The following is a 55307-nucleotide window of genomic DNA, read 5'->3' on the forward strand; positions in this document are numbered from 1 at the left end:
CCCGGGGATCGAGTTGCACGTCCGAATCGGCAATTCGGTCTCGGCGGCCACGGCAGTTTCACGACTGGAAGCCGACCTCGCGGTGATCGAGGATCATGCCGGGGACGAAACGCTCGAAGAGACGCTTCTGACCAAGGACGCGATGCAGCTGGTCGTCGCGGCCGACAGCGACGGTGCCGCGCTTGCCGATCCGCTGGCGGCCGACTGGGTGCTGCGGGAGACAGGCTCCGGCACCCGCGCAGTGTTCGACGCCTGGCTTGCCGGGCGCGGGGTCGACGCCGATGCGCTGCGAAACCCGCTGATCCTGCCGTCGAACGAAGCCGTCCGCGCCGCTGTCGAAGCGGGCGCCGGGGCGTCGATCCTGTCGGAGATGGTGGTCGGCCGCTCGATAGACGCTGGCCTGATCCGCGCCCTGCCCGCCGAGCTGCCGCACCGACACTTCCGCCTGCTGCGTCACCGGGAACGCCCCTTCACCCGCGCGGAAGCGGCCTTCGCCGCCCTCGCGTCGGATGGCTGAGCAGCCTCAGACCGGGCGAGTCCGCAGAAACAGGTAGAGCGGGAAACCGCAGCTGACCCCGATGCAGAATGTCGCGGGGATCGCGAGCAGTGCCGACCAGTTGCGACGAACGAAGGTCTCCGCAAGGATCCAGACCACCAGCGTCGTGCCCGCGATCATCAGGTCCCATGCCATGCCCTCGACCGCCGGGTTGGCGACCCAGAGGTCCAGCATCCCGACAAAGCTCGCCCCCTCGCTGCGGAGGTAGGTGACGAAGAAGTACATCGGGTGCACCGTGCCCCAGATGGCGAGCGCGAGGTAGATGATCCTGAGCGGCGACACCTAGAGCGCCCCGATCCGGCCCGGTTCCGGACCCGTGCCGCCGGCAGGACGCTCCGGCTCGCCATCGGCGCCGCAGGCGGCCAGCAGGACCAGAGCGATCACCGCGAAAAATCTCACGACAACGCCTCCTGCCACAGCTTCACCTGCTCGCGAACCCGCGCGGGCGCGGTGCCGCCAAAACTCATGCGGGAGGCGACGGAGTTCTCGACGCCGAGCACGTCGAACACGCCCTCGGTGATGCCGGAATGCTCGGCCTGCATCTCCTCCAGCGAGAGGTCCGGCAGGTCGCAGCCCTTCCCCTCGGCCAGTGCGACGAGCGCGCCGGTGACATGGTGCGCCTCGCGGAACGGCAGGCCCAACTCACGCACCAGCCAGTCGGCGAGGTCGGTCGCGGTGGAGAAGCCGGAGGCAGCGGCCCTGCGCAGGGACTCCCGGTTGGCCTCCATGTCGGCAACCATTCCGCCCATGGCACGCAGGGCCAGCAGCAGGTTGTCGGCGGCGTCGAAGACCTGCTCCTTGTCCTCCTGCATGTCCTTGGAATAGGTCAGCGGCAGCCCCTTCATCACGATCGTCAGCGCGACCTGCGCGCCGAAGATGCGGCCGATCTTGGCGCGCAGAAGCTCCGCCGCGTCGGGGTTCTTCTTCTGCGGCATGATCGAGGAGCCCGTCGTCCAGCGATCCGACAGCGTGACGAAGCGGAACTGCGCGGAGGACCAGATCACCAGCTCTTCGGCGAGGCGCGACAGGTGCATCGCGCAGATCGACGCGAAGCTGAGGAATTCGAGTGCGAAGTCCCGGTCCGACACGGCGTCGAGCGAGTTGGCACAGGGCGCGTCGAAGCCGAGCGCCTCCGCCGTCATGTGGCGGTCGATCGGGAACGACGTCCCGGCCAGCGCGGCGGCCCCGAGCGGCGACTGGTTCATCCGCCGCCGACCGTCACGCAGCCGCGACAGATCGCGCGAGAACATTTCGACATAGGCGAGCATGTGGTGGCCCCATGTCACCGGCTGCGCGGTCTGCAGGTGCGTGAAGCCCGGCATCACCCAGTCGGCACCGGCATCGGCCTGCGCGACCAGAGCCTTCATGAGCGCTTCGAGCACACCCTCCGTCTCGTCGTACTGGTCCCGCACCCAGAGCCGGAAGTCTGTCGCGACCTGATCGTTGCGGGACCGTCCCGTGTGCAGCCGCTTGGCCGGCTCGCCGATCAACGCGGTCAGCCGGGATTCCACGTTCATGTGGATGTCCTCGAGCGCGGTGGAGAATTCGAAGGTCCCCGCCTCGATCTCTGACAAGACGGTGAGCAGCCCTTTCCGGATCGCCTCGGCATCGTTATCCGTCAGGATGCCTGTCGCTGCCAGCATGGCGGCATGGGCCCTCGAACCGGCGATGTCCTGCGCCGCCATCCGTTGGTCGAACCCGATCGAGGCGTTGATCGCTTCCATGATCTGGTCCAGACCTCCGGCGAAGCGGCCGCCCCACATGGCGTTCGAGGTATCGGTCATGATCAGGAGGACCCCGCGATGAAAATTGGTTCCGGGCCGATGTATACGCAGCCCCGCGCCGTTGCAATTCACGGAGTCCAGCCATGAAGTCCGCCCGTATCGCCGCCGCCGTCGGTCTTGTCGCCATCCTCTCGGGCGCCGCGATCTGGGCGATGACGACCCGCCTGGATCCGGAGCCCGTCGCGGTCGCACCTGCCGAAAGCAGCTCGCTGCGCGTGGCCGAAAGCAACGGAGAGACGCCCGCCGCGTCCGGTGACATGCGCAAGCTTGTGATGCACGACACGCCGCAGCCGGTGCCGCTCGACGTGACGTTCGAGACGGTAGATGGCAGCGAAGGCACGCTCGGCGACTACACCGGCAAGGTCACGCTGGTGAATTTCTGGGCCACATGGTGCGTCCCCTGCCGCGACGAGATGCCGGCGCTGTCGCAACTCCAGTCCGACCTCGGCGGCGACGACTTCGAGGTCGTGACCATCGCGAGCGGCCGCAACCCGCCCCCGGCGATGGAGAAATTCTTCGAGGAGATCGGAGTCGATAACCTCCCCCTTCACCGCGATCCGACACAGGCCCTCGCCCGGGAGATGGGCGTGCTGGGCCTCCCGATCACCGTGATCGTCGACCGGGAAGGCAACGAACTCGGCCGCCTTCAGGGCGGCGCGGACTGGGCGTCCGAGGACGCGAAAGCCGTGGTAGAAGGGGTTATCGGCGGATAGGGGCTCCGGCAGGGCCGCCCGGATCAGGCGTGGCCCGCATCCCCGGACAGCAGCAGCGGATCGACACCAAGCGACTTCAGCGCTGCCGTCCATTTGTGCTCGTTCGCGCGCCCGAAGATCAGGTCGTCGCGCGGCTCGCAGGTCAGCCAGCCGTTCTGGCCGATCTCGTCCTCGAGCTGCCCCGGCCCCCACCCCGCATAGCCGAGCGCGAGGAGAGAGCTTCGCGGACCGCGCCCCTGCGCGAGTTCCTCCAGCACGTCGAGCGTCGCGGTCAGGCCGACTTCTTCGTCGACGGCGAGCGTCGCCCCATCCGAATCGTAGTCTGCCGAGTGCAGCACGAACCCGCGCGACCCTTCGACCGGACCACCGTAGTAAATGCGGATGTCACGCGTGTCGGGGCCCGACGTGATCTCGAGCTGTTCGAGAAGGTCGCTGAACTTCACCTCGGGCGTGGGCTTGTTGACGATGAGCCCCATCGCGCCGTCATCGGAATGGGCGCAGATGTAGACGAGGGCCTGATCGAAGCGCGGGTCGCCCATATCGGGCATCGCGATCAGCATCTTGCCGGAGAGCGTGTCGGGTTGTTCTATCATGGTCCCAAAATGTGTCGCCCTGCCGCCACTGGCAAGGGTGGCTCTCGTCCGCTCTCTCCGCAACGTGACTTCCCATCCGGTCGGCGGACCATATTCTCCGCCGCATGCTACGTGCCCTGACGCTCGCCTGCGGCCTCCTCGCCGCCGCCCCGCTTCCCCTCGCCGCCGAGGTGCCCGACGGAGTCGTCTCCGTGCGGTTGCTGCCCGGCTGGCGCACCGACACCGGCACGCACATGGCCGGCCTCGAGATCCAGCTCGCGCCGGGCTGGAAGACCTATTGGCGTGCGCCCGGTGACGCGGGGATCCCGCCGAGTTTCCAGTGGTCGGACGTCGACAACGTCTCCGCGATGAACCTCCACTGGCCGGTGCCTGAAGTGCATCACATCAACGGGATGCGCTCGATCGGCTACACCGGGACCGTGGTCATCCCGATAGAATTCACCGTCGGCAGCACCGGCGTCGCCCATATCGGCGGCAACGTGGAGCTCGGCGTCTGCTCGGACATCTGCATGCCGGTCGAGGTCCCCATTTCCGCCGATCTCCCCGTCGGCGGCACTCGCGAGCCGGTCATCATCGCCGCGCTCACCGACCGGCCGCTGTCGGGGGCGGAAGCCGGGGTGCGGTCGGCGAACTGCAATCTCTCCACCAGGAGCGGTGACATGGTCCTGCGGGCAGAGATCCGGATGCCGCCCGCCGGCAATGGGGAGGAAGTCGTGATCGAGTCGGGATCGCCCTCGCTCTGGGTCGGGGATCCGATGGTGACCCGCTCCGGTGACAGCCTGATCGCCGAAGCGCCGATCGCGCCAATGAACGGCGACGGGATCGCGCTGAACCGCTCCGCGGTGCGTATCTCCGTCTTCTCCGGGACGCGCGCGGTCGAGATCGACGGCTGCTAGACTGGCCTGCGCCGCATCGCCCAGGCCAGCGCACCAACCAGATAGACCAGCAGCAACATCAACATCACCACGGCGAGGAACAGCGCCAGCATCATTGCCGTGCCTGTCACCTCGAACGGCAGGACGGCCTGTACCTGGGACAGCGGCGCGCCGGTGACGAGGACCGGTGCCAGCGTCACGCCGAAGACGGCGAGCGCGCCGACAGCCGCCACGGCCGTGGGCCAGCGCACTGCTCCCGTCCTGGACCGCAGCGCCCGCCGGGCCGAGGCGGTCTGCTTGGACACGTCCTGCTGAATCGCCAGCAGCGCGGGCACCACCATCAGCACCAGCACCATCCCGAAGCCCAGCCCGTAGACCAGCGTCACGACTGTCGGCATCAGGAACTGCGCCTGGCTCGACGTCTCGTACATCAGAGGCGCGAGGCCAAGAACGGTAGTCAGCGTCGTCAGCAGCACGGGCCGCAGCCGGTCGGCCGCGCCATCGATGATCGCCGGGATCAGGCCGCGTTCCTCGGCATATTCGTCGATGGTCGATACCAGCACGATCGAGTCGTTGATGATGATCCCGATCATCCCGATCAGCCCGACGATGGAGAACATGCTCATCGGCATGTCCCAGAGGTAGTGCCCCCAGACCGCGCCGATCAGCCCGAAGGGGATGATCGCCATGACGACCACGGGCCGCGTCCAGCTCGAGAAGATCCATGACAGGGTGAGGTAGATGCCGAGCAGCACCAGAACCGTGCCGTTGCCGGCGTCGGAGAGGAAGTCACGCTCCTGCTCGGCGAGGCCGGAGAGGTTCGTGTCGATCCCGTAGTCCGACTCGATCTGCGGCAGGATGTCGTCGTTGACCAACTGCATGATTTCCGCCGCACGGTCGGCATCGTCGTCCGTAAGATCACCGTTGACGGAGATCAGCATCACACCGTTCTCGCGCCGGAGGGTGGAAAAGCCCGTCCGGCTCTGCACCGTCACGATGTCGGACAGGGGCAGGTAGACGCCGTTGTCCGACCGCATCAGCGTCCGGTCGAGGAAATCCGCCGTCAGCTCTTCCTCCGGCAGCTCGACACGGATCGTGGCGGAGCGCACGCCGTCAGGATAGCTCGCCGCCTCGATGCCGCCGAGGCGGTTGCGCAGCACGTTCCCGATCCCGTCGATAGAGTATCCGAGCGCCTGTCCCCGCGGCGTGAGGCTGAGAACCAGCTCTTCCTTGTCATAGGCGAGGTTATCCTCGACGGCCGTCACTTCGGGGAATTTCAGCAGTTCGCCCTTCAGCGCCTCGGCGGCCTGCTTCAGCGTGTCGGCATCCGCGCCGGACAGCTGGATGTCGAGGTCGTCGCCACCCGGACCGGAGCCCCAGGACCGGAAGCTGACCGTTTCGGCCATCGGGTGCTGCACGACGGCATCCTGAAGGTCGGACACGAAGGCGAAGCTCGAATAGGGCCGCAGGTCGGCCTCGATGAGTTCGATGGAGATGGAGCCCAGCTGGTCGGGGTCCTTCGTGTCCGCCCCCGACAGTCCGCGACCGGCGTTGCCGCCGACTTCGGCAATGACGTAGTCGACCGGGTTGCGGCCGTATTCCTCTTCGTATTGCGCGCCGAGGTCGGCGACCGCGCGCTGCATCTCCTGCATCATCTCGAACGTGTCGTCGCGCGTGGCGCCCGGCAGCATCGCGAAGTTGCCGGACACGGACCCCTGCTCGGGCGAGGAGAAGAAGCGCCATTGAACGTCACCTCGGATCAGCAGGGCCGCCTGGCTGGCGAGCAGCAGCACGACGAGCGCGATGACCGGGTATCGGGCCCAGACGACGCCGGCCATGAAGGGCCGGAAGATCGTCCGGCGGAACCAGAGGAACCCCCGGTTCACCACGCGCGAGGGAATATCGTACCAGTGCCCCGCAGCGGCGGAGGCGACCGAGTGACTCATGTGATTGGGTAGGATCACGAAGCACTCGACTAGGCTGGCCATCAGCACGACGATCACCGTGAAGGGAATGTCGGCGATCATCTCGCCGAAACGCCCCCCGATAGCGGTCAGCCCGAAGAAAGCTATGACCGTCGTGATGGTCGAGGAGAAGACCGGCAGGAACATTCGCTTGGCCGCGTTCTCTGCCGCGTCGACCGGGTTCTCGCCGAGCCGCCGGTGCCGGAAATCGGTGTGCTCGCCCACCACGATGGCGTCGTCCACCACGATGCCGAGCGTGATGATCAGCGCGAAGAGCGAGATCATGTTCAGCGTAAGCCCCGCCATGTGCATCAGCGCGATGGCAGCCAGCATCGACACGGGGATGCCCGCTGCCACCCAGAACGCGGTCCTGGCATTCAGGAACAGGAACAGCAGCAGCACCACGAGGCCGAGGCCGGTGAGCCCGTTGTCGAGCAGGATGTTGAGACGACCGGTAATCATCTCCGCCCGCGTGCGGATCAGCTCGATCGACACGCCTTCGGGCAGGCTCGCCTGAAACTCGCGCGCGGTCTCTTCGACCTGTGCCTGCAACTTGATCGCATCGCCGAGCTCGGAGCGGCTGACGCTGATCGTGACGGCGGGATCATCGCCGACGAAGTAGGCGCGTTCGCGATCGACACCTTCGACATAAACGTTGGCCACGTCGCCGACGGTCAGCTCGCTCCGGTCGTCGTTGGAGCGCAGGACCACGCTTTCGATCTCTTCGGCCGAGCGTTTCTCGACACCCGTGCGCACCCGAGCGGCGCCGGCGACTTCACCGGCAGGTGCCGTGTCGGCTTCCGATGCGATGGCGTCGGCGATCTCGGCCATGGTCACGTCATGCTCGACAAGGGACAGCGACGAGACCTGCACGATGGTCGAGGGCGCCGCGACGCCCTGGATCGAGGTCTGTGTCACACCGTCCTGAAACAGGCGGAGCACGAATTCATCGGCAAAGCGGGCGAGCTGGTCGATGCCGACCGGGCCGCGGATCACGACGTCGGTCACGCTGTCGGTCCAGCCGCCGGATCGGACCTGCGGATCGTCCGCGGCCTCGGGGAGGTTGGACACGCTGTCGACCGCGTCCTGCACGTCCTTCGCCGCAACCTCCATGTCCCAGCCCGGCTCGAACTCCAGCTGGATGCGGGCACTGCCTTCGGACGAGCGCGCTGAACTGTCGGCGACGCCCTGCACGGCAAGAAGCGTCGGCGACATGACCTGAACGATCGCGCGGTCGACATCCTCCGCTCCGGCCCCGTCCCACGAGACGGACACGGAAACGCTGTCGACCACGACGTCCGGGAAGAACTGCGCCCGCATGCGCGGCACGGCCATCAGGCCCGCGACGATCATCAGAACGAGGACGAGGTTCGCCGCCGTCCGGTGCCGTGTGAAATAGCCGAGGATGCCGCCGCCACTCTTGCCCGATGCCGCCATAGTGTCAGCTCCCCATCCGGCGTTCGAGGCGGTCCACCATGTCGGCGGGCACGTCGTCACGCTCGAGCTCGGAAAGGATGCGAGTCTTCGCATCGTCCGGCATCTGCGCACCCTCGACGTAAGCGACGAGGCGGGCGCGCCGGTCGGGTTCGAGGCGGATCATCGCGGGCGTCGGGGTGACCGTGTCCGCCGCGGCGTCCGTCGTCGGCGGCAGGATCGGGTCCACCCGGATGCCGGCGCCAAGCAACGGGGAGCGCTGCGTGACGATCAAGGCGCCGTCGAGGTGCTCGCCCCGGATCAGCACGTCGTCGCCCTGCCTGCGGAGGAGATCGACCCCCACGACTTCGAGACGCTCTTCCTCGCCCACGACCAGCACGGTGCTGTCAGCGGCAATGGCCGTCGAGGGCACGCGCGCCACCTGTTCCAGTTCCGGCTCCGAAATCGTCACCGTCACGAAGTCCCCCGGCCGCAGGCCCGGTGTCTCGTCGAGGCTGGCGAACAGCAGTCGGCCCGTCTGACCTTCCGCGACGCTCGCACTCTCGCGGCTGATCGTGCCGGTCGCCGTCAGGTCGACCCCCGCCACATCGAGCGCGACGGTCACCGGCGCATCGCGCAGCCGGCCGTTCTCGTCCAGCAGGCGGGCATATTGTGAGGTCGAGACACGGAACGACACCTCGAGCCGGTCGGGATCGACCAATGTCGCGACGGCCTCGTTGGCGGCGACACGTCCACCTTCGACCACGGCGACGTCGGTCAGGGTGCCGGAAAAGGCGGCGTGCAGCTCGGTATCGGCGAGCGCGCGCTCCGCTTCGGCAACGTCGATCTCGGTCCGGTCGATGGTCGTCACCGCGAGGTCGATCCGTGCTTCGGCATTCGCCAGCGCCTGCCGGTTGGTGAGGACGGACGCCCGCGCCGAGGACAGCGCGAGTTCCGCTTCCTCGACGGCGGCGGCGGTGCCGACGCCCCGAGCGCTAAGGTCGTTCTGGCGGTTGAGCGCGGTTTCGCGCAACGTCCGCTGCTGCTCCGCCGCGGTAAGTTCATCCTCCGCCAGCGTCAGCGCCCGCTCCGCGTCGCGCAGTTCCGCCTCGGCATCGCGAAGGTCGGCGCGGGTCCGGGCGAGCGCGGCCTCAGTCTCGGCACGATCGACCTGAAGAAGCAGTTCGCCAGCTTCGACGGTGCCGCCCTCCACGAAGTTGTCGCTGGCTTCCGTCAGGACTCCGCCGACCGGCGTGCGCAGATCGAGCATCCGCTGACTGCGCAGTTCACCGAACACCTCGAGCTCCGGCTCTACCGTGCCGGCCTCGTAGGGAACGACATTGACCGACAGCACACGTTCACGCTGCTCGAAACTGCGCGGTTCTGCGGTCAGTCGCGTCTCGATCGCGTCGAACACCGTCCTCCCCGCGATTGCCACGAGCGCGATGGTCGCGGCCAGAAGAAAGATGCCGACAAGGCTGCGGCGCAGAAATCTCATTGATCGGATCCTTGAAGGGCTTCGGAAATTAGGACTGTTTTACTTGGAAAAGTCTACCGGCCACCGCCTTCAACGATCCGTGTACAGCTGTCCGTCGCAGGAATTCGTGACGCTTCGCCGAAAACTTTGACGATCGCGACCAGCTTTTCTGCAGCCGCAAACTGGACCTCCGACCACGGCAGGCCTAGCGTCGCGCCGAACTACGGAGAGAGACATGGCGACTGGCACCGATATCCGCACTTACTACGACGGACGCTGGCACGACGGGGACGTGATGATCATGCGCGCCGCCGACCACGGGTCCTGGCTCGGGTCGTCGGTGTTCGACGGCGCGCGGTCGGTGAACGGCCTGACCCCGGACCTCGAAGCGCACTGCGCTCGCGTGAACCGCTCTGCCGAGGCGCTCATGTTGAAACCACACGTACCGACAGAAAAGATGGTCGAGATCGTGCACGAGGGCCTCGCCGCCTATCCGAAGGACGTCGCCGTCTACATCCGTCCGATGTACTGGGGCATCGACGGCGGAATGAGCGCGATCGTACCCGGTGACGGACAGCCCGGCTTCGCGATCTCGCTGGAGGTCGTCCCGATGGCCGCCGCGACGGATGCGATCAAGGTGACGACCACGAAGTTCCGGCGTCCGGTGCTTGAGAGCGCCGTCGTCAACGCCAAGGCCGGGTGTCTCTACCCCAACAACGCGCGGATGCTGGTAGAGGCACGGTCGAAGGGCTTTCAGAACGCGCTCGTCGCGGACGCAATGGGCAACCTTGCAGAAAGCGCGACGGCGAACGTGTTCCTCGTCAAGGACGGGGAGGTCTTCACGCCGATCCCGAACGGGACGTTCCTCGCCGGGATCACGCGGGCGCGGCATATCTCGAACCTGCGCGCGGACGGCGTGAAGGTGCACGAAGTGGTGCTGAGCTTCGACGATGCCCGCAACGCCGACGAGATTTTCCTGTCGGGCAACATGAACAAGGTCACCCCGGTCACCGCGTTCGACGACATCAACTACCAGATGGGCCCGATCGCGCGCCGCACGCGCGAGCTCTACTGGGACTGGGCCGCCAGCGGGGCCTGACACACGCCATGCTTGCCGGGGCCGGTGCGGGGCGTCATGCTCCGCCTCAGGGGAGTCTACAGATGCGCAAGTTCCTGGTCGTCCTCGACGACAGCCGAGAGTGCCTGAACGCCATGCGCTTCGCCGCGATGCGGGCAGCGAAGTCGAAAGGCGGCGTCACCGTCATCTCGATCATACCGCCCGACGAGTTCAATCACTGGATCGGCGTCGGCGACATCATGCGGGCCGAAGCCCGCGAGCGGATCGAAGTCCACTTCGAGGTCTACGCCAAGTGGATGCGCGACCGGCAGAACGTCGATCCCGAGCTCGTCATCCGCGAGGGCGAAGTCGTGCCCGAGCTGCTCGACTACATAAAGGAAGACCCGCAGATCGGTGTCCTCGTGCTGGGCGCCTCCGCCGACAACAAGGGCCCCGGCCCACTGGTCAGCCAGCTCACCCGGAGCGCCGGAAGTCTGCCGATTCCGATCACAATCGTGCCCGGCGACATGTCCAAGGAAAAGCTCGAAGCCATCACCTGACGGGGGTCGAAGCTCCGTATGAAGGGGTCGAACCCCGATCCGACGGCAATTCCAAAACTGAACAGTTCAGTCTGCAAAAATGCGCAGCCTCTTTTTCGGGGTATGTAAAATGCTTCTGACCCTTCTGAACTGATCAGTTCAGTGCGCCGATCTGGCAGGTTCTGTGCGGTGGGGGACAGAAACCCGACCCCGGTCGGTAATTTTCGTTTTCAAGAGCCCCGACCCTCACCACAGACGACGATTTTTCGTGAGCTTCCAAGGCCTTCCCGAAACGGTCCAGGGACCCGATCTGTGTTCTCGTCGACGGCACGAACCGCTGTCGAGCCAAACACAAGACCGAAACCCAAATCTATCGAGAAGAGAAAATCACATGTCCAAGTACATCCTCTCCGCTGCCGTCATCGCCCTGACCACCGCTGGTGCCGCCTCGGCTGACAGCTACTTCACCTACCTCGGCACCCAGCAGCCGGGCAACGTTGTCGAACTCGGCACCGTCGTCTCCGAACTGCCGGGCTCGGTCGAACTGTTCGACTACCGCGGTGGTGAAGCCGGCGCCCTGATCGGCTCCACGGCCGTTGCCGCCGGTGCGAACTCCGACGTCCGCGTCCGCGTCAACACCGAGCCCCGCGCCGATGTGCTCGCCGTCCTGACCGCTGCTGACGGCACCGTCCTGAACGAGACGCGCGTCGACATCGACCGCAACTAATCTGATGTCTCGTTCCGTTGAACGGGCGGCCAACTCCCTGGCCGCCCGTTCGCGATTCCGGGCCTCCGACCCGGTGAATACATATCTGGAATGATTCTAATTACCCTTGACCGGAGTGGTCCGAACACGCATATGCTGACCCAACCCCGAGAGGAATGTAGCGATGTTCATCCAGACTGAATCCACGCCGAACCCCGCGACGCTGAAGTTCCTGCCCGGCCAGTCGGTTCTCGACACCGGAACGGCAGATTTCGCCTCTCCCGAGGCGGCCGCGACGTCGCCCCTCGCGAAGCGCGTCTTCGCTGTCGGCGGCGTGACCGGCGTGTTCTTCGGAACCGACTTCGTGACCGTCACGAAGGACGACGCGACCGAGTGGGACCACATCAAGCCCGCCATCCTCGGCGCGATCATGGAGCACTACCAGTCCGGTGCCCCCGTGGTGGAAGGTGCCGACGGCGCCACCGGCCACAAGGAGCATGTCGGCGAGGACACCGAGATCGTCAACCAGATCAAGGAACTGCTCGACACCCGCGTGCGGCCTGCCGTGGCGCAGGACGGTGGCGATATCACGTTCCACGGTTTCGATCGCGGAATCGTCTACCTGTTCATGCAGGGTGCCTGCGCCGGCTGCCCCTCCTCGACCCTCACCCTGAAGATGGGGATCGAGAACCTGCTGCGCCATTACATCCCCGAAGTGGTCGAGGTCCGGCCCGTCGCGGCCTGATCCGTGACCGCAGGACAGACCGATACCGGGCGCCGTCAGACCGGCGCCCGTTTCATGTCCGGCAGGCGCCTGTTCCCGTGATCCTAGCCTTCGACACCTCCGGCCCGTGGATCGCCGCCGCGCTCGGCACGCCCGGAGACTTCCGCGTGGTCGTCGAAGAGATGAGCCGTGGTCAGGGCGAACGGCTGCTGCCACTTCTTGAAGACCTGACCGGCGGTGACTGGAACAGAATCGAAAAGATCGGTGTCGGCGTCGGCCCCGGCAACTTCACCGGCATCCGCATTGCGGTCGCCGCCGCTCGGGGCCTTGCCTTGGGCCTCGGCAAGCCGGCGATCGGCATCGACGGGTTCGAGGCTTCGGCCCGTGCTGCCGGTCGCGGCGGTCCGGTCGCCCTGCCGGCGCCGCGCGGGATGGTACATCTCGGGGGTGGCGGTGGAGCCCCGCGCCTCGTGACCGAGGCGGAGGTTCCGAAAGATACGATCGGCGCCGCAAGTCCCCACGACCTGGTTCTGGCGATCGGAACACTCGCCGCCGAGCGGGCGCCGGGCCAACGGCCTGCACCGCTCTATGTCCGACCGGCGGACGCGGCGCCGCCCTCCGACCCGCCGCCGGTCATCCTGCCGTGACACCCGAGGACCTCGCCCGCCTGCACGCCGCCGCGTTCACGAACACCCGGGGCTGGTCGGCGGACGAGTTCGCCTCCCTCCTCGCATCGACTGGCGTCACGCTCTACGGCGACGACCGCGCGATCCTGCTTGTGCGGGAGATTGCCGGGGAAGCCGAGATCCTGACGATCGCGACAGCCCCGAACCATCGCCGAAAGGGTCTCGCCCGGTCACTGCTCGAGTCCTTTCATAGCGAAACGACCGCTCTGGAAGTTTTCCTCGAGGTCGCCGAGGACAACCATGCCGCGAAATCGCTCTACACCACGCTCGGATACACCGAAGCCGGACGTCGACGTGCCTACTATCACCGCATCGACGGTATGGCGGTCGACGCGCTTGTCTTTCGGCGTCGGGCGGAATGACGCACCGTCATCGCTCAAACCGGGTGCAATCGCCTGATCACAGGGCAACACGCTCGGAAAAAGCAGTTGACCCTCCCACGCACGCATTGCCTTATCCCTACATGATCCGGAAAGCCGGCTCAGGAATAACAGGGCGCCACGCAGCGCCCGAAATTAACCGACCTGGGAGACCTGAATGACTTTCATGCCCAAACTGCTCGGCGCCGCCGCAGCCCTGGCTCTGACCGCCGGAGGCGCGCTCGCCGACCCCGCGCTGATTTTTGACCTTGGTGGCAAGTTCGACAAATCCTTCAACGAATCCGCCTTCAACGGCGCACAGCGTTGGGCGGAAGAGACCGGCGGCTCCTACAACGAAGTCGAACTCCAGTCCGACGCTCAGCGTGAGCAGGCCCTGCGCCGCTTCGCCGAGAACGGCAACAACCCGATCGTGATGGCCGGCTTCTCCTTCTCCACGCCGCTCGCCGAAGTCGCGCCCGACTACCCGGACACGAACTTCGTCATCATCGACGGCGTGACCGAAGCGCCGAACGTGAAGTCGATCATTTTCTCCGAGCACGAAGGCTCCTACCTCGTCGGCATGCTCGCCGCGATGGCCTCCGAAACCGGCACCGTCGGCTTCGTCGGCGGCATGGATATCCCGCTGATCCGCAAGTTCGGCTGCGGCTACGCCCAGGGCGCCCTCGCCGCCAACCCCGACGCGACCGTGATCGCCAACATGACCGGCACCACGCCGGCCGCCTGGAACGACCCGGTCCGCGGCTCCGAACTGACGCTGGCCCAGATCGGCCAGGGTGCTGACGTCGTCTTCGCCGCCGCCGGCGGCACGGGTGTCGGCGTTCTTCAGACCGCTGCCGACGAAGACATCTACGGCATCGGCGTCGACGCCAACCAGAACTACCTGCACCCGGGCCAGATCCTGACCTCCATGACCAAGCGCGTGGACAATGCCGTCTACGACGCCTTCATGGCGGGCGAGGACATCGAAACCGGCCTCACCGTTCTCGGCGTTGCCGAGGAAGGCGTCGGCGCGGCGGTGGACGAGTACAACGAAGAGCTCATCACCGAAGATATGTCGGCCGCTCTCGAAGAAGCGCGCGCCGGTATCGCCTCGGGTGAAATCGAGGTGCACGACTACACCTCGGACGAGACCTGCCCGGCCGTCGATTTCTGATCCGACCCACCGGCACGTTTACGGGGCCGCGCTGCTTGTAGCGGCGCGGCCCTTTCCATGAAGGGCGCAACATGACCGATACCCCCGCGATCGAACTGAAGGGCATCTCCAAGTCCTTCGGGCCAGTTCAGGCAAACAAGGACATCTCGATCCGCGTGATGCCCGGCACGATCCACGGGATCATCGGCGAGAACGGCGCCGGCAAGTCGACCCTGATGTCGATCCTCTACGGCTTCTACAAGGCCGACTCCGGCGAGATCTTCATCAACGGCAACAAGACCGAGATCCCCGACAGCCAGGCCGCGATCAGCGCCGGCATCGGCATGGTCTTCCAGCACTTCAAGCTGGTCCAGAATTTCACTGTCCTCGAGAATATCGTGCTCGGCGCAGAGGACAGCGCCCTGCTCGGCCCCTCGCTCTCCCGCGCGCGAAAAGAGTTGCAGAAGCTGGCCGAGGAGTACGAGCTGAACGTCGATCCGGACGCTGTGATCGACGACATCGGCGTCGGCATGCAGCAGCGCGTCGAGATCCTGAAAGCGCTCTATCGCGGCGCCGACATCCTGATCCTCGACGAGCCGACCGGCGTGCTCACCCCGGCCGAGGCGGACCACCTGTTCCGCATCCTCGAAGGGCTGAAGCGCGAGGGTAAGACAATCATCCTCATCACGCACAAGCTGCGCGAGATCATGGAGATCACCGATACCGTCTCCGTCATGCGGCGGGGCGAGATGACGGCCACCGTCAAGACGGCCGAGACCTCCCCGCCCGAACTGGCGGAGCTGATGGTCGGCCGCAAGGTGCTGCTGCGCGTCGACAAAACGCCGGCGAAACCCGGCGAGAAGATCGTCGAGGTCAGGGATCTGAACGTCACCGACGACAAGGGCGTTCACCGCGTGAAGGGCGTCAGCTTCGAGATCCACGCGGGCGAGATCCTCGGCATTGCCGGGGTCGCCGGCAACGGCCAATCCGAGCTCCTCGAAGTGCTCGGCGGCTACGAAATTGCCACTGGCACCGTTATGATCCGGGGCGAGGAGATCGACCTCACCGGGTCGAAGTCCGATGGCCGCTCGCGCCGTCTGCGCGGCATTTCCCACGTTCCCGAGGACCGCCAGCGCGAGGGTCTCATCATGGATTACCATGCGTGGGAAAACGTCGCCTTCGGCTACCACTACGACAAGAAATACGGCGCCGGCCCCTTCATGAACCATAAGGCGATCCGTGAGGATACCGAGGGCAAGATGAAGCGTTTCGACGTGCGCCCGCCCGACCCCTCGCTCGCCGCGAAGAGCTTTTCCGGCGGCAACCAGCAGAAGATCGTCCTTGCCCGCGAGATCGAGCGCGACCCCGACCTGCTGCTGGTCGGCCAACCGACGCGCGGCGTCGACATCGGCGCGATCGAGTTCATCCACCAGGAAATCGTGCGGCTGCGCGACAAGGGCAAGGCGATCCTTCTCGTCTCGGTCGAGCTGGACGAGATCCTCGGCCTCTCCGACCGGATTGCCGTCATGTTCGACGGCAAGATCATGGGGGAACGCCTTCCGTCCGAAACCGACGAACGCGAGCTTGGCCTGCTGATGGCCGGGATCACCGACACCAAGGGCGCGCACGGCTACGAAGAAGTCGAAGACCACCTCGCGGAAAGCCACGGGGACGTCCGCTGATGGCGGCGAAGCTCAAGGGACAATGCTACTGCCGCGCGGTGACCTACGAGGTCGAGGACGCCTTTCGGTACGCCATGATTTGCCACTGCAAGGATTGCCAGCGGACGACCGGTTCGGTGAACAAGCCCTTCGGCGGCGTGCCGGTCGCGGAGTTCGAGGTGACCGAGGGCAAGGGTGCCCTCGCCGTCTACGGTGACGCCAGGAACCACAACGCGTTCTGCGGGCACTGCGGCTCGCTCCTCTACTCGCTGGTGCGGGACGGGGAGTGGGTGCACGTGACCTACGGCACGCTTCTCGACACACCGTCGCAATTGCCGACGGACCATATCTTTGCCCGGTCGCGGGCAGCGTGGGAGGTCATCGGCGACGACCTGCCGCAACACGACACTTTCCCCGGAGCGGAGGCGCGAGACTGACATGCAGAAGATGCCGCAATGGGCGGATGTCATCCTCATCCCGCTGATTTCCCTGATCCTGGCCGCCCTGCTGTCGGCGGTCGTCATCCTCGCCATCGGCGAGAGCCCGATCGAGGCGCTGAACCTGATGGTCTCCGGCGCGCTCGGCTCGACCTATGGCTGGGGCTACACGCTCTACTACGCGACGAACTTCATGTTCACGGGGCTCTGCGTCGCGATCGCCTTCCATGCACGGATGTTCAATATCGGTGGTGAGGGGCAGGCCCTGCTCGGCGGGCTCGGCGTCGCGCTGGCGCTGCTTTACGTCCCGTGGCCGCACTGGACCATCGCCCTGATCGCCGCGATCCTCGCCGCTGGCGCGTTCGGCGCAGCGTGGGCCGCGATTCCGGCCTACTTGCAGGCCAAGCGCGGCAGTCACATCGTCATCACGACGATCATGTTCAACTTCATCGCCGCCGCGCTGCTGAACTACGCACTTGTCGGGCCGCTGAAGGCGCCGGGACAGGAGCCCGCGACCTCGAGCTTCCCGGAGAACGCGCACCTTCCGACGCTCGGTGACATCTTCGGACTGGTCGGCATCGAATGGTCGCAGGCCGCGCCCGCCAACATCACCCTGTTCGTGGCGATCGCTGCCTGTATCGGGCTCTGGCTCCTAATCTGGCGCACCCGGCTCGGCTACGAGATCCGGGCCTTCGGCTATTCGGAGCCGGCGGCCAAGTATGCCGGCATCTCGCCGACCAAGATCATCATGGTCTCAATGCTGATCTCCGGCGCGCTGGCCGGCTGCATGGCGATCAACAACGTTCAGGGCGAGGCAGAGCGCCTTGTCCTCAATGCAGCCGAGGGCGCGGGCTTCATCGGTATCGCCGTGGCCCTCATGGGCCGCAGCCATCCGTTCGGCGTTTTCCTCGCCGCGATCCTGTTCGGTTTCCTCTACCAGGGGGGCGCGGAGCTGGCGCTCTGGATGAACATCCAGCGAGAACTTATCGTCGTGATCCAGGCGCTCGTGATCCTGTTCACCGGCGCTCTGGACAACATGATCCGCATGCCGCTCGAGAAGTTCTTTGTCGCGATCAGTCGCCGTCCGCCGGGACCGGACCGCAAGTCGACCAGCGCGGAGGCGGCGGAATGATCGACGACCTGCCGAATCTGCTGATCGCCTGGGGCATCCAGCTTACCGGCGTGCTGTCGCCGGGACCCGCTGTCGCGATGCTGCTCGGCATCAGCGCGACACGGGGCCGGGCCCCGGCCCTCTGGACCTGTGTCGGAATCGGCATGGGCGCGATGCTGATCGCCGTCCTGACCGTCTTCGGCTTCGCCACCATCCTCGCCGAATGGCGTGCGGCGATGGTCGCGGTCAAGATCATCGGCGCCGGCTACCTCGCGTGGCTGGCATGGGGTGCATTCCGCAAGGCGCTCAGTCCGCCGCCCCCGCCGAGCGTCGCGACAACGGAGCTCGCCGGCGGCACGCTGTCCCGGATCGGGGCGGGCTTCCTGTTCCAGATCGGCAACCCGAAGGCGATCTTCTTCTGGATTGCCGTCGCCGCTGTCGGCAGCCTGCAGACCATCTCGGCCGCGTCGGTCGCGCTGTTCCTCGCCGGGGCCTTCACGATTTCCTTCCTCGGGCACGGGGGCTGGGCGCTGGTCCTGTCCTCCGCCCCGTTCCGCGCGCTCTACACCCGCGCGCGACGCGGCGTGGAAGCGACGCTCGGCGTCTTCTTCGCCTTCGCAAGTTTCAAGATTCTGACGACGAGGACCTGACCCATGGATTTCATCACCGTCATCCAGATCCTCGATTCCACGATCCGGCTCGCCACGCCGCTGCTGCTGGCCTGTCTCGCCGGGCTCTTCTCGGAACGCGCGGGCATCTTCGACATCGGGCTCGAGGGCAAGATGCTGGCCGCCGCCTTCCTGTCAGGGGCCGTGGCCTACACCAGCGGGAACGTCTGGCTCGGCATGCTGGCCGGTATCGCCGCCTCCATGATCCTCTCCGCAGTGCACGGCATCGCGTCGATCACCTTCCGGGGCAATCAGCTGATCTCGGGGGTGGCGATCAACTTCCTCGCGCAGGGGCTGACCGTCGTCGTGGCCCAAAGCTGGTTCGCACAGGGCGGGAGGACGCCGTCGCTGTCGGGCAACGGTCGTTTCAACGGGATCACCCTGCCTGGCGCGAACGCGATCGAAAGCACGCCGATCATCGGACCGATCTACGAAGAGCTGATCTCGGGCCATACGATCATCGTCTACCTCGCTGTGCTGTTCGTGCCCCTGACCTACTGGGTCCTGTTCAAGACCCGTTTCGGCCTGCGCCTGCGCGCCGTGGGCGAGAACCCCGCCGCCGTCGACACCGCCGGCGTTTCGGTCGTCGGCATGCGCTTCGCCGCCGTCGGCATCTGCGGCGTGCTCTGCGGGATCGCCGGCGCCTACCTCGCCACCGCGCTGCAGGCCGGCTTCGTGAAGGACATGACCGCGGGCCGGGGCTACATCGCGCTCGCCGCGCTGATCTTTGCCAAGTGGCGGCCATGGTACGCGCTTGGCGCGTGCCTGCTGTTCGGCTTCCTGCAGGCACTGGCCCTGCGCCCCGACGTGTTCGAGCTGACCATCGGCTTCCGGGTGCAGACCCAGCTGCTCGACGCGCTGCCCTACATCCTGACCGTGATCGTGCTGGCCGGCTTCGTCGGCAAGGCGATCCCCCCACGCGCCGGAGGAGAGCCCTATGTCAAGGAGCGCTGAGCTCGCCACACTGATCCGCGCCCGCGCAGGGGCCGAGCCGCCAAAGGTCGCTCTGATCCTCGGCTCGGGGCTCGGCCACCTCGCCGAGTCGGTCGAGGGGACCGCGATCCCTTACAGCGAGCTTGACGGCTTTCCACATGCAGGCGTGTCGGGCCACAACCCGAACCTCGTGATCGGTGACCTGGAGGGCGTGCGCGTCGCCGTGCTTGGCGGTCGATCGCACTACTACGAACACGGCAAACCGGACGCGATGCGTCTGCCGCTCGAAACGCTGGCGGAGCTCGGGGCCGAGACGCTGATCGCGACGAACGCCGCCGGCTCCCTCGATCCCGAGATGCCGACCGGCTCGATCATGTGCCTGACGGACCACATCAACTTCTCCGGCCTCAACCCGCTGATCGGAGAGCCGACGGACCGCCGCTTCGTGCCAATGATGGACGCCTACGATCCCGACATCCGTGAAGCCCTGCGAGAGGCCGCCACAACGACCGGCACCGAGATGCACAAGGGCATCTACGCGTGGTATTCCGGCCCCTCCTTCGAAACCCCGGCCGAGATCCGGGCGATCCGGATGCTCGGCGCGGACGCCGTGGGCATGTCGACGGTGCCCGAGGTCATCCTTGGCCGGTTCCTCGGCCTGAAGTGCGGCGCGGTTTCGACGATCACCAACATGGCCGCCGGCATGTCGGACGAGAAGATCAGCCACGAGCACACGAAGCAGATGGCCCCGCTCGGCGCCGCCAAGCTCGAGACCGTGTTGAGGGCCGCGCTGCCAAAGATCGCCGCCTGATCGCGACACATTTTCACCGGCTCCGTTGCAGAGCCTTTCGCCGCGGTGCAACGTAGCGCCATGCAGATCTACCTCCCCATCGCAGAGGTTTCGGTCAACGCGTTCCTGCTTCTCGGGATCGGCGGGCTGGTCGGCATACTGTCTGGCCTCTTCGGGGTGGGCGGCGGCTTCCTCATCACGCCGCTGCTGTTCTTCGCCGGCATTCCACCGGCCGTCGCCGTAGCGACGTCGGCGAACCAGATCGTCGCCTCGTCAGTGTCGGCGGTCCTCGCGCACATCAGGCGACGGACGGTGGATTTCCGAATGGGGACGGTTCTCCTGCTCGGCGGCCTCGCCGGGTCGGCCTGCGGCGTGGTCGTGTTCAACTACATGCGCTCGCTCGGCCAGATCGACCTGTTCGTGTCGCTCTGCTACGTCGTCTTCCTCGGCGCGATCGGCGGGCTGATGTTCGTCGAGAGCCTGCGCGCGCTACGCCGCTCCCGTCGTCCGGGGGCCCTGCCAAAGCGGCGCAAGCACGGCCTGGTTCACACGCTGCCTTTGAAGATGAAATTCCGGATCTCGGGGCTCTACATCTCGGCGATTCCGCCGATTGTGGTCGGCTTCTCGGTCGGTGTTCTGTCGGCGGTGATGGGTGTCGGGGGCGGCTTCATCATGGTGCCCGCGATGATCTACCTGCTCGGGATGCCGACCAAGGTCGTCATCGGCACATCGCTGTTCCAGATCATATTCGTCACGGCATTCACCACGCTCCTGCACGCGACGACCAACCACACCGTCGACATGGCGCTCGCCGTGCTGCTGCTGGTCGGTGGCGTCGTCGGCGCGCAGTTCGGCAGCCGCATCGGGGCACGGATGCGGGCGGAACAACTCCGCATTCTCCTGGCGCTTCTGGTGCTGGCAGTCTGTTTCAAGCTGGGGCTCGACCTCGTCCTGACCCCGACGGAGATCTACTCGCTTGACCCCGAGGGAATCGGATGATCCGGGCGCTGATCCTCTTCCTGATGCTCGGCACGGCGAGCGCGGCGGAGACCGTCGTCCTCGGACTGTCGCGCAACGAGGTCGCGATCACCGCGACCTTCGACGGCTCGGAGATCCTGATCTTCGGTGCCGTGCGGCGCGAGCAGCCGATCCCCGACGACTCGCCATTGCATGTCATCATCACCGTCGCCGGCCCGTCCGAGCCTCTGGTGATCCGCCGCAAGGACCGCGTCGCCGGTATCTGGATCAACACCGAAGGGATGGAGATCGACTCCGCCCCGTCCTTCTACGCGATCTCGACCACCGGACCGCTGCACGACGTGGTCAGCTGGACGGAGGACCTCCGGCACCATATCTCGATCCCCCGCTCCATTCGCGCCGTGGGAGCGACGGAGGGCATCACCGAGCCGCAGAAGTTCCGCGAGGCCCTGATCCGCATCCGCACCCGCGACGGGGCCTACCAGCTGCGTGAGGGGACGATCGACCTGGAAGAGGAAACGCTCTTCAACACGTCGGTTCGGCTGCCCGCCAACCTGACCGAGGGCAACTATACGACGCGCATCTTCCTCGCCCGGAATGGGGAGGTCATCGACGACTACGAAGCGGTGATCGCGGTGCAGAAGGTGGGGCTAGAGCGCTGGCTCTATGCCCTCTCCATCGAACAGCCGTTGATTTACGGGCTTCTGTCGCTCGTCATCGCGATCGCCGCCGGCTGGGGCGCGTCGGCCGTATTCCGCGCGTTCCAGAGGTAGCCGTCAGCCGCGTCCGATCAGCGGCATCTTGGTGGCCATAATAGTCTGGAACAGCACGTTCGCCGACAGGGGCAATTCCGCCATCGCCAGCACGGCATCCGCGACATGGCGCACCTCCATCGTCGGCGGCACCTCGCGGCCCGCTTCGAGTTCGCGCGCCTTGAGCGTGGCGACCATCTCCGTCTCGGCATTGCCGATGTCGATCTGACCCGCCGCAATATCGAACGGACGTCCGTCCAGCGACAGGCTCTTCGTCAGGCCGGTGACGCCGTGCTTGGTCGCCGTGTAGGTGACGGAGCCCTCTCTCGGACGATCGGCCGATACCGAACCGTTGTTCACGATCCGCCCGCCCTGCGGCGACTGGTGGCGCATCTGCCCGAATGCGGCGCGGGCGCAGAGGAACATGCCCGTCAGGTTCACCGCCACCGCCTTGTTCCAGTTCTCGACAGACACTTCGTCGATCGGCGCGGCGGGCGTGAAGATGCCGGCGTTGTTGAACAGGAAGTCGAGCGGCGCGCCGCCCTCACCGAACGAGGCGAAGGCGGCCTCGACGTCTTCGGGCGAGGTCACGTCGCAGGGCAGCACAACCGCGTCCCGGCCCTCGGCCACCTCCTCCAGCAGCTCACGACGCCGCGCGACGAGGCCGACCGTCCAGCCCGCCTCCATCAGCCGCTCCGCCACAGCGCGGCCGATGCCGCCGCTCGCCCCAGTCACGATCGCTCGTTTCATTCACTCTCTCCCGTCAATTCCAATGGCGAAGGCGGCGCGGTCAGGTCCGCCGTGCCGAGCGGTGCCGTCGGCCGGCCAAGGCGGTTGCGCACGACCCAGCGAAGCTCCCGCTCCGCCCGCGTGACGGCGACGTAGGCCAGCCGTTTCCACAGCGGCTGTCCCGCCTCCACACGTCCCATCCGGCTTGCCGCGTAGATATCCGGCGCGAAGACCTGCACCGTGTCCCATTGCGAGCCCTGCGCCTTGTGGATCGTGACCGCCGCGCCGTGCAGGAACGTGGCCCCCATCGTTGCGGCGAAGGGGATGAAGGGCTCTTCCTCGCCTTCCCGCTCGATCTTCACGATGGACGCGGCAGAGACCTGCGGCTCTTCCGCGCCGACCACGTGAAGGCGCGAGAAGCCGGGCCGCCGACCGGGACCCAGGTAGACGACCTGCGCCCCCTTGATGAGGCCGCGCGCCTCTAGGTCGAGCCGTTTCTTGCGATGTTTCAGCGGGAGTTCCAGCCCGTCGCAGATCAGCGGCTCGCCCGGGATCAGCTCGTCTTCCGGCGCGCCGACGGCGTTGCGGAAGGCATGGATCAGGCGGATGCGCGTGGCATTGCGCCAGACGAGAACGGGGGAGCGCGACATCAGGTCCGCCTCGACCCGCTGCGCCCAGACCACGCGTTCGTCCTTCTGGGAAGCTTCTTCGACCATTCGCTCGAAGGCGTAGAAGTCGACCTGTGGGTCGGCGAGCGCATGCGCGAGGTCGAGGATCGGGTTGTCCGCCGCCTGCCGGTGCACGCGGCTGAGCTCCCGCCGCCGCCCCTCGGGCAGGCTGTCGAACACCATGTCACCGTTGCTCTGGACGGGAGGAAGCTGCGCGGGATCGCCGAAGAGCAGCAGTGTGGGGAAGATCTCTTTCAGGTCCTCGAACTGCTTCTGGTCGAGCATCGAGGTCTCGTCGACGAAGCCGATGTCGAGCGGCTCTTCCCGGCGTTTCCAGCCGGTGATGAAGTCCGAGCCCCGCAAGCCTGCTGCCGCAAGCGCCGCAGGGACGGACGCATGGGACTGGTAGGACGCCCACGCCCGGTCGAGCGCGATGTCGGTCAGCCCCTCGATCTCCGGGCGTTCGCCGTTCCCGGCCAGCCACTCGGCGACCTTCTCGTATTCCGGGTCGTAGACCGGGGTGTAGAGGATGCGGTGGATCGTCGTGGCGGGCACGCCGCGCATCCGCAGGACGCTCGCCGCCTTGTTCGTTGGGGCGAGGATCGCCAGCGTGCGGCGGTCCTTGCGTTTGCGCCCTTCCCAATCGCCTGAGACGACGTCGACACCCAGCCCTTTAAGCGCGCGGTATAGCTCCGCCAGCAGCAGTGTCTTGCCGGACCCGGCTTTGCCGACGACGGCCAGCACGTTCTCCGCCCCCTCACGCGGCGGCTGTAGTGTCTCATCCTCGAGTGAGACACCGGAGCTTTGCAGCGCTTCGGAGATCGTGTCCCAGGCCGTCGCCTGGTCGTCGGAAAACTGGATGACGGGCACGTTCATGGCCGGACCCTACCCCTGCTTGGAAACAGGGGCCAGCAGGGATCAGGCGGCCACGACCTCTGCCGGGCGGATCGGGCCGAACGACGCGTCGAACCACGATTTCGATTGCTGGGGGCTGAGGCCGGCGCGGCGGAACACGCGGTCCGGGTTGGCCTGCTCATGCGCCCAGAGGCCGACGCTGATCCGCTCCACCCCCACACCATCGCTGCCGAGGACTTCCGGCGGGGCACCGATCAACCGGTAGATACGCACCATGCGCGCATCGAAAACGCCGACGAGATGCGTCAGACCGAACCCCTTCATGATCTCGCCGCAGGCCGCCATCAGCCCGGCCGCAACCTTGCCGTCGGCTGTCGCCGACAGGCAGAAGCGCGTACATTCCCAGATCAGGGGGGAGCGGATCTCGACACCCTCGGACAAGTGGATGAAATGTTCGTTTACCATGGTCCGTCCCGTCGTCGGCAGGAACCGCATGGAGCCACCGTGACGGCCATCGGACTGTTCCCGGATGACGTAGAGCGGGTTCAGATCGTCGTACTCGTCCCGCTCGTGTCCTTGCGCATCGACCGAAACATCCCAGCCGAGCCGGTCCGCGAACTGTGCCGCCCGGTCGCGGAACATGGTGTCCCGCAGCAGCGGAAACCAGTCGAGTTCGTGTCCGTAGATGTATCGCAGCATGTCCCGCATCCTCCGTCCTGTCGCGTGGTGAGACGGACGCTAGGAGCGAGTTACTGAACCTTCGGAAACGCGGCGTTCGATGGTTAACGATTGCTCACCTCAGCGCACGCTGGCCTTGCGGTCGACGTCAGCCTCTTCCAGCCCAGGCCAGCCACCCTGGGCGGACCGCGCCGCGCCGCCGGTCACGACAATCCCGTCGGACACGGCTTTCGCGACCGCGTGCGTCGTGTTGGCCGCGCCGAGCTTGAAGCGGGCGCTTTCGATGTAGGCCCGCAACGTATGTTCCGAAATCGACAGCATTTCAGCGACCTGCCCCCGGCCGTAGCCCATGGCGAGGAAGGTGAGCGCGTCGGTCTCACGCGGCGAAAGCGATTTCGCCGCCTCGGGCGCGCGCTTGCCGGCGAGTTCCAGCGCCTTCTGATTGAAGAAGTGGGCGATCAGGATCATGTCGCGCTGGTGCTTCTGGGTGAACTCGAACCAGCTGTCGTCGTCGGTCGAGTGCGAGAGCGAGAACAGGGCGAATTGCCCGTTCGGGCCCCGGATCGGGATGGAATATCCCTGATTGCCGACACCGTGGCTCAAGGAATCCGACTGGAATGCCCGCGCCGCCTTTCCCGTCCAGTCGAGCCTCTTCCAGTCAACGGGGTGAAAGCGCTGGTAACATCCGATGATTACGGGATCGATCCGCAGGTAATCCTCGACCACGTATCGGATGCACCATTCACGCGAATAGGTCCCGCATCCGTATTGTTGGCCATCGGCGCTGACCCAGTGATAGACGCAGTGATCTATCCCGTAATGGTCGCGCACCAGCGCGGCGATTTCCTGAAGCTGGTCAAGCCTGTCAGCTTTCTGCAGCCTTTCCAAAACGAATTCGAGACTTTGAACCATCACCATATACCGCGAAGGGTGCCTCAAGCCGTGCTGCGGTGATGAGTTCCGCCGCCGCAACGGTCGAGGTCGTTTCCAGCTGTTGCGCAAGCCGGTGCATGTCGTTGGCGTCCGCGAACGCCTTCAGATCGGCCAGCACGTCAAGGATCCACTTGTTTCCCATGGACCACCCTCATTGGTAGAAGTTAACGTTATATTACCAACTCAGGGTAGCACTCGCGGTTTTCGTGAACCATTCGCCGTTTCTATCCCCCCAAAAATAGCGGGGGTCGCATCGGACAAGTCCCTGAGTTCACAGAATGCGATCTGTCAGTCGCCTGTGAAATGGTGCTCGATCGTTCGGGCGTAGAAACGAACAATTTGCTCGCCACCGTCCGCGACCTCTCCGTCGCCGGAAACCACTTTCCGGCTGGTGAGACGCTCCATCCCGCGTCGGGCGACCTCTTCGCCGTTTCCCGCGGCCCTCGGGATACCCCCGGCATCGAGCCTCTCCAGCGCGGCTTCGACATGACGGGCGATCTCTTCCCCGCGTGCTCCGGCCAGGATCGCGCGCGCGACGAGCGGCACCGGTGGCGCGGGCATCCCGCTGTCGAGCCGCCTCATCAACTGCCCGCCGACCTGCTCCACGCTGCGATCCCCGATCTCCGACAGGGACAGTGGCGCGCCGAAGCTGACGCCGGCCTGGCCGAATTTCTGAAACCGGCGGGTCACCCGCAGCCAAGCGTGGTGCAGCAAGACGCCGACCACCTTGATCGGCGACACGCCAAAGCGCCGTTCGCCCCGTGCGCCGGCCGCGATCAGCACCCGGTCCTCGAGCACGCGGTCGTAGTTGATCGAGACCGGCACGAACACGACTTCGCGCCCGTCCGGGTCGTAGCCATCGAGGATGTAGCTCAACAGACCCAGCTTCGGCTCCGCCAGTCGCCCGTCGAGGCTGAGGCCCCCTTCCGGGAAGAAGGCCTGCGTCACGCCTCCGTCCCGCGCCATCTGAACGTAGCGCGCCAGTACCTTGCGATAGAGCGCGGTGCGCGACCGGCGCCGGATGAAGAACGCCCCCATCGCCCGGATCATCGCCGACAGCGGCCAGATCCGCGCCCATTCGCCCACCGCATAGGACAGCGACGTCGTGCCGCTGACCAAGTATGTCACCAGCACGTAGTCCATGTTGCTGCGATGGTTGATGACGAAGACGACCGTCGCGTCCTTCGGCACCGCGTTCAGCGCGTCGTCGCCGTACCGCGCGATCCGCACATTGTAGAGCGACCGCGCCAGCCACCGCGCGGCGCGCGTGCCGATGGCGAAATAGGCCGTGGCGGAGAAGGCTGGTACAATCTCCCGAGCGTAGCGGCGGGCTGTCTCGAACGCGACGTTCTCCGGTACGCCGTTTTCGCGCGCATGCTCGGCGATGGCGAGCGAGACCTCGGGGTCGTAGATCAGCCGCTGGATCATGTCGAAGCGCCGGGCCAGCTTGAACGGCTCGATCGGACGCTCGAGCCGGCTGTTGAGGCGGGCAACGAAATACTCCGCCCATTTGCGAAAGAACCAGCGGACCGACGGGATCAGGAAGTGGGACGCGAAGGTGATCGCCGCGAAAAGCAGGATCAAGATGAAAAGCCAGAGTGGCAGCGTCACGTCAGAGTTCATTGCCGGACGCTGGCAGGGTTTTTCTCAACAGTAAATGCACCTTAGAGGTATTTCGCCACTGGCCCCGCCCGTCGAAACAATAGTGTTTTTAGCCAGGGCAAAAGCCAGAGATCAAAACTATCGCTTGCAATTCCTTTGACTTTCCTCTTCTTCGGCATTCAATCAAGACGATAACTACATAAAGGAAGTGTCGAATGGCTGTTGATCTGAGCAAGTATTCCCGTACCGAACTGCTTCAACTCTCCCGCGACATCGAGAAACAGCTCGAACGCCTCGACAAGGAAGAACGCAAAGCAGCGCTCGAAGCCGCGGAACGCGCCGCCAAAGAGTACGGCTACTCTCTGTCCGATCTGACGTCGGCTACCGCTCCGAAATCTTCGAAGAAAGTTAACCCGCCGAAATACCGTAATCCGGAAGATCCGACCCAGACCTGGACCGGCAAAGGTCGTCGCCCGGAATGGATCAAGACGGCAGAAGAAAAGGGCGTTGAGCTCTCCAGCCTGGAAATCGGCTGATGACTGTCCACATCGGCGCCCCGGTCGGTCGGATCGCCGAAACCGTCCTTATGCCCGGCGACCCTTACAGGGCTCGCTGGGCAGCGGAAACTTTTCTCGAGTCTGCTGAACTCGTCAATGAAACGCGCGGAATGCTGGGCTTCACGGGCACGTGGCGCGGGCATCCGGTCACGATCCAGGGCTCCGGCATGGGAATGCCGTCCCTTTCGATCTACGCGAATGAGCTGATCCGCGACTACGGCGCCAAGACCTTGATAAGGATCGGCTCCTGCGGTGGAATGCAGAGCGATGTCGGTATTCGCGATGTGATCCTCGCCATGACGGCGAGTTCGATCAATACACCTTCAACGGGAATATTCCGGGAACTGAACTACGCGCCGCATGCGGATTTCGGCCTGCTGCGCGCCGCCGCCGATGCTGCGGCGGAGTCGGCAGCCAAAGTCCACGTTGGTGGAATTTATTCCTCGGACGTATTCTACGACGAGCGTCCCGATCTCAACGAGCAGATGGTCCGACACAACATCCTCGGGGTCGAGATGGAAACGGCGGAACTCTATATTCTGGCAGCGCGCTATTCCGTGCGGGCGCTGTCGGTCCTCACTGTTTCGGATCACCTGCAGACCGGCGAGCAGCTGCCATCCGAGGAGCGGGAACGCTCTTTCGGCGACATGGTGGAAATCGCCTTGAAGGCGGCCTTCGCCTAACGCCCGTGGCTTCGGTCGTAGGAACTGACCTCGGGCGGTGTCCAATCGCCGAGGTCGCCTCCTTCCCAGACTTCCAGATCAATCGGGTGGCATTGGGCCGCGTCGCTGGAATGGCCCGACGCGCAATCTCCGCCGGGACAGGCACTCAATACCGCGAGCAGGTCGATCTCCGCGAACAGCAGCAGGTGATCGCCGGGTCTTACCGGGCTCGCCTTCATGAAATAGCGACCGGCGGCATCGAAGCCGGTGCACATGAAGACGTTGAGCACGTCGTGAACGTGCGGCTCCGCTTCGGTCGGTGAGAGGCCCGTCGCGTCCGCCAGCCCCCGTGTCAGGTTGGAGTGACAGCAATGGTGGTAGTCGTCCCCACCGAGCAACCGCCCGGTGTAGGGGTCGCACCGGGTCCCGATGACGTCGTGCACCCGCCCGCCGTAATGGTCGGTCCCGTACCAGCGCAACGTGTCCTCGACGATCGTCGCCATCGGGCGCAGGTAGGGCAGGCAGGACCAGAGCCGGTCACCCTCGGTCACGTGCGTGCCATGCAGCGCCCGCGTCTTGCCGGAGAAGAAGCGCTCGTCGAGGTTGTCGTCGGCGAAGAGGTTCAGATCCCCGACTTGGGGCCCGTCGACCGACACGATCTTTAGGAAACTGCCCGCCGGAACCCGGACCGACGCCGCATCGCGCGGCGGCGCCGTGACCGTCCTGCGGTGCGTCGCACCGATCCACGCGGACCGGTAAAGCTCCATGTCCGGCTGCGGCAGATCCGACGCGTCGTAGACGAGCACCGGGGCGATCTCGCGGCGGGCGGCGGCGTCTTCCGGATCTGTCATCGGCCTGGCTTTCTGATCGGGATCAAGGACATGCGACTGTCGGCTCGTAGTCTGTGCTGACCACACATGCCCTCCGGAGCTCGCCCATGTCCACCAGTTCGCCCGAAACAGCCCACCCCGCACACCGGGAAAACCGTGCCGAACTGCGCGAGCGCCTGACTCGCATGCACGGAATGGCGGCGAACTTCGGTATTCCGGGCGAGGTGCTGGCCATCAGCGGCGTCGGGGCCGAAGCAGCACGGGTCTGCGCCAACTGCGGTCACCAGGTAGCCTGCCGCGAAGTGACGGCGCAGGAGACGGCGCCGGCGCGCTGCGGCTTCTGCCCCAACGCGCCGACGTTCGAAATGCTGGCCGCTACGCTTCGCTAGGCGCCGGGGGCTTGGGCCGGGGCGCGAACCACGGCGTGCGCTTGGGTCGGTCGCTGCCGTACCAATCCTCGTTCCTCGTCGCGAACATCGTTCCGGCGAGCGCCGCGAAGGCGAGCGTCGCGCCAGTGACGAGCGCATAATCCTCGGACTGCAGGATGAGGTAGAGCACCGCGTAAAGCACCGCCAGCGTCGCGCCGAGCACGAAGCTGCGTCGCCCCAGCCGCAGCCCGGTTATTCCGTAGGCCGTCAGCAGGACCGTCACCGCGCCCGCAGACAAGGCATAGGCGGCACCGAAACCGATCTGTTCCGCATAGGCCACCATCAGCAGGACGAAGAGGCTCTGCGCCAGTCCGATCAGGATGTACTGCACCGGGTGCGCCGGCTTTTCCTGCCGGCGTTCGATCAGCAGAACGGTCAGGAAAGTCAGCGCTATGTAGAGGATACCGTAGCGCGCAGCGCGGTAGGCCTGTTGATAGAAGTCGTTTGGCTGGAAGTAGCGCAGACCGAAGACCTCTGACCGGGACGATTGGCTAAAACCCCCGCGCGAGACCTGCGGCAAACTGCGGGCAAGGTGCGGGATCGTCCAGCGCGCGCTGAAGCCCTCCTCGCTGACGTCCGCCTCGTCCGGCAGGAACGCGCCCGAAAAACTCGGGTGTGGCCAGTCGCCAGAGAGGCTCACCCGACTGGTGCGACCCACCGGCGCGACCCAGAGTGCCCCGGCCCCGTTGAAGCCGAGCGCCAGCGTGAAGCCTTCTCGCTCCCTCGGATCGCCGATTGCGGCAACGATCCCCGCCTCGCTGCCGCCCGCGACAAGGGGCTCGAGCGCGAAGCTCTCTCCGCCCTCTTGCAGCAGCGCCTCGCCGCGCAACGCGCGGTTCGATCCGAGGCCAAGCCGCACCTCTGCCTGATCCCACAGGATCGTCTCGTTCGGGCCGAGCGCGTCCTCCACCGCGTCGAGGTCGAACTCGAAGGCGAAGTCGGCATCGGCGACGTAGACCGGCACTTCGAAAATCCCGCGGCTGCGGCTTTCGGAGCGCGTGTCCACAGTCAGGTCGAACTGCTCCGGGTAGACGTAGACCGGGGACTTCGGCCGGATCTCGGTCACTTGCCGGGGGCGGCTGGTCACCGGATCACCGTCAGGCTGGGAGACCTCGACCAGCACCGCCCCTTCGACCGGGATCACCAGTTGCGGACCGGCGATCTGCTGTGTGCCGCCCCACTCCTCGCCGATCGAGGCGATGGTCTGGCGCGAATAATCCGCACGTTCGTCGATGATGGCACCGACGAAGAACAGCGGGATGAACATGAACAGGGTAAGCACCCCGACGATGAAAAAGCGGGTGCCGGCGGACCTGAGCATCCTGAACCTCCTTTGGACATGGTCCCTCAGGCCTAGGCGACCGGGTTCACAGGCCGACGGGAGCGTTCACTCAGGAGATGTGCAAACCTTGCGGCGACAACGAAAAAGGGTGCCCGCAGGACGGACACCCTTTGCAGACTTCGGTCGGTTGCGGATCAGACGATCCGTTCGACCATCATCTTCTTGATATGTGCGATCGCCGCCGCCGGGTTCAGGCCCTTGGGGCAGGTCTTGGCGCAGTTCATGATCGTGTGGCAACGATAGAGCTTGAACGGATCCTCGAGGTCGTCCAGCCGCTCACCCGTCGCCTCGTCCCGGCTGTCGATGATCCAGCGGTAGGCGTGGAGCAGCGCCGCGGGCCCGAGGTAGCGGTCGGAGTTCCACCAGTAGCTCGGGCAGGCGGTCGAGCAGGAGGCGCACATCACGCACTCATAAAGCCCGTCGAGCTTCTTGCGATCCTCGATCGACTGCTTCCACTCCTTCGCGGGGCGGTTCGTCTTCGTCTCGAGCCACGGCATGATGCTGGCGTGCTGGGCGTAGAAGTGCGTCAGGTCGGGGATCAGATCCTTGACCACCGGCATATGCGGCAAGGGGTAGATCTTGATGTCCCCGTCGATCTCGTCGAGGCCGTAGATACAGGCCAGCGTGTTGATCCCGTCGATGTTCATCGCGCAGGAGCCGCAGATCCCCTCCCGGCAGGAGCGCCGGAAGGTGAGCGTCGGGTCGATCTCGTTCTTGATCTTGATGAGCGCGTCCAGGACCATCGGCCCGCAGTTGTCCATGTCGATCCAGTAGGTATCCAGCCGCGGGTTTTTCCCGTCGTCGGGATTCCAGCGGTAGACATCCACCTTGCGGAGGTTGGTCGCGCCCGAGGGCTTCGGCCATGTCTTGCCGACGGTGATGCGGCTGTTCTTGGGAAGCGTCAGTTGGACCATTTCAGGCTCATCCTTCCGGTTTCTTGTCTGTTACGCGGCCGTGGCGCAGGCCGTCGTTGCAGGGCGCGACAGGATGTCAGCGATCAGCAGAACGACGTCGGGCGACGGGGACGCGGCGTTGGTTTCCGCGATGCGATTGATCTCGTCCTGGCTGGCGTTGTCGATGACGCAGTCGGACACGGCACCGCCAAGCTCACCCGGGACCTGGGCCGACACGACGGGCACGACAACTTCGCGCGCTTCGGCCGGGGTCGCCGGCGCGGGGCCGGTCGCCACGGGCGCGGTCGAGACGGGGTTCGACATCGGCACGCCATCGCTACAGGCGGCGAGGCCGGCAAAGGCGGCGATCAGAAGCGGCAGGCGAAGGGTCATGGTAGTCTCCATCTTGGTATTACGGCGCGCCGGGGCGTGTGGCGGGCACCTCTCCCGTCAGATCATAGACACAGGAGCGGTAGACCGCCAAAGGATCCCGTCCGCGCAGGTAGTCGGAACTGACGGACACTTCCGCACCGCCGAACCCGCCGGATCGGGAGTTCATGCCGACCGTCACACTGCCCTGCGGACCTTCCGCCGCCCTCGCCCGGTCCTCGCAGCGGCGACTCGCCTGCTCCGGGCTGACCGGGCCACAGGCCGCGACGCCGGCAAGCAGCAGGACAAGGGGAGAGAACCGCAGCAGCGTCACGCGTCCCTCAGTACACCCGCGCCTTGGGCGCGATCTTCTTCAGGTCGATGCCGCCCTCGTCCAGCTTGGTCAGCGGGTCGAGGTGAACTGGACGATAGTCGAGCCGGACCTCGTTGCCGTCGACCCAGGCCAGCGAGTGCTTGCGCCAGTTCTCGTCGTCGCGATCGGGGTAATCCTCGTGCGCATGGGCGCCGCGGCTTTCCTTCCGCGCCTCGGCCCCGATCACGGTGGCCAGCGCGTTCGGCATGAGGTTGGTCAGCTCGAGCGTCTCCATGAGGTCGGAGTTCCAGACGAGGCTCCGGTCGGTCACGTGCAGGTCTCCCTGCTTGGCGGCCACGCTCTTCATCTTCTCGACACCTTCGGCGAGCGTATTGTCGGTGCGGAAGACTGCGGCGTCGTCCTGCATGGTCTTCTGCATCTCGAGCCGCAGTTCGGCGGTCGGCGTGCCGCCGCTGGCGTTGCGCAGCCCGTCGAACCGGTCGAAGGCCTTTTCGATCGCGGCGGCGGTCGGCGTCGGCACGGCGCTTTCGCGGTCGACGACGGCACCGGCGCGGATCGCCGCGGCGCGACCGAACACAACGAGGTCGATCAGCGAGTTCGACCCGAGGCGGTTCGCCCCGTGAACCGAGGCGCAGCCGGCCTCACCCACGGCCATCAGGCCAGGCGCCACGGCATCCGGCGAATCGGCGGTCGGGTTCAGCACCTCGCCCCAGTAGTTCGTCGGGATGCCGCCCATGTTGTAGTGCACCGTCGGCAGCACCGGGATCGGCTCTTTCGTCAGGTCGACACCGGCGAAGATACGCGCCGATTCCGAGATGCCCGGCAGCCGCTCCGCCAGCGTTTCCGGCGGCAGGTGGTTGAGGTGAAGGTGAATGTGGTCGCCGTTCTCCCCGACGCCCCGGCCTTCGCGGATCTCCATCGTCATGCAGCGGCTGACGACGTCGCGAGAGGCGAGGTCCTTGTAGGTCGGCGCATAGCGCTCCATGAAACGCTCGCCTTCGGAATTCGTCAGGTAGCCGCCTTCGCCCCGTGCACCTTCCGTGATGAGGCAGCCGGATCCGTAGATCCCGGTCGGGTGGAACTGCACGAACTCCATGTCCTGAAGCGGCAGGCCGGCGCGGGCGATCATGCCGCCCCCGTCGCCGGTGCAGGTGTGCGCCGACGTGGCCGAGAAGTAGGCCCGGCCGTAACCGCCGGTCGCCAGCACCACCATCTTGGCGGAGAAGACGTGCATCGTGCCGTCATCCAGCTTCCACGCCAGAACACCGTTGCAGACACCGTCGTCGCTCATCAGCAAGTCGATGGCGAAATATTCGATGTAGAACTCGGCCTGCTCCTTGAGGGACTGGCCATAGAGCGTGTGCAGGATCGCGTGACCGGTCCGGTCGGCGGCGGCACAGGTGCGCTGCACCGGCGGGCCTTCCCCGAACTCGGTCGTGTGTCCGCCGAACGGGCGCTGGTAGATCTTGCCCTCTTCGGTGCGCGAGAACGGCACGCCGTAATGCTCAAGCTCGTAGACCGCCTTCGGCGCTTCCCGGGCGAGGTATTCCATCGCGTCCGTATCGCCGAGCCAGTCGGAGCCTTTCACCGTGTCGTACATGTGCCACTGCCAGTTGTCGGGGCCCATGTTTGACAGCGACGCGGCGATGCCGCCCTGCGCGGCGACGGTGTGCGAGCGGGTCGGAAACACCTTGGTGATACAGGCGGTGCGAAGCCCCTGCTCCGCCATGCCGAGCGTCGCGCGGAGGCCGGCGCCGCCGGCACCAACCACGATGACGTCGTATTCGTGGGTCTCGTATTCGTAAGCGGCCATCTGGTCAGGCTCCCTGGATCACAGCGCGAGGCGGGCGATCGCGAACGCGCCCGCTGCGGCGGCGGCATAGCTGATGCAGATCATCGCGATCAGCAGCACCTGGCGGGTCAAACCGCCGAAATAGTCTTCGATGGCGACCTGCACACCGCCGCGGAAGTGGAACCACCCCACGAGCAGGAACAGGATCGCGACGATGGCCGGGAACGGACGGTGATAGTAGACGACCGCCTCCTCGTAACCCATGCCCAGCGCGCTGCCGAAGGTGAAGACGAACAGGACGGTCAGCGGCACCAGCGCGGTGGACGACACCATCATCTGCCAGTGATGCTCCGTCCCCGTCTTTGCGGAGCCGAGCCCGTTGGCGCGTTTGCGATCGGTCAGGAAAGCCATGTGCTCCTCCTCCTCAGACGGCGACGGCGGTGAAGATGGTCAACAGGACCGACGCGATGATCATCGCCTGCCCGTAGGTCTCGGACGATTTCACGTCGAGCATGTAGCCCTGGTCCCAGATCAGGTGCCGGATGCCGGCGAGCGTGTGATACCACAGCGCCCCGACGCTCAGGAACATGACGAGGTCACCGAACCATGACGTGATGAAGCCGTTCGCCCGCGCATAGGCCTCGGGCCCGGTCGCCAGCGCGACGAACCACCACACGGTCATAAGGCCGGCGACGATCAGTGCGTTGCCGGTGATCCGCGTGAAGATCGAGGTCATCGAAGTCAGTTGCGGGCGGTAATATTGCCCGAACATGAAAGGTGAAAGCGGGCGGTTTCCCTGATTGGGCTCTGCCATGGCCTGTCCCTCCGTTGGTGTCCGCGACCCGCAACGCGCAGGCGCTTTTCGCGCCCTTGATACGTGTTTCAGCGACAATGTCACGCGATGGGAGCGCTCACAGGCGCGGGTAATTGACACAGTTCCGATGATTTCCCGCCGATGTGATCACATGATCCCGGCGCGTGATCACATATTTCGCGGAGCCGGCGCGACGGATTTGAACATCGGCACGGTCAGCTCTTGCAACAACTTGCTGCGGATGGCCCGGGGGTAATCCTCGTAGCCCGCGGCCACTTCGACGAAGGCACCGGGGCCGTGAATCACCGCCTGCCGGAAGTAATCCGGCAGGTTCGGCTCCGCCCCGGTGATCACCAGCGCGTTGACCGTGATCTCTGCTCTATCGAGGGTCGGGCCGAGCAGTTGGGGTAACATGCCCTCGTTCGAAGTGCCGTCGGACGAGATGTCGATGATCCGCCGCTCGCAGTCGGCGACGTCGTCGAACTCCCGCACGGTGAAGGCGAGCGCGTCACCAATCGCGGTCGAGAACATGTCCCACTCGCGCGGCATGGTCCTGACCTCTTCCGCCAGCGCGACGACGTCGTCGTGGGTCCCGATCCGCCGCCAGTCGAGCGTCACCGCCTGACGCGACAGTCCGGTCCACTGCACCACGAGCACTGCGGATTGACCGCTGACCAGCGCCTCCGCGACCACTTCGTCGAGGAACGCGACGGCCAGCCCCTCCGTCTGGATGGCATACTCCCGTTTGCTGACCGACCCCGAGACGTCGATGGCGAGCGCGAGAGCCGTATCGCAGGCAAAAGCCGGCGTGCCGGCGAGCGCGAGGATCAGTGAGGCCAGTCGCATTCCACGACACTAGCTCTTACCCCGGCGCGTGTCCTTACACGTTCCGTTTTGCGGAGTTCGGCCTACTGCTGACCCAGCTTCATGTCGGGCGAATAGGGCGCGTCGATTTCCTTGGTGACCGCCTGCCCACAGCGCATCACGCCGTTCGCCTGATCGAACGCGTACTGCGGATCACCGTGCAGCACCCAGCCCTTCGACAGGGCCAGCGACACCTTGTGGCAGAACTCGGACGTGTCGTCCGCGGAGAGGAATCTGTAGATCGTCGTCATCCGAATGGCCTCGGTCCCAGCCATCCGTGGAGCAGCCCGACCACCACGAACACGACGATCGTGGCGATGACGGAGGTGAATTCCTTGCGGATGGGAATGTCATGTGCGGGCGGCGTCCAGCCCGGTTCTCTGCGATTGATGAGCGCGATTTCCACGAGGGCCCAGATCAGCAGACCACCGAAGAGCACGAAGCTCGGCGTGTCGCCGTTTACCAGCAGGTGCGCCACGCACCACAGGCTGAACGCGATGAGCTGCGGATGCCGGATCAGTTTCGTGACGCGGGTCTTCGCGCCGCTGGCGGCGAACAGGTAGAAGGCGATCAAGATGAGCAGGTTGTTGATCCCGACCATCGCCGGGCTGCGTCCCCAGAAGAAGGCGCCGTCGGCAGAGCGGTAGCCGATCACCATCAGCACAATGGACACGACGAGCGCGAGGGCAACGACACCCTTCCCCCTGTCCGCGCCGAGGCGCGCCCGTAATCCGGGGGCCAGTCTTTTGAGAAGATGCGCCGCCCACCAGAGCGCCACGCCGAGTATCAGCCAGAACATCGTTCAGTCTCCCTGCCGGTCGAGCGCACGGATCGCGTCCGCCTTGGCGAGCGTCGCGCGAGCCGTGGCCACATGCAAGCCTTCGACGATGCGACCGTCGAGCACAGCGACCGCCTGCCCCTCCGCCAGCGCGGCTTCGTAGGCCGCGATCTGCCGTCTCGCGAGGTCCAACTCCGCCTCGGACGGTCCGAAGATCTCGTTCGCCGCAGCGATCTGCGCCGGATGGATCAGGCTCTTGCCGTCGAAGCCCAGGTCCCGCCCCTGCCGGCACTCCGCCAGGAACCCGTCCTCGTCACGGAATGCGTTGAAGACCCCGTCGATGGCGACAACGCCCGCCGCCCGCGCTGCCAGTAGACAGGTCTGCAGCGCGACCTGAAGCTCCGCCCGCGCCGGCCCGACACGCGCGCCGAGGTCGTTGGCCAAGTCGTTCGTCCCCATCACGAGGCCCGCGACCCGCTCATGCGCGGCAATCGCGGCGGCATTCATCACACCCCCGGGCGTTTCCATCATCGCCCAGACCGGAGTCGCAGTGAGGGTCGCCACGCGGTCGATCTGCCCCGCGTCGCCGACTTTCGGGACAACGATCCCGTCGCAGGATGCACCGAGAGCCCTGGCGTCGGCCTCGCCCCACTCGGTGTCGAATCCGTTGATCCGGACAAGTCGCAAGGTGCCGCCATGATCGGCGTCGAGCTCCGCAGCGACAGCGTCACGCGCGGCGACCTTCGCGTCCGGCGCGACGGCATCCTCGAGGTCGAAGATCACCGAGTCGACGGCGAGACTCCGGCACTTCTCCATCGCCCGCGGCTTGGAGCCGGGAACGTAGAGCACGGATCGGAAGGGTCTGTCGCTCATGCCGGCGCCTCGCTGTCTCGATTCCAGCAAGGGTGGCCACAGCGGCCCCTGACTTTCAACTCGCTCCGCAACACCCGCCGTGTCGCGCTGTTAACCGTTCCTTGGAGTATCGGGCGCAGGATGCCGGTCGAGAACGCCGCGACTGGCAGGACCATGACCAAGGGCGAAGCGGCGCGTGACAGCGAAACCCGGCCGGCCCGCTGCGGCGCGCCCACTTCCGAAAGGTCACTGATGATGTCCAGGCAGTTCCTCGCATTCACCTTCTTCTCCGCCGCCATGTCGCTCGCTGCGCATGAAGCCGCCGCCCAGTCCCGCTGCGCCAGCCGCGACGCGGTCGTCACCGGGCTGGCGGAACGTTACGGCGAAAGCCGGCAATCCATGGGCCTCGCCGCCAACAACACGGTCGTCGAGATCTTCGCCTCGGAAGAGACGGGGACGTGGACGATCACCATGACGCGGCCGGGCGGCCCGACCTGCCTGGTCGCCTCGGGCGAGGCGTTCCAAGCGATGCTCGAGGGGCTGCCGAACACCGATTCGCCCGCCTGACCCGGAGCAGAATTTGAAACCCGACGGGCCAATCCCGGGTTATGTTGCAGCGCGGGCGGTATTTCCCCCGCGGTCGCAATTCGGGAGTCCTGTCATGCAGGTCGTCAAAACGTTCGTTTCCGCCGCGCTCATCGCCTGCGCCCTGCCCGCCATCGCGCAGGAGACCGCGGTCTCCGGCATCGGGTCAGTCGATTTCGAGGCATCCGATTATCTTGGCACGACACTCCTGAACCAGCGGCTCTACGCGACCGGCGGCGAAGGCATGGCCGAGGATGCGGCAATGGCGCAGGGCAGTTGGAAGAACATCGGCGAGATCCATGACCTCGTCATCAGCGAAGACGGGACGGTCAAGGCCGCCATCGTCGGCGTCGGCGGCTTCCTCGGCATCGGGGAAAAGGACGTCGCCATCGCGCTCGACCGCATCGCGCGCACGGTCGACGAGGCTGGCCAGACGGTCCACGTCGTCGATGTCACCACCGAAGAGCTTCAAGCCGCCGCCGCGTTCGAGGGCCTGCCGGAAATCGCCCCGGCGGAGGACTGATCAGCTGATCCCGTCCCAGATCAGCCGAAGCCCTGTCAGCGTGAGCAGCACGTAGGTCAGGCCGAAGAACAGCTTCTCGGGCATCCAATGGTGCGCCCGGACGCCAATCCACGCCCCGATCAGCGCGACCGGCGCGAGCATCAGTGAGGCGAGCAGACTGTCTGCGGTGAAAATCCCGATGAAGGCGTAGGGCACCGCCTTCAGAAGGTTGATCGCCCAGAACACGATGACGGTCGTCGCCTGGAAGGTGGTCTTCCCCATTCCCTGGTTCAGCAGAAACACCGCGACAGGCGGCCCGCCGGCGTGGCTGACGAAGCTGGTGAAACCGGCCACGACCCCCGCAATCGCACCCCAGGCGCGCGAAAAGGCGGAATGCCCGGCCTTCAGCCAGCCCTGCTTCTGCGCGTATTGATAGGCGACGAACAGGATGCACATCAGCCCGAGGAACAGCCGGAACACATCCGGCTCCACCACGACATAGAGCCACGCTCCCAGCGCGATTCCCGGCACCGCGCCGGCAATCAGCCAAAGGGCGGAGGGCTTGTGCCATTGCCCGCGATACGCGCCGAGAGAGGCGACATCGACCAGCATCAGCAGCGGAAGCATCATGCCCAGCGCGAAGCCCGGCGGCAGCGCGACGGCCAGAATCGCCGCACCCGCGAACGCCGCGCCGGAGCCGAACCCGGCCTTTGATACGGCCGCGAACAGCACGGCGGGGACCGCGATCGCGAAGAAGAACAGGTCGAATGTCATCGTAACGGCTTTTCAAGGACTTGCGGCGACTGATAGCGCGAACATCCTGTGCGCGCCAGCGACGCCGGCGATCCTGCCGCGTCGCGGCGCTCTTGCACGAGGTTCGGTGAGGGACTAACCCCCTTTTCGTGAAGATCAAAGTGGAACAGCAGGGACACTCTCCTACAATGGCCAGACCCAAGATCGCCCTTATCGGTGCCGGACAAATCGGCGGGACGCTCGCGCATCTCGCTGCCATCAAGGAACTGGGCGACGTCGTCCTGTTCGACATCGCCGAGGGCACGCCGCAGGGCAAGGCGCTCGACATCGCCGAATCCGGCCCGGCGGAGAAATTCGACGCCAAGCTCAAGGGCACCAACGACTACGCCGACATCGCGGGCGCCGACGTCTGCATCGTCACCGCCGGTGTCCCCCGCAAGCCGGGGATGAGCCGCGACGACCTGCTCGGCATCAACCTCAAGGTGATGAAAGCCGTCGGTGAAGGCATCAAGGCCAATGCGCCGGACGCGTTCGTCATCTGCATCACCAACCCGCTCGACGCGATGGTCTGGGCGCTCAAGGAATTCTCCGGCCTCCCGGCCGAGAAGGTCTGCGGCATGGCCGGCGTCCTCGACAGCGCGCGCTTCCGCCATTTCCTTGCCGAGGAATTCGACGTCTCCATGCGCGACGTCTCCGCCTTCGTGCTCGGCGGCCATGGCGACACGATGGTGCCGCTGGTGCGCTATTCCACCGTCGCCGGCATCCCGCTGCCCGACCTCGTGGATATGGGCTGGACCACCAAGGACAAGCTCGACGCCATCGTTCAGCGCACCCGTGACGGCGGCGCCGAGATCGTGGGCCTGCTGAAGACCGGCTCCGCCTTCTATGCCCCCGCCACCTCCGCGATCGAGATGGCCGAGGCCTACCTCAAGGACCAGAAGCGTCTGCTGCCCTGCGCGGCCTACGTCGACGGTGCCTACGGTCTCGACGGGTTCTACGTCGGCGTTCCGACGATCATCGGTGCCGGCGGCATCGAGCGGATCGTCGAGATCAAGATGAACAAGGATGAGCAGGCGATGTTCGACAAGTCGGTCGACGCCGTCAAAGGCCTCGTCTCCGCCTGCAAGGGCATCGACGAGTCGCTCGCCTGATCGAAGACTGACGGCGGCGCGGCCACCCGCGCCGCCGCACCTCGGGAGAATCGGGGAATGGACGATCGCGGTTTCGTCTTCGCCGCCTCCGGCCAAAGCTACACCACCTGCGCTGTCGCCGCCGCGAAGAGCCTGAGGCGTGCGTCGCCAGACCTCCCCATCGACATTTTCACCGACAGCGAAGTCGAGGACAGCGTCTTCGACCGCGTTCATCCACTTCGGGACAGCTGGTTCAGACCAAAGCTCGAAGCGCTCGTGCGCACCCGTTTCGCGCGGACGGTCGTGCTCGACTCCGACATTTTCGTGGTCGCCGACATCTCCGACATCTTCGAAGTTCTGACGCGGTTCGACGTCGCCGCCGCGCAGGTCCAGAACCGCAACCAGCGGTTCGCGCTGAAGAAGTGGCGGCGCAACATGCCGAACGCCTTTCCCCAGATAAACTCCGGCGTCCTCGGCATCCGAAAGTCCGCCGCGACCGATGCGCTCTTTACCGAATGCCAGCGCCGGATGCAGGAGGAGGAGCTGCCTCAGGACCAACCCGTCCTGCGCGAACTGCTGTTCGACAGCGACCTGCGTCTCGCGATCCTGCCGCCGGAATACAATGCCCGCGACGTGACGCTCTGGCGGTTCGGCACGTCCAAGATCCCCGCGCCCCGCGTCCTGCATCGCAGCGCCTTTCACGGCCGCATGACGAACGGCAAGGTCCCGACGCCCGAGGCGCTCTACGGCCGCCGCTTCATGCGGCATGTCGAGCGCCTCGTCGCGGCGGATCGCCACCTCACACCGGGCACGACCCGGCACGTGTCCGCGCTCAACGACTTGCTCGGCCAGCTCCGCGGCCGGCTGTTTCCCCGCCGCTGAAGGGCCCGCCCTCCGGCCAACCTGTTGGAACCGAGGCCTCGTGCGTCGGCAGCCAGGGACCCCGTGCGGCGCGGCTAGAGACCGGAATAATCAGTCAAACCTTGCCGACTCGCCGGGCGCTACGCTTGACCCTCGGGTGCAGCGTGCCATGGTCGAGGGACGACGGGATGCGCCCGCGGCCCTCGTTTCCGAGTCGCCGGCGCTGCATCGCCAGCATTGTGATCACACCCCGGAAGCGTGTGATCACAAACTGCGCTTTTTCCCGCCTGATAGCGTAAACGCCTTTGGCACATGGTAACGTCTGTGCTTTAGGAGCACCGAAAACGAAGCCAGACCGAGGGTAAGCCCCATGAACATTCACGAATACCAGGCGAAGGCTCTTCTGCGGTCCTACGGGGCTCCGGTCAGCGACGGCCGCGCCGTCTTCAAGGCCGAGGAGGCCAAGACCGCTGCGGGTGAGCTCGACGGACCGCTCTGGGTCGTGAAGGCGCAGATCCACGCCGGCGGCCGGGGCAAGGGTTCCTTCTCCGAAGCCGACGCCGGCGAAAAGGGCGGCGTCCGCCTCGCCAAGTCGGTGGAAGAAGCCGCCGAAGAAGCCAAGAAGATGCTCGGCCGCACGCTGGTCACGCACCAGACCGGGCCGGCCGGCAAACAGGTCAACCGCATCTACATCGAAGACGGCTCCGACATCGAGAAGGAGCTGTACCTTGCGCTTCTCGTCGATCGCGTCTCCAGCCGTGTGTCCTTCGTCTGCTCGACCGAGGGCGGCATGGACATCGAGGAAGTCGCCGCGAACACGCCCGACAAGATCCTGTCCTTCTCCGTCGACCCGGCCGCGGGCTACCAGCCCTACCACGGCCGCCGCATTGCGTTCGCGCTCGGCCTCGAGGGCAAGCAGGTGAAGGAATGCGTCTCGCTGATGGGCCTGCTCTACAAGGCCTTCATCGAGAAGGACATGGAGATGCTGGAGATCAACCCGCTGATCGTCACCGACTCGGGGAATCTCAAGGTTCTCGACGCCAAGCTCGGCTTCGACTCGAACGCGCTCTACCGCCAGCCCGACGTCTTCGCGCTGCGCGACGAGACGGAAGAGGACCCGAAAGAGCTTCAGGCCTCCAAATACGACCTGAATTACATCGCGCTCGACGGTGAGATCGGCTGCATGGTCAACGGCGCCGGCCTCGCCATGGCGACGATGGACATCATCAAGCTTTATGGCGCCGAGCCCGCCAACTTCCTCGACGTCGGCGGCGGCGCCACGAAGGAGAAGGTGACCGAGGCGTTCAAGATCATCACGTCGGATCCCAATGTGAAGGGCATCCTCGTGAACATCTTCGGCGGCATTATGCGCTGCGATGTCATCGCCGAAGGCGTGATCGCCGCGGTGAAGGAGGTCGGCCTCGAAGTGCCGCTCGTCGTCCGTCTCGAAGGCACCAACGTCGAGAAGGGGAAGGAGATCATCGCCTCCTCCGGTCTCAATGTCATCGCCGCCGACGACCTCAAGGACGGCGCCCAGAAGATCGTGAAGGCCGTCAAGGGTTAAGCATGTTCGACGCGGTTCCCAGTCCTGCCGGGTCGAGTGCCCGCAGGTCAGGTGAGGCCGGAGGGCCTCAGGGCGGGACAGTCCCGTCCCGGCCCAACGGTCGCCATACCGGGGCCGCATCGATGGGGTTTGGCATGTGCGCCGCGCGGCAGATGATGCCGCGCCCCAATGCACATGACGAGGACCCTGCCGATGACCCGCACCCTGCGCCTTCTCGCGCTGCCGATTGCCGCCACCCTTCTGGTGTCTGCCTGCACCTCGCAGAACGTCCATACGATGGGCGTGTCCGAGGCCTGCACTCCCGGAACATACTCGCCCTACCTTTCCGGAGCCGGTGTGCCGGTACGCTGCGGACCGCAGCTTCTGTCGCCGCACTGACGGAGGCGGAACGGAACGGTCGCGCGGCGGGTTGCCTCGGAAACGGAGGTAGCACGCATGTCCAAAGACCTGATTCCCGACTCGCAGCTCGATGCACTCGTTCCCGAGGATCCGACGGGACGCGACCGGCTGATGCCGGTGCTCGTCGCCGGCGGGCTTCTTGCCGCCGGGGCGCTGCTGTTGCGGGTCGATCCGGGATCGGCGCAAGTGCCGTCTCCGGCGCGCTATGGCGATGCGCCTCGGGGCAGCCGCTTCCGGCGGGCAGCGCAGGCATCGCGCGACACGATCGCGCCGCTCGCGCCCTCCAACCTTACGGACTCGATCGGGCGCTCGCTGGTGATCGGCGGTGCCGCCCTGATCCTCACCCGTTTCTTCGACGAGCTAGTCGGCCGCTCGCGGCACTGACGCTCGACCTCCCGTACATTTTCCGGGCCGAGGGGACAGCCCCCCGGCCCGACACCTGTCACCGGCCCGCGCATCGCGCGGCGCCGCACATCGTCCTGCGCCGCACCGACGTGGCACTGAAGTAAGGAGACGCCGTTCATGGCCGTACTGATTGACGAAAACACCAAGGTGATCTGCCAGGGCCTGACCGGCTCGCAGGGGACGTTCCACTCCGAGCAGGCCATTGCGTACGGCACCAAGATGGTCGGCGGCGTGACCCCCGGCAAAGGCGGCCAAACCCACCTCGACCTGCCGGTCTTCAACTCGGTCCACGAGGCGAAGCATGCGACCGAGGCCAACGCCTCCGTCATCTACGTGCCGCCGCCGTTCGCCGCCGATTCCATCCTCGAGGCGATCGACGCCGAGATGGAGCTGATCGTCTGCATCACCGAGGGCATTCCGGTGCTCGACATGATGAAGGTCAAGCGCGCACTCATGGACAGCAAATCGGTCCTCATTGGTCCGAACTGCCCCGGTGTCATCACGCCCGACGCTTGCAAGATCGGCATCATGCCTGGCCACATCCACCGTCGCGGCACCGTCGGCGTCGTCTCGCGCTCCGGCACGCTGACCTACGAGGCGGTGAAGCAGACCACCGATGTCGGCCTCGGCCAGTCCACATGCGTCGGCATCGGCGGCGACCCGATCAAGGGCACCGAGCATATCGACGTGCTCGAATGGTTCCTCGCCGATGACGAGACCGAAAGCATCATCATGATCGGCGAGATCGGCGGTTCGGCCGAGGAAGAAGCCGCCCAGTTCCTGAAGGACGAGGCCAAGAAAGGCCGCAAGAAGCCGGTCGCCGGGTTCATCGCGGGCCGCACGGCACCTCCGGGTCGCCGCATGGGCCACGCCGGTGCGATCGTCGCCGGCGGCAAGGGCGGTGCCGAGGACAAGATCGAAGCGATGAAGTCCGCCGGCATCGTGGTCGCCGACAGCCCCGCCACGCTCGGCGAGGCCGTGCTCAAGGCGATCGGCTGACACCATGATCGGAGGCCGGGACATGGCGATCGAGGCGGCGGGCAGCGTCCCGTCTTCTGTTGCCGTTCCCGCTTCCGTGAGATCGGCACGCAACCGGCGCCGCGCCCGCGCATTTCGAAGACCGATGTCCTATATTCAAAGCAAACCGGTGGTCAGTCCCGAAGGGGGAACATCATGACCGAACAGAGCCCCAACGACGTCTTCCACGCCTCCAGCTTCCTGCAGGGTGCGAACGCCGATTACATCGAACAGCTGTACGCGAAGTACGCCGACGACCCGTCGGCGGTCGACAACAGCTGGCAGGAATTCTTCCGATCGCTCGGCGACGACGAAACGGAGGCGAAGGCGGAAGCCGCCGGGCCGAGCTGGCTGCGCCACGACTGGCCGCCGGTGCCGAACGACGACCTGACCGCAGCGCTCGACGGCCAGTGGCCGATGGACCCGGTCACTTCGAAGGACGCGAAGGCTGCAGGTGAGAAGATCGCCGCCAAGGCCGCCGAGAAGGGCATCAAGGTCAGCGACCAGCAGATCCGCAATGCTGTGCTCGATTCGATCCGCGCGCTCATGCTGATCCGCGCCTACCGCATCCGTGGTCACCTTGCCGCCGATCTCGACCCGCTCGGGATGCGCGAAGAGACTCCGCACCCGGAGCTGGAGCCGGAATCCTACGGCTTCACCAAGGAAGACATGGATCGCCCGATCTTCATCGACAACGTGCTCGGCCTTGAGGTCGCCACGATGAAGGAGATCGTGGAGATCGTGAAGCGCACCTACTGCGGCACCTTCGCGCTGCAGTACATGCACATCTCCGACCCGGAGCAGGCCGCCTGGCTGAAAGAGCGGATCGAAGGCTTCGGCAAGGAGATCAAGTTCACCCAGAACGGCCGCAAGGCGATCCTGAACAAGCTGGTCGAGGCCGAGGGCTTCGAGAAGTTCCTGCACGTGAAGTACATGGGCACCAAGCGGTTCGGCCTGGATGGTGGCGAGTCGCTGATCCCGGCGATGGAGCAGATCATCAAGCGCGGCGGCGCGCTCGGCGTCGAGGAGATGGTCATCGGCATGCCGCACCGTGGCCGCCTGTCCGTCCTCGCCAACGTCATGCAGAAGCCCTACCGCGCGATCTTCAACGAGTTCCAGGGCGGCAGCTTCAAACCCGACGACGTCGATGGCTCGGGTGACGTCAAATACCACCTCGGCGCCTCGTCCGACCGGGAATTCGACGGCAACACCGTCCACCTTTCGCTCACCGCGAACCCTTCGCACCTCGAGGCGGTCAATCCGGTCGTGCTCGGCAAGGTCCGCGCCAAGCAGGACCAGCGCAAGGACAAGGACCGCAAGACGGTCGTCGGCGTTCTGCTGCACGGTGATGCCGCCTTCGCCGGACAGGGCGTGGTGGCCGAGGGCTTCGGCCTGTCCGGCCTGCGCGGCCACCGCACCGGCGGCACGATCCACTTCGTCGTGAACAACCAGATCGGCTTCACCACCGCGCCGCACTTCTCGCGCTCGTCGCCCTACCCGACGGACATCGCGCTGATGGTCGAAGCGCCGATCTTCCACGTGAACGGCGACGACCCCGAGGCCGTGGTTCACGCCGCCAAGGTCGCGATCGAGTATCGCCAGAAGTTCGGCAAGGACGTCGTCATCGACATGTTCTGCTACCGCCGGTTCGGTCACAACGAAGGTGACGAGCCGATGTTCACCAACCCGGTGATGTACAAGAAGATCAAGCAGCAGAAGACCACGCTGACGCTCTACACCGATCGGCTCGTCAAGGACGGGCTGATCCCCGAGGGCGAGATCGAGGACCTCAAGTCGCAGTTCCAGAACCACCTCAACGAAGAGTTCGAGGCGGGCAAGACCTACAAGCCCAACAAGGCCGACTGGCTGGACGGGCGCTGGTCCCACATGGACAAGATGAAAGAGGGCAAATACCAGCGCGGCAAGACCTCCATCGACGACAAGACGATGGAAGATCTCGGCAAGGCGCTGACCACCGGTCCCGACGGCTTCGCCCTGCACCGCACGGTGGAGCGCCTGCTTCAGACCAAGCGCGACATGTTCGAGAGCGGCAAGGGTTTCGACTGGGCCACGGCCGAGGCGATGGCCTTCGGCTCCCTTCTGACCGAAGGCTACCCGGTGCGCCTGTCGGGTCAGGATTCCACGCGCGGCACCTTCAGCCAGCGGCACTCCGCCCTCGTCAGCCAGGAATCGGAAGAGCGGTACTATCCCCTCAACCACGTTCGCGAGGGGCAGGCCAATTTCGAAGTCATCGACTCGATGCTGTCGGAATACGCCGTCTGCGGGTTCGAGTACGGCTACTCGCTGGCCGAACCGAACGCGCTGACCCTGTGGGAAGCGCAGTTCGGCGACTTCGCCAACGGCGCGCAGATCATGTTCGACCAGTTCGTGTCTTCGGGCGAGTCGAAGTGGCTGCGGATGTCGGGCCTCGTCCTGCTGCTGCCGCACGGCTACATGGGCCAGGGTCCGGAACACTCCTCCGCCCGGCTCGAACGGTTCCTGCAGATGTGCGGCCAGGACAACTGGATCGTCGCCAACTGCTCGACCCCGGCGAACTACTTCCACATCCTGCGCCGTCAGCTGCACCGCAGCTTCCGCAAGCCGCTCGTGCTGATGACGCCGAAGGACCTTCTGCGCCACAAGCTCGCGACCTCGACGAAGGAGGATTTCCTCAAGGGGTCGTCCTTCCACCGCGTTCTCTGGGATGACGCCGAGAAGGGCCAGTCCGACACCGAGCTGCGCCCCGATGACGAGATCAAGCGCGTCGTGATGTGTTCTGGCCGGGTCTACTACGACCTGCTGGAAGAACGGGACGCCCGCGGCATCGACGACGTTTACCTGCTGCGCGTCGAACAGTTCTATCCGTTCCCGGCCCAATCCGCCGTGAAGGAGCTCGACCGCTTCAAGAACGCCGAGATGATCTGGTGCCAGGAAGAACCGAAGAACCAGGGCGCGTGGTCGTTCCTCGAACCCAACCTCGAGTGGGTGCTTACCCGCATCGGCGCGAAGAACACTCGCGCGACTTACGTCGGCCGTCCCGCCGCGGCCTCGCCCGCGACCGGCCTCGCCTCGCAGCACAAAGCCCAGCAAGCGGCCCTCGTCGACGAGGCCCTGACCATCGAAGGGAAGTAAGAAGATGTCCGTAGAAGTCCGTGTCCCTGCCCTCGGGGAGAGCGTCACCGAAGCCACTGTCGCGACCTGGTTCAAGAAGCCCGGCGATGACGTCGAGGTGGACGAGATGCTCTGCGAGCTCGAAACCGACAAGGTGACGGTGGAGGTTCCCTCCCCCGCCGCTGGCAAGCTGGAAGAGATCGTCGCCTCTGAAGGCGATACGGTCGGCGTCGACGCGCTGCTCGCCAACATCGCCGAAGCGGGCGACGCGGGGTCCTCCACGGACGTCAAGCCGCGCGAAGGCAAGTCCGCCGACGATGACGCCGACTCCAAGGAAGAGGCCGCCCCGGCCGAAGAGGAAGAGGCCCCGGCCTCCTCCTCCGATGGCGGCGACGGCGAGTCGATCGACATCATGGTCCCCTCGCTCGGCGAGAGCGTGACCGAAGCGACCGTGTCCACCTGGTTCAAGAAGCCGGGTGACAGCTTCGAGGCGGACGAGATGCTCTGCGAGCTCGAGACCGACAAGGTCTCGGTCGAAGTGCCCGCGCCCGCCGCCGGCAAGATCACCGAAGTCCTCGCCGAGGAAGGCTCCACCGTCGAGGCGGGCGGCAAGCTCGCCGTGATGACGACCGGCGAAGGTGGCGGTGCCGCCAAGTCCGAGGCTCCGAAGGAAGAGCCCAAGGCCGAAGCGCCCAAGGCCGGCAGCAAGGACACCGAGGATGCGCCCTCCGCCAAGAAGATGATGGCGGAAAAGAACATCTCCCCCGATGCCGTGACCGGCACCGGCAAGGATGGCCGCATCATGAAGGAAGACGTGCTGAACGCGATCAACAAGCCCGCCAAGGAAGAGGCGCCGAAGCAGGCGCCGCGCGCGCCCGTTGCCGCGGCTGATGCCGACCGGGAAGAGCGGGTGAAGATGACCCGCCTGCGCCAGACCATCGCGCGCCGCCTGAAGGAGGCCCAGAACTCCGCCGCCATGCTGACGACCTACAACGAGGTCGACATGGGCGCGGTCATGGACCTTCGGAACGAGTACAAGGACCTGTTCCTCAAGAAGCACGGCGTGAAGCTCGGCTTCATGTCCTTCTTCGTGAAGGCCTGCTGCCACGCCCTGAAAGAGGTTCCGGACGTCAACGCCGAGATCGACGGCACCGATGTGGTCTACAAGAACTACGTCCACATGGGCATCGCCGTCGGCACGCCGAACGGCCTCGTCGTTCCGGTTGTGCGCGACGCCGACCAGAAAGGCTTCGCCGCGATCGAACAGGAGATCGGCGAGCTCGGCGCGAAGGGTCGCGACGGCAAGCTGACGATGGCCGAGATGCAGGGCGGGTCCTTCACCATCTCCAACGGTGGTGTCTACGGCTCGCTCATGTCCTCGCCGATCCTGAACCCGCCGCAGTCGGGTATCCTCGGCATGCACAAGATTCAGGAACGGCCGATGGTCGTGAACGGCAAGATCGAGATCCGGCCGATGATGTACCTCGCCCTCAGCTACGATCACCGCATCGTCGACGGCAAGGGCGCCGTGACCTTCCTCGTCCGCGTGAAGGAAGCGCTCGAGGATCCGCGCCGTCTGCTTATGGACTTGTAAGGGTGACAGGATGTCCGGCCCCCGTCCCGCACGTCGCGGGGGGCCGGACCCCATCCCGTGCGAGGTATCTCCGTGACGCCTGACCGCAATCGCCCCGCCGTCATGTCCTGCATGCGTGACGAGGGCGCGCACCTGCTGGAGTGGCTGGCCTATCACCGTGCCGTCGGCTTCGGCGAGGTGGTGGTGGCGACCAACGACTGCTCCGACGGGACCGATGCGCTGCTCGACGCGCTCGCCGCCGCCGGGGAGGTCACGCACCTGCGCAATGACGTGCCCGACGGCACCCCGCCGCAGCACAGCGGCACGGCGCTGGCGATGGCGCACCTGCGCGCGCGCGGCGCTCATTGGGTGCTCCATATCGACGCCGACGAGTTTCTCAACGTTCAGACCGGGCATGGTACGGTCGACGACCTGCTCGCCGTCGCGCCGGATGCCGACTGCATCTGCATCGGCTGGCGCAACTTCGGGGACGGTGGTCATGCCGCGTGGCCCGGCGCCACCCTGCCCCACTTCACCCGCCGTGAAGGGCCGCCCAAGCCGGACGAGAGCTACTTCAAGTGCCTCTTCCGCCTTGCGTCCTTCGACCACGCATACGCCCACATGCCGACCCGGCCAACGATGGCGAACCCGACGCTGGTCAACGCCGCAGGTCAGCAGCTGAAGAACGACCAGCTGTTCGCCGACGCCCCCCGCGTCCGGTTTTTCCCGGTGCGCGATGCGCTGCGGCTCGACCGGGTGGCGATCAACCACTACGGGGTGAAATCACCCGACGTGTTCACGATGAAACTCGCCCGGGGCCGGGGCGAGAACACGCGTGGCCACCAGAAATACCGGCTCGGCTCCGAATGGCACCGCCGCGCCAACCGCAACGAGGTCGAGGACACGACGATCCTGCGCCACTGGCCCGCGACCGAAGCCGGGATCGCCCGCCTCCGCGCGCTTCCCGGCGTGGCCGAGGCCGAAGCCCGCTGCCTCGCCTGGTTCGACGACCGCAGACTGGAGACTGCCGAATGACCCCCGAACTCACCGTTCTCGTGCTGGCCGCCCTGTTGCAGGTCGTGCAGTTCGCCCTTTTCTCGATCCCCGCGAACATGGAGCTCGGCACGGGCAAGACCGCCTCTCCCCGCGATCCGCAGCGGATGGACAAACCCCTGATGGAGCAGGTGAGCATCCGGACCGGGCGGCTCGGCCGCGCCTTCAACAACCACTTCGAGGCGCTGATCCTCTTCACCATCGCCGTCGTGGCGCTGTCGATCTCGGACCAGGGCAACGGCTACACGGCGACGCTGGCGTGGATCTACCTGCTGGCGCGGGTCCTCTACATCCCCGCCTACGCCTTCGGCTGGGTGCCGTGGCGCTCGCTGATCTTCGCCTTCGGCTTCTTCGCGACCGTGCTCATGCTGCTCGCGGCGCTCTTTTGACCTCTCCGCGCGCGGAGACTACGGATAAGGCCGCGGACAGCGGCAGACAGAAAGGATGACCTGAAATGGCCCAATACGATGTCATCGTGATCGGCTCCGGCCCCGGCGGCTACGTCTGCGCGATCCGTTGCGCGCAGCTCGGCCTCAAGACGGCTGTCGTCGAAGGGCGCGAAACGCTCGGCGGCACCTGCCTGAACGTCGGCTGCATCCCCTCCAAGGCGCTGCTGCACGCGACCGAGATGCTGCACGAGGCGGAGCACAACTTCGCCGAGATGGGCCTGAAGGGCAAAACCCAGTCCGTCGACTGGAAGCAGATGCTCTCCTACAAGGAGACCACGATCGGCCAGAACACCGGCGGCATCGAATTCCTGTTCAAGAAGAACAAGATCGACTGGCTGAAGGGCTGGGGCTCCATCCCCGAGGCAGGCAAGGTGAAGGTCGGTGACGAGGTCCACGAGGCCAAGCACATCGTCGTTGCCTCCGGCTCCGAACCGGCGTCCCTGAAAGGTGTCGAGGTCGACGAGAAAACCGTCGTCACCTCCACCGGCGCGCTCGAACTGTCGAAAATCCCGAAGAAGATGGTCGTGATCGGTGCCGGCGTCATCGGGCTCGAGCTCGGCTCGGTCTACAAGCGCCTCGGTGCAGAGGTCACGGTGGTCGAGTTCCTCGACAAGATCACCCCCACGATGGACGGCGAAGTGTCCCGCCAGTTCCAGAAAATGCTGACCAAGCAGGGGCTGGAGTTCATCCTCGGCGCCGCCGTGCAGGGGGTCGAGGTCGGCAAGGGCAAGGCCAAGGTCACCTACAAGCTGAAGAAGGACGACAGCGAGGCGACGATCGACGCCGACACCGTCCTCGTCTCCACCGGCCGCCGGCCCTACACCGACGGGCTCGGCCTCGACGCCCTCGGCGTCGAGATGGAGCGCGGCATGATCAAGACCGACGATCACTACAAGACGAACGTCGACGGCATCTACGCGATCGGTGACTGCATCGCCGGCCCCATGCTCGCCCACAAGGCCGAGGACGAGGGCACCGCCGTCGCCGAAGGCATCGCGGGCCAGCATCCGCACGTGAACTACGGCGTGATCCCGTCCGTCGTCTACACCCACCCCGAGGTCGCCTCGGTCGGCAAGACCGAAGAGCAGCTGAAGGACGAGGGCAAGAAGTACAAGGTCGGCAAGTTCCCCTTCATGGGCAACGCGCGGGCCAAGGCGAACTTCTCCTCCGAGGGGTTCGTGAAGATCCTCGCCGATGCGGAAACCGACCGGGTCCTCGGCGCACACATCATCGGCCCGATGGCCGGCGACCTGATCCACGAGATCTGCGTCGCGATGGAATTCGGCGCCGCGGCCGAGGATGTCGCCCGCACCTGCCACGCGCACCCGACCTACTCGGAAGCCGTGCGCGAAGCCGCGCTCGCCTGCGGCGACGGGGCGATCCACGTATGAGCGTGAAGATCGCCCCCTCCATCCTCGCCGCCGACTTCGCCGACTTCGGGCGCGAAGTGAAAGCGGTCGAGGCGCAGGGCGCGGACTGGATCCACGTCGACGTGATGGATGGGCACTTCGTGCCCAACCTCACCTTCGGGCCGCCAATGGCGAAGGCACTGCGCCCGCACGTGACGACCTTCATGGACGTTCACCTGATGATCGCGCCGGTCGATGCCTTCATCGACGCCTTCGCCGACGCCGGGGCCGACATGCTGACCTCTCACATCGAGGCGGGCCCCCACGTCCACCGCACCATGCAGGCGACGAAAGCCGCCGGCATGAAGGCCGGGCTGGCGCTCAACCCCGGCACATCGGTCGAGGCCGTCACCCCCCTGCTCGACATTGTCGACATGGTACTGGTCATGACGGTGAATCCCGGTTTCGGCGGGCAGAAGTTCCTGCACCACCAGCTCGCCCAGATCCGTCGCCTGAAAGAGCTGATCGGCGACCGCGAGATCCTGATCCAGGTCGACGGCGGCATCGACCCGACGACCGCGCCGCTCGTCACCGCGGCAGGGGCGGACGTGCTGGTCGCCGGCTCCTCCATCTTCCGGGACGGCTCCGCCGACGCGCCGGAGCCCTACGGTGCCGCCATCACCGCGCTCAGGGACGCGGCAAGCACCGGGATCTGATTCAGATCAAGGTCCTCCCCCTTCAAAGATGTCAGGAATTTGCATCTTTTCTCGGGGAGGATCGAATTGCGACTCACGATCCGTTCGAACATCGCGATGCGCGCTCTTATGGTCTGTGCCGTGAACACGCCCGACATCGTGCGGAAAAGCGACATCGCAAGAGCCTGCAACGTGTCTGAGGCGCACCTCGCCATCGTGATCAACCGTCTCTCCCGGGCTGGCGTGCTCGACACCGTGCGCGGTCGCAACGGCGGCGTGCGCCTTGCCCTCCCGGCAGAGCAGATCAGCGTCGGGCAGGTCTTCCGCGTGCTCGAGGGCGGCTCCCCCATCGTCGAGTGCTTCGAAGCGAACAATACCTGCCCGCTCACCCCGGGCTGCCGCCTGCGCGGCAAGCTGGCCGAAGCGATGGACGTCTTCTACGACCATCTCGACAACACGAGCGTCGCCGACCTCGTGGATGACAACGACACGCTCGAGTCGATGCTGAGCATCGACAGCCAGTCCGCCATGTCCGGCAGCTAGGTCGCGTCCGCGGGGTGTCGTCTTAGCACTTGCGTTATGTTATAACATTACATACGAAGCCTGTCAGACATTCGCCGCAAGCGACGGAGACGAGGCATGACAGGACCGACCGCGTGATGCCCCGCAACCGCGGGGCCACCACCCTCAGGGTCAGACGCTGCAACGAGGACCCGATGCGGGAATTCGACCGCCTTCCGCCCGAGCTTCGGACATGGCTGGCCGGGGCCATGCTGCCTTGGCGCCCCCGTTCGGTCCGTCGCGCCTTCGACAGGGCCATCGCCCGGACGCGCGACACGTCCAGTGCCCTGCGGGAGCTCGACCTCCTCGAAGAACGGCTCATCGCGAAGGACGCGATCCGCATCTGGGGCAACGCCCACCCCCAAGTTCAAGGGCGCACGACGGAAGATATCACCAACTGATCTGGTTCAGAAAATTTGGTAGCGTGGGTGCGTTCTAGTCACGATCAAACGCTATTGCTGCGTTCCAGTCTCCCGCAAAGATCAAAGCAAGCCGATACAAATGACGAGCCTATAAGATCGATGCTGACGTTGTTGTTTCTAGCTTCCTTGGCGACGCTACTGGCATGGTTCTCCGCGGGTCTTTCCGCTCCACAAACACCAGAGAGCATCCAACAGACCCGAGGTACTGATGCGGGCCAGCACCTCAGGTCGTTACCGCGCTAGGACTTAGCTAACCTCAATACTCCCGTATCTTGGCCAGAGAAGCCGACCGTTCGCTTAACGGTCTGTCATCCGTCAATCCATTCCGGAGAAAGTCGAACAGCACGAATGGCCTTGCGGTGCCAAGTGTAGGTCACCAGCAGGTCCCCATCCGGCATCTCAGTCACTGACGGATAAGACAGCTCGCTATTGGGCTGGCTTTCGTAGGCTGGATCGTTGGTAAGACACCAGCCCGGCCCTGTCTCGATATCTCTTTTCTTCCAGCTCTTTCCACCATCCGTTGATATGGCGAGGGTCATCGGAGCGCGAGGCGTGCCCCATACAGTACGCTGCACGTCAGCGGGCGGGGGTGCGCCTGTCTTGCCCTCTTCAACATCATCGTACAGGTCCTGCCGCCTTGGCGTAGTCTCATCGGCACGGATGTCGTTGAAGACCAGAGCAATACCACCATTCGACAGCGGGCGGGCCATGATGGAAGAGTTGTTGTTGGGCAGGTCCGTCGGCTCCGGCTTCGTCCAGCTGCGTCCACCGTCGGTGGAGTGACAAGCGTAGATTGCATCCGCCCAGCGGCTCCGGAACAGGCCGAGAAGTTCATCCCCAGTCGGTACGATGCACATGTGGACGAGGCCGAGGCTGGCATCGACCGGATTTTCGGCCCAGCTCTTCCCGGCATCGTCTGAGATTGCGACGACAGAAGTGTCCATACGCCCGGTCCAGCGCTCTCCGTCT

General features: G+C 65.6%; 62 protein-coding genes (2 of these 62 running past the window's edge). 37 read left to right on the plus strand and 25 right to left on the minus strand.

From position 1 onward, the window contains the following. A protein-coding gene (locus tag I8N54_RS16680) for a LysR substrate-binding domain-containing protein (RefSeq protein ID WP_140196518.1) crosses the window boundary here: on the plus strand, positions 1-517 show its 3' portion. It extends 350 nt beyond the left edge of the window; 517 of the gene's 867 nt are visible here — the last part of the coding sequence; its start codon lies beyond the left edge, outside the window; it ends in the stop codon at positions 515-517. A gap of 6 nt (positions 518-523) precedes the next feature. Here I8N54_RS16680 and I8N54_RS16685 read toward each other — a convergent pair whose 3' ends face one another. Both I8N54_RS16685 and argH read right to left on the minus strand, forming a co-directional pair. Next, positions 524-838 carry a DUF2834 domain-containing protein gene (locus tag I8N54_RS16685; protein ID WP_140196520.1) on the minus strand — a complete coding sequence of 105 codons (315 nt, stop codon included), beginning with the start codon at positions 836-838 and terminating at the stop codon, positions 524-526. A 113-nt stretch (positions 839-951) separates the two neighbouring features. Then, positions 952-2340 (minus strand): argininosuccinate lyase, encoded by a 1389-nt coding sequence (gene argH, locus I8N54_RS16690; RefSeq protein ID WP_140196522.1) that lies wholly within the window; start codon positions 2338-2340, stop codon positions 952-954. Between the two features lie 257 nt (positions 2341-2597). On the opposite strand from argH, the gene I8N54_RS16695 reads away from it, so the two are divergent. Next, positions 2598-3053: a TlpA family protein disulfide reductase gene (locus I8N54_RS16695; RefSeq protein ID WP_231592728.1), complete on the plus strand. Its 456-nt coding sequence runs from the start codon at positions 2598-2600 to the stop codon at positions 3051-3053. A gap of 23 nt (positions 3054-3076) precedes the next feature. On the opposite strand, the gene I8N54_RS16700 is transcribed toward I8N54_RS16695, so the two are convergent. Continuing rightward, complete coding sequence (locus tag I8N54_RS16700) at positions 3077-3646, minus strand: YqgE/AlgH family protein (protein ID WP_140196524.1); 570 nt, start codon at positions 3644-3646, stop codon at positions 3077-3079. 104 nt (positions 3647-3750) lie between these two features. Here I8N54_RS16700 and I8N54_RS16705 point away from each other — a divergent pair, with 104 nt between their 5' ends. Beyond that, complete coding sequence (locus tag I8N54_RS16705; protein WP_140196526.1) at positions 3751-4542, plus strand: protein-disulfide reductase DsbD domain-containing protein; 792 nt, start codon at positions 3751-3753, stop codon at positions 4540-4542. On the opposite strand, the gene I8N54_RS16710 is transcribed toward I8N54_RS16705, so the two are convergent. Both I8N54_RS16710 and I8N54_RS16715 read right to left on the minus strand, forming a co-directional pair. Beyond that, positions 4539-7922: an efflux RND transporter permease subunit gene (locus tag I8N54_RS16710; protein ID WP_140196528.1), complete on the minus strand. Its 3384-nt coding sequence runs from the start codon at positions 7920-7922 to the stop codon at positions 4539-4541. The two genes, I8N54_RS16705 and I8N54_RS16710, sit on opposite strands and share 4 nt — an antisense overlap. A gap of 4 nt (positions 7923-7926) precedes the next feature. Continuing rightward, positions 7927-9396 (minus strand): efflux RND transporter periplasmic adaptor subunit, encoded by a 1470-nt coding sequence (locus I8N54_RS16715; RefSeq protein WP_140196530.1) that lies wholly within the window; start codon positions 9394-9396, stop codon positions 7927-7929. A 214-nt stretch (positions 9397-9610) separates the two neighbouring features. On the opposite strand from I8N54_RS16715, the gene I8N54_RS16720 reads away from it, so the two are divergent. From I8N54_RS16720 to I8N54_RS16790, 15 genes are all read left to right on the plus strand, one after another. After that, positions 9611-10474: a branched-chain amino acid aminotransferase gene (locus I8N54_RS16720; RefSeq protein WP_140196532.1), complete on the plus strand. Its 864-nt coding sequence runs from the start codon at positions 9611-9613 to the stop codon at positions 10472-10474. A gap of 62 nt (positions 10475-10536) precedes the next feature. Next, positions 10537-10992: a universal stress protein gene (locus tag I8N54_RS16725; RefSeq protein WP_140196534.1), complete on the plus strand. Its 456-nt coding sequence runs from the start codon at positions 10537-10539 to the stop codon at positions 10990-10992. Positions 10993-11362: 370 nt separating this feature from the next. Continuing rightward, positions 11363-11698: a hypothetical protein gene (locus I8N54_RS16730; RefSeq protein ID WP_140196536.1), complete on the plus strand. Its 336-nt coding sequence runs from the start codon at positions 11363-11365 to the stop codon at positions 11696-11698. A 163-nt stretch (positions 11699-11861) separates the two neighbouring features. After that, positions 11862-12422 (plus strand): NifU family protein, encoded by a 561-nt coding sequence (locus tag I8N54_RS16735; protein ID WP_140196537.1) that lies wholly within the window; start codon positions 11862-11864, stop codon positions 12420-12422. 77 nt (positions 12423-12499) lie between these two features. After that, positions 12500-13048, plus strand: coding sequence for a tRNA (adenosine(37)-N6)-threonylcarbamoyltransferase complex dimerization subunit type 1 TsaB (tsaB, locus tag I8N54_RS16740; RefSeq protein WP_231592709.1), 549 nt, complete (start codon positions 12500-12502; stop codon positions 13046-13048). Beyond that, entirely contained in the window at positions 13045-13449 is a 405-nt protein-coding gene (locus I8N54_RS16745; RefSeq protein ID WP_140196539.1) for a GNAT family N-acetyltransferase, read from the plus strand. Before tsaB ends, I8N54_RS16745 begins: the two co-directional genes overlap by 4 nt. Positions 13450-13624: 175 nt before the next feature. Next, positions 13625-14620, plus strand: a complete 996-nt coding sequence (locus I8N54_RS16750) for a BMP family lipoprotein (RefSeq protein ID WP_140196541.1) — start codon at positions 13625-13627, stop codon at positions 14618-14620. Positions 14621-14691: 71 nt separating this feature from the next. Beyond that, complete coding sequence (locus I8N54_RS16755; RefSeq protein WP_140196543.1) at positions 14692-16281, plus strand: ABC transporter ATP-binding protein; 1590 nt, start codon at positions 14692-14694, stop codon at positions 16279-16281. Beyond that, positions 16281-16697, plus strand: a complete 417-nt coding sequence (locus tag I8N54_RS16760; RefSeq protein ID WP_140196545.1) for a GFA family protein — start codon at positions 16281-16283, stop codon at positions 16695-16697. Before I8N54_RS16755 ends, I8N54_RS16760 begins: the two co-directional genes overlap by 1 nt. 1 nt (position 16698) lies before the next feature. After that, the gene (locus I8N54_RS16765) at positions 16699-17829 is read left to right on the plus strand and encodes an ABC transporter permease (RefSeq protein WP_140196547.1); all 1131 of its coding nucleotides are present in this window, start codon (positions 16699-16701) and stop codon (positions 17827-17829) included. Continuing rightward, on the plus strand, positions 17826-18458 hold the full coding sequence (locus tag I8N54_RS16770) for a LysE family translocator (protein ID WP_140196549.1): 633 nt from the start codon (positions 17826-17828) through the stop codon (positions 18456-18458). The genes I8N54_RS16765 and I8N54_RS16770 overlap by 4 nt, the downstream gene beginning before the upstream one ends. A 3-nt stretch (positions 18459-18461) precedes the next feature. Continuing rightward, the gene (locus I8N54_RS16775) at positions 18462-19430 is read left to right on the plus strand and encodes an ABC transporter permease (protein ID WP_140196551.1); all 969 of its coding nucleotides are present in this window, start codon (positions 18462-18464) and stop codon (positions 19428-19430) included. Further along, positions 19414-20220, plus strand: coding sequence for a purine-nucleoside phosphorylase (locus I8N54_RS16780; RefSeq protein WP_140196553.1), 807 nt, complete (start codon positions 19414-19416; stop codon positions 20218-20220). Before I8N54_RS16775 ends, I8N54_RS16780 begins: the two co-directional genes overlap by 17 nt. 60 nt (positions 20221-20280) lie before the next feature. Further along, positions 20281-21198, plus strand: coding sequence for a sulfite exporter TauE/SafE family protein (locus I8N54_RS16785; RefSeq protein ID WP_140196555.1), 918 nt, complete (start codon positions 20281-20283; stop codon positions 21196-21198). Then, positions 21195-21950, plus strand: coding sequence for a TIGR02186 family protein (locus I8N54_RS16790; protein ID WP_140196556.1), 756 nt, complete (start codon positions 21195-21197; stop codon positions 21948-21950). Before I8N54_RS16785 ends, I8N54_RS16790 begins: the two co-directional genes overlap by 4 nt. A gap of 3 nt (positions 21951-21953) precedes the next feature. Here the strand turns inward: I8N54_RS16790 and I8N54_RS16795 are convergent, their stop codons facing one another. From I8N54_RS16795 to I8N54_RS16820, 6 genes are all read right to left on the minus strand, one after another. Beyond that, on the minus strand, positions 21954-22679 hold the full coding sequence (locus I8N54_RS16795) for an SDR family oxidoreductase (RefSeq protein ID WP_140196557.1): 726 nt from the start codon (positions 22677-22679) through the stop codon (positions 21954-21956). Beyond that, positions 22676-24202 (minus strand): ATP-dependent DNA helicase, encoded by a 1527-nt coding sequence (locus I8N54_RS16800; RefSeq protein WP_140196558.1) that lies wholly within the window; start codon positions 24200-24202, stop codon positions 22676-22678. The genes I8N54_RS16795 and I8N54_RS16800 overlap by 4 nt, the downstream gene beginning before the upstream one ends. A 42-nt stretch (positions 24203-24244) precedes the next feature. Then, positions 24245-24880, minus strand: a complete 636-nt coding sequence (locus I8N54_RS16805) for an acyl-homoserine-lactone synthase (RefSeq protein WP_140196559.1) — start codon at positions 24878-24880, stop codon at positions 24245-24247. Positions 24881-24979: 99 nt separating this feature from the next. Then, a complete protein-coding gene (locus I8N54_RS16810; RefSeq protein WP_408635314.1) occupies positions 24980-25777 on the minus strand; it encodes a helix-turn-helix transcriptional regulator in 798 nt (265 codons plus the stop codon). Further along, positions 25725-25934 (minus strand): hypothetical protein, encoded by a 210-nt coding sequence (locus I8N54_RS16815; protein WP_140196561.1) that lies wholly within the window; start codon positions 25932-25934, stop codon positions 25725-25727. The genes I8N54_RS16810 and I8N54_RS16815 overlap by 53 nt, the downstream gene beginning before the upstream one ends. Positions 25935-26080: 146 nt before the next feature. Next, positions 26081-27403 carry a 1-acyl-sn-glycerol-3-phosphate acyltransferase gene (locus I8N54_RS16820; protein WP_332872145.1) on the minus strand — a complete coding sequence of 441 codons (1323 nt, stop codon included), beginning with the start codon at positions 27401-27403 and terminating at the stop codon, positions 26081-26083. Positions 27404-27609: 206 nt separating this feature from the next. On the opposite strand from I8N54_RS16820, the gene I8N54_RS16825 reads away from it, so the two are divergent. Further along, the gene (locus tag I8N54_RS16825) at positions 27610-27930 is read left to right on the plus strand and encodes an H-NS histone family protein (RefSeq protein ID WP_140196563.1); all 321 of its coding nucleotides are present in this window, start codon (positions 27610-27612) and stop codon (positions 27928-27930) included. Continuing rightward, positions 27930-28634: a purine-nucleoside phosphorylase gene (gene deoD, locus I8N54_RS16830; RefSeq protein ID WP_140196564.1), complete on the plus strand. Its 705-nt coding sequence runs from the start codon at positions 27930-27932 to the stop codon at positions 28632-28634. The genes I8N54_RS16825 and deoD overlap by 1 nt, the downstream gene beginning before the upstream one ends. On the opposite strand, the gene I8N54_RS16835 is transcribed toward deoD, so the two are convergent. Next, positions 28631-29464 (minus strand): urea carboxylase-associated family protein, encoded by an 834-nt coding sequence (locus I8N54_RS16835; RefSeq protein WP_140196565.1) that lies wholly within the window; start codon positions 29462-29464, stop codon positions 28631-28633. The two genes, deoD and I8N54_RS16835, sit on opposite strands and share 4 nt — an antisense overlap. Positions 29465-29550: 86 nt before the next feature. On the opposite strand from I8N54_RS16835, the gene I8N54_RS16840 reads away from it, so the two are divergent. Next, positions 29551-29832, plus strand: coding sequence for a DUF6455 family protein (locus I8N54_RS16840; protein ID WP_140196566.1), 282 nt, complete (start codon positions 29551-29553; stop codon positions 29830-29832). Here the strand turns inward: I8N54_RS16840 and creD are convergent. From creD to I8N54_RS16895, 11 genes are all read right to left on the minus strand, one after another. Then, on the minus strand, positions 29819-31192 hold the full coding sequence (gene creD / locus I8N54_RS16845; protein ID WP_140196567.1) for a cell envelope integrity protein CreD: 1374 nt from the start codon (positions 31190-31192) through the stop codon (positions 29819-29821). The genes I8N54_RS16840 and creD overlap by 14 nt on opposite strands. 155 nt (positions 31193-31347) lie before the next feature. Further along, a complete protein-coding gene (locus tag I8N54_RS16850; RefSeq protein ID WP_140196568.1) occupies positions 31348-32127 on the minus strand; it encodes a succinate dehydrogenase iron-sulfur subunit in 780 nt (259 codons plus the stop codon). Positions 32128-32157: 30 nt separating this feature from the next. Further along, a complete protein-coding gene (locus tag I8N54_RS16855; protein WP_140196569.1) occupies positions 32158-32499 on the minus strand; it encodes a hypothetical protein in 342 nt (113 codons plus the stop codon). A 19-nt stretch (positions 32500-32518) separates the two neighbouring features. Then, positions 32519-32809, minus strand: coding sequence for a hypothetical protein (locus I8N54_RS16860; protein WP_331459741.1), 291 nt, complete (start codon positions 32807-32809; stop codon positions 32519-32521). 7 nt (positions 32810-32816) lie between these two features. Further along, entirely contained in the window at positions 32817-34622 is a 1806-nt protein-coding gene (gene sdhA, locus I8N54_RS16865; RefSeq protein WP_140196571.1) for a succinate dehydrogenase flavoprotein subunit, read from the minus strand. Positions 34623-34640: 18 nt separating this feature from the next. Further along, complete coding sequence (locus tag I8N54_RS16870; protein ID WP_140196573.1) at positions 34641-35012, minus strand: succinate dehydrogenase, hydrophobic membrane anchor protein; 372 nt, start codon at positions 35010-35012, stop codon at positions 34641-34643. Between the two features lie 13 nt (positions 35013-35025). Then, positions 35026-35415, minus strand: coding sequence for a succinate dehydrogenase, cytochrome b556 subunit (gene sdhC / locus I8N54_RS16875; RefSeq protein ID WP_140196575.1), 390 nt, complete (start codon positions 35413-35415; stop codon positions 35026-35028). 168 nt (positions 35416-35583) lie between these two features. After that, the gene (locus I8N54_RS16880) at positions 35584-36261 is read right to left on the minus strand and encodes a DUF1194 domain-containing protein (protein WP_140196577.1); all 678 of its coding nucleotides are present in this window, start codon (positions 36259-36261) and stop codon (positions 35584-35586) included. A 62-nt stretch (positions 36262-36323) separates the two neighbouring features. Continuing rightward, complete coding sequence (locus I8N54_RS16885; protein WP_140196579.1) at positions 36324-36530, minus strand: DUF1737 domain-containing protein; 207 nt, start codon at positions 36528-36530, stop codon at positions 36324-36326. Beyond that, the gene (locus I8N54_RS16890; protein WP_140196581.1) at positions 36527-37078 is read right to left on the minus strand and encodes an NnrU family protein; all 552 of its coding nucleotides are present in this window, start codon (positions 37076-37078) and stop codon (positions 36527-36529) included. Before I8N54_RS16890 ends, I8N54_RS16885 begins: the two co-directional genes overlap by 4 nt. Positions 37079-37081: 3 nt before the next feature. Continuing rightward, on the minus strand, positions 37082-37930 hold the full coding sequence (locus I8N54_RS16895) for an HpcH/HpaI aldolase/citrate lyase family protein (protein ID WP_140196583.1): 849 nt from the start codon (positions 37928-37930) through the stop codon (positions 37082-37084). A 234-nt stretch (positions 37931-38164) separates the two neighbouring features. On the opposite strand from I8N54_RS16895, the gene I8N54_RS16900 reads away from it, so the two are divergent. Next, entirely contained in the window at positions 38165-38476 is a 312-nt protein-coding gene (locus I8N54_RS16900; RefSeq protein WP_231592710.1) for a hypothetical protein, read from the plus strand. A 94-nt stretch (positions 38477-38570) separates the two neighbouring features. Beyond that, complete coding sequence (locus tag I8N54_RS16905) at positions 38571-39017, plus strand: PRC-barrel domain-containing protein (RefSeq protein WP_140196585.1); 447 nt, start codon at positions 38571-38573, stop codon at positions 39015-39017. On the opposite strand, the gene I8N54_RS16910 is transcribed toward I8N54_RS16905, so the two are convergent. After that, positions 39018-39770, minus strand: coding sequence for a sulfite exporter TauE/SafE family protein (locus I8N54_RS16910; RefSeq protein ID WP_140196587.1), 753 nt, complete (start codon positions 39768-39770; stop codon positions 39018-39020). 167 nt (positions 39771-39937) lie between these two features. Here I8N54_RS16910 and mdh point away from each other — a divergent pair, with 167 nt between their 5' ends. From mdh to I8N54_RS16980, 14 genes are all read left to right on the plus strand, one after another. After that, entirely contained in the window at positions 39938-40900 is a 963-nt protein-coding gene (gene mdh / locus I8N54_RS16915) for a malate dehydrogenase (RefSeq protein WP_140196589.1), read from the plus strand. A gap of 57 nt (positions 40901-40957) precedes the next feature. Next, complete coding sequence (locus I8N54_RS16920) at positions 40958-41761, plus strand: putative nucleotide-diphospho-sugar transferase (RefSeq protein WP_140196591.1); 804 nt, start codon at positions 40958-40960, stop codon at positions 41759-41761. Positions 41762-42110: 349 nt separating this feature from the next. Next, the gene (gene sucC / locus I8N54_RS16925) at positions 42111-43304 is read left to right on the plus strand and encodes an ADP-forming succinate--CoA ligase subunit beta (RefSeq protein WP_140196593.1); all 1194 of its coding nucleotides are present in this window, start codon (positions 42111-42113) and stop codon (positions 43302-43304) included. Positions 43305-43496: 192 nt separating this feature from the next. Further along, on the plus strand, positions 43497-43682 hold the full coding sequence (locus tag I8N54_RS16930) for a hypothetical protein (protein WP_140196595.1): 186 nt from the start codon (positions 43497-43499) through the stop codon (positions 43680-43682). Between the two features lie 57 nt (positions 43683-43739). Next, on the plus strand, positions 43740-44087 hold the full coding sequence (locus I8N54_RS16935; RefSeq protein ID WP_140196596.1) for a hypothetical protein: 348 nt from the start codon (positions 43740-43742) through the stop codon (positions 44085-44087). Positions 44088-44225: 138 nt separating this feature from the next. Further along, complete coding sequence (gene sucD / locus I8N54_RS16940) at positions 44226-45107, plus strand: succinate--CoA ligase subunit alpha (RefSeq protein WP_140196598.1); 882 nt, start codon at positions 44226-44228, stop codon at positions 45105-45107. Positions 45108-45281: 174 nt separating this feature from the next. Continuing rightward, entirely contained in the window at positions 45282-48257 is a 2976-nt protein-coding gene (locus I8N54_RS16945) for a 2-oxoglutarate dehydrogenase E1 component (protein WP_140196600.1), read from the plus strand. A 4-nt stretch (positions 48258-48261) separates the two neighbouring features. Next, positions 48262-49830, plus strand: a complete 1569-nt coding sequence (gene odhB, locus I8N54_RS16950) for a 2-oxoglutarate dehydrogenase complex dihydrolipoyllysine-residue succinyltransferase (RefSeq protein ID WP_140196602.1) — start codon at positions 48262-48264, stop codon at positions 49828-49830. A gap of 57 nt (positions 49831-49887) precedes the next feature. Then, positions 49888-50844, plus strand: coding sequence for a glycosyltransferase family 2 protein (locus I8N54_RS16955; protein WP_140196604.1), 957 nt, complete (start codon positions 49888-49890; stop codon positions 50842-50844). Then, on the plus strand, positions 50841-51251 hold the full coding sequence (locus I8N54_RS16960; protein ID WP_140196606.1) for an MAPEG family protein: 411 nt from the start codon (positions 50841-50843) through the stop codon (positions 51249-51251). The genes I8N54_RS16955 and I8N54_RS16960 overlap by 4 nt, the downstream gene beginning before the upstream one ends. Before the next feature lie 65 nt (positions 51252-51316). Continuing rightward, a complete protein-coding gene (gene lpdA / locus I8N54_RS16965; RefSeq protein ID WP_140196608.1) occupies positions 51317-52702 on the plus strand; it encodes a dihydrolipoyl dehydrogenase in 1386 nt (461 codons plus the stop codon). Further along, positions 52699-53376 (plus strand): ribulose-phosphate 3-epimerase, encoded by a 678-nt coding sequence (gene rpe / locus I8N54_RS16970; RefSeq protein WP_140196610.1) that lies wholly within the window; start codon positions 52699-52701, stop codon positions 53374-53376. Before lpdA ends, rpe begins: the two co-directional genes overlap by 4 nt. A gap of 66 nt (positions 53377-53442) precedes the next feature. Then, a complete protein-coding gene (locus I8N54_RS16975; RefSeq protein ID WP_140196612.1) occupies positions 53443-53898 on the plus strand; it encodes an RrF2 family transcriptional regulator in 456 nt (151 codons plus the stop codon). A 116-nt stretch (positions 53899-54014) separates the two neighbouring features. Then, positions 54015-54317: a DUF6525 family protein gene (locus tag I8N54_RS16980; RefSeq protein WP_140196614.1), complete on the plus strand. Its 303-nt coding sequence runs from the start codon at positions 54015-54017 to the stop codon at positions 54315-54317. A 329-nt stretch (positions 54318-54646) separates the two neighbouring features. On the opposite strand, the gene I8N54_RS16985 is transcribed toward I8N54_RS16980, so the two are convergent. Continuing rightward, a protein-coding gene (locus tag I8N54_RS16985; RefSeq protein ID WP_140196616.1) for a sialidase family protein crosses the window boundary here: on the minus strand, positions 54647-55307 show its 3' portion. Its footprint extends 497 nt past the window's final position; only the last 661 of its 1158 coding nucleotides appear in the window; its start codon lies beyond the right edge, outside the window — the gene reads right to left on this strand; it ends in the stop codon at positions 54647-54649.

Source organism: Pelagovum pacificum, assembly GCF_016134045.1.
In the GTDB taxonomy this organism is placed as follows: Bacteria; Pseudomonadota; Alphaproteobacteria; order Rhodobacterales; family Rhodobacteraceae; genus Oceanicola; species Oceanicola pacificus_A.

Bases quoted from the DNA above. Each gene is read 5' to 3' on its own strand.
- argH (WP_140196522.1), bottom strand. From the start codon at position 2,340: ATGACCGATACCTCGAACGCCATGTGGGGCGGCCGCTTCGCCGGAGGT.
- I8N54_RS16695 (WP_231592728.1), top strand. From the start codon at position 2,598: ATGCGCAAGCTTGTGATGCACGACACGCCGCAGCCGGTGCCGCTCGAC.
- I8N54_RS16700 (WP_140196524.1), bottom strand. From the start codon at position 3,646: ATGATAGAACAACCCGACACGCTCTCCGGCAAGATGCTGATCGCGATG.
- I8N54_RS16705 (WP_140196526.1), top strand. From the start codon at position 3,751: ATGCTACGTGCCCTGACGCTCGCCTGCGGCCTCCTCGCCGCCGCCCCG.
- I8N54_RS16710 (WP_140196528.1), bottom strand. From the start codon at position 7,922: ATGGCGGCATCGGGCAAGAGTGGCGGCGGCATCCTCGGCTATTTCACA.
- I8N54_RS16715 (WP_140196530.1), bottom strand. From the start codon at position 9,396: ATGAGATTTCTGCGCCGCAGCCTTGTCGGCATCTTTCTTCTGGCCGCG.
- I8N54_RS16720 (WP_140196532.1), top strand. From the start codon at position 9,611: ATGGCGACTGGCACCGATATCCGCACTTACTACGACGGACGCTGGCAC.
- I8N54_RS16725 (WP_140196534.1), top strand. From the start codon at position 10,537: ATGCGCAAGTTCCTGGTCGTCCTCGACGACAGCCGAGAGTGCCTGAAC.
- I8N54_RS16730 (WP_140196536.1), top strand. From the start codon at position 11,363: ATGTCCAAGTACATCCTCTCCGCTGCCGTCATCGCCCTGACCACCGCT.
- I8N54_RS16735 (WP_140196537.1), top strand. From the start codon at position 11,862: ATGTTCATCCAGACTGAATCCACGCCGAACCCCGCGACGCTGAAGTTC.
- I8N54_RS16750 (WP_140196541.1), top strand. From the start codon at position 13,625: ATGACTTTCATGCCCAAACTGCTCGGCGCCGCCGCAGCCCTGGCTCTG.
- I8N54_RS16755 (WP_140196543.1), top strand. From the start codon at position 14,692: ATGACCGATACCCCCGCGATCGAACTGAAGGGCATCTCCAAGTCCTTC.
- I8N54_RS16760 (WP_140196545.1), top strand. From the start codon at position 16,281: ATGGCGGCGAAGCTCAAGGGACAATGCTACTGCCGCGCGGTGACCTAC.
- I8N54_RS16765 (WP_140196547.1), top strand. From the start codon at position 16,699: ATGCAGAAGATGCCGCAATGGGCGGATGTCATCCTCATCCCGCTGATT.
- I8N54_RS16770 (WP_140196549.1), top strand. From the start codon at position 17,826: ATGATCGACGACCTGCCGAATCTGCTGATCGCCTGGGGCATCCAGCTT.
- I8N54_RS16775 (WP_140196551.1), top strand. From the start codon at position 18,462: ATGGATTTCATCACCGTCATCCAGATCCTCGATTCCACGATCCGGCTC.
- I8N54_RS16780 (WP_140196553.1), top strand. From the start codon at position 19,414: ATGTCAAGGAGCGCTGAGCTCGCCACACTGATCCGCGCCCGCGCAGGG.
- I8N54_RS16785 (WP_140196555.1), top strand. From the start codon at position 20,281: ATGCAGATCTACCTCCCCATCGCAGAGGTTTCGGTCAACGCGTTCCTG.
- I8N54_RS16790 (WP_140196556.1), top strand. From the start codon at position 21,195: ATGATCCGGGCGCTGATCCTCTTCCTGATGCTCGGCACGGCGAGCGCG.
- I8N54_RS16795 (WP_140196557.1), bottom strand. From the start codon at position 22,679: ATGAAACGAGCGATCGTGACTGGGGCGAGCGGCGGCATCGGCCGCGCT.
- I8N54_RS16800 (WP_140196558.1), bottom strand. From the start codon at position 24,202: ATGAACGTGCCCGTCATCCAGTTTTCCGACGACCAGGCGACGGCCTGG.
- I8N54_RS16805 (WP_140196559.1), bottom strand. From the start codon at position 24,880: ATGCTGCGATACATCTACGGACACGAACTCGACTGGTTTCCGCTGCTG.
- I8N54_RS16810 (WP_408635314.1), bottom strand. From the start codon at position 25,777: ATGGTGATGGTTCAAAGTCTCGAATTCGTTTTGGAAAGGCTGCAGAAA.
- I8N54_RS16815 (WP_140196561.1), bottom strand. From the start codon at position 25,934: ATGGGAAACAAGTGGATCCTTGACGTGCTGGCCGATCTGAAGGCGTTC.
- I8N54_RS16825 (WP_140196563.1), top strand. From the start codon at position 27,610: ATGGCTGTTGATCTGAGCAAGTATTCCCGTACCGAACTGCTTCAACTC.
- deoD (WP_140196564.1), top strand. From the start codon at position 27,930: ATGACTGTCCACATCGGCGCCCCGGTCGGTCGGATCGCCGAAACCGTC.
- I8N54_RS16835 (WP_140196565.1), bottom strand. From the start codon at position 29,464: ATGACAGATCCGGAAGACGCCGCCGCCCGCCGCGAGATCGCCCCGGTG.
- I8N54_RS16840 (WP_140196566.1), top strand. From the start codon at position 29,551: ATGTCCACCAGTTCGCCCGAAACAGCCCACCCCGCACACCGGGAAAAC.
- creD (WP_140196567.1), bottom strand. From the start codon at position 31,192: ATGCTCAGGTCCGCCGGCACCCGCTTTTTCATCGTCGGGGTGCTTACC.
- I8N54_RS16850 (WP_140196568.1), bottom strand. From the start codon at position 32,127: ATGGTCCAACTGACGCTTCCCAAGAACAGCCGCATCACCGTCGGCAAG.
- I8N54_RS16855 (WP_140196569.1), bottom strand. From the start codon at position 32,499: ATGACCCTTCGCCTGCCGCTTCTGATCGCCGCCTTTGCCGGCCTCGCC.
- sdhA (WP_140196571.1), bottom strand. From the start codon at position 34,622: ATGGCCGCTTACGAATACGAGACCCACGAATACGACGTCATCGTGGTT.
- I8N54_RS16870 (WP_140196573.1), bottom strand. From the start codon at position 35,012: ATGGCTTTCCTGACCGATCGCAAACGCGCCAACGGGCTCGGCTCCGCA.
- sdhC (WP_140196575.1), bottom strand. From the start codon at position 35,415: ATGGCAGAGCCCAATCAGGGAAACCGCCCGCTTTCACCTTTCATGTTC.
- I8N54_RS16880 (WP_140196577.1), bottom strand. From the start codon at position 36,261: ATGCGACTGGCCTCACTGATCCTCGCGCTCGCCGGCACGCCGGCTTTT.
- I8N54_RS16885 (WP_140196579.1), bottom strand. From the start codon at position 36,530: ATGACGACGATCTACAGATTCCTCTCCGCGGACGACACGTCCGAGTTC.
- I8N54_RS16890 (WP_140196581.1), bottom strand. From the start codon at position 37,078: ATGTTCTGGCTGATACTCGGCGTGGCGCTCTGGTGGGCGGCGCATCTT.
- I8N54_RS16895 (WP_140196583.1), bottom strand. From the start codon at position 37,930: ATGAGCGACAGACCCTTCCGATCCGTGCTCTACGTTCCCGGCTCCAAG.
- I8N54_RS16900 (WP_231592710.1), top strand. From the start codon at position 38,165: ATGTCCAGGCAGTTCCTCGCATTCACCTTCTTCTCCGCCGCCATGTCG.
- I8N54_RS16905 (WP_140196585.1), top strand. From the start codon at position 38,571: ATGCAGGTCGTCAAAACGTTCGTTTCCGCCGCGCTCATCGCCTGCGCC.
- I8N54_RS16910 (WP_140196587.1), bottom strand. From the start codon at position 39,770: ATGACATTCGACCTGTTCTTCTTCGCGATCGCGGTCCCCGCCGTGCTG.
- mdh (WP_140196589.1), top strand. From the start codon at position 39,938: ATGGCCAGACCCAAGATCGCCCTTATCGGTGCCGGACAAATCGGCGGG.
- I8N54_RS16920 (WP_140196591.1), top strand. From the start codon at position 40,958: ATGGACGATCGCGGTTTCGTCTTCGCCGCCTCCGGCCAAAGCTACACC.
- sucC (WP_140196593.1), top strand. From the start codon at position 42,111: ATGAACATTCACGAATACCAGGCGAAGGCTCTTCTGCGGTCCTACGGG.
- I8N54_RS16930 (WP_140196595.1), top strand. From the start codon at position 43,497: ATGACCCGCACCCTGCGCCTTCTCGCGCTGCCGATTGCCGCCACCCTT.
- I8N54_RS16935 (WP_140196596.1), top strand. From the start codon at position 43,740: ATGTCCAAAGACCTGATTCCCGACTCGCAGCTCGATGCACTCGTTCCC.
- sucD (WP_140196598.1), top strand. From the start codon at position 44,226: ATGGCCGTACTGATTGACGAAAACACCAAGGTGATCTGCCAGGGCCTG.
- I8N54_RS16945 (WP_140196600.1), top strand. From the start codon at position 45,282: ATGACCGAACAGAGCCCCAACGACGTCTTCCACGCCTCCAGCTTCCTG.
- odhB (WP_140196602.1), top strand. From the start codon at position 48,262: ATGTCCGTAGAAGTCCGTGTCCCTGCCCTCGGGGAGAGCGTCACCGAA.
- I8N54_RS16960 (WP_140196606.1), top strand. From the start codon at position 50,841: ATGACCCCCGAACTCACCGTTCTCGTGCTGGCCGCCCTGTTGCAGGTC.
- lpdA (WP_140196608.1), top strand. From the start codon at position 51,317: ATGGCCCAATACGATGTCATCGTGATCGGCTCCGGCCCCGGCGGCTAC.
- rpe (WP_140196610.1), top strand. From the start codon at position 52,699: ATGAGCGTGAAGATCGCCCCCTCCATCCTCGCCGCCGACTTCGCCGAC.
- I8N54_RS16980 (WP_140196614.1), top strand. From the start codon at position 54,015: ATGCCCCGCAACCGCGGGGCCACCACCCTCAGGGTCAGACGCTGCAAC.